Source organism: Alphaproteobacteria bacterium (assembly GCA_015231795.1).
GTDB lineage: Bacteria > Pseudomonadota > Alphaproteobacteria > Rhodospirillales > WMHbin7 > WMHbin7.
This window is the reverse complement of the sequence record JADGAX010000005.1, coordinates 57988-115458: the sequence shown is the minus strand read 5'-3', so window position 1 is coordinate 115458 and position 57471 is coordinate 57988. Positions and strand designations below refer to the sequence as shown.

Sequence of the window (57471 nt, the reverse complement as noted above, 5' to 3'; positions counted from 1 at the left end):
ATCCCGACGACCGGGGCAAGAATTTAGTGAAAGCCCTGCGTCTGGACGTGACGGCGGTGCCGAAAAGATGACCCCCGCATAAAGTCATGGCCGGGCTTGACCCGGCCATCCGCATGGATGCCCGGAACAAGTCCGGGCATGACGTTTACGCAAACCTCTTAACCCACTTCGACCGAGAAATTTTCGATCACGGTGTTGGCCAACAGCTTGCGGCACATGCTTTCCGCCGCTTCCTTGGCCTTGGCGGCATCCGTTTCATCCAGTTCGACTTCGATGAAGCGGCCGATGCGCACATCCTTGACGCCCGAGAACCCCAACGATTCCAAGGCATGGCCGACCGCCTTGCCCTGGGGATCGAGCACGCCGTTCTTCAGCGTTACATGGACCTTGGCTTTCATGCCCGCCTCTCCGTCACTGCATGGTCTCGGGACCCTTAAGGTCCCTAGGGCCGCCCTCGGGCAGAATGCCCAAGCGCCGGGCCACTTCCTGATAAGCCTCTTCCACGCCGCCCAGATCGCGGCGGAAACGGTCCTTGTCCATCTTCTCGTTGGTCTTCAGGTCCCACAGGCGGCAATTGTCGGGGCTGATCTCGTCGGCCAGGACGATGCGCATTTCCTCGCCTTCCCAAAGCCTGCCGAATTCCAGCTTGAAATCGATCAGGCGGATGCCGACGCCCAGGAACAGGCCGGTCAGGAAATCGTTGATGCGAAGCGAAAGCCCCATCATCTCGTCGAGGTCGTGGGTGTTGGCCCATCCGAAGGCGGTGATGTGCTCCTCGCTGACCATGGGGTCGTTGAGTTCGTCGTTCTTGTAGTAATATTCGATGATCGAGCGCGGCAGGGCCGTGCCCTCGGGCACGCCGTAGCGTTGCGACAACGAACCGGCGGCGATGTTGCGGATCACCACTTCCAGCGGGATGATCTCAACCTCGCGCACCAACTGCTCGCGCATGTTGAGGCGGCGCACGAAATGGGTGGGAATGCCGATCTCGGCCAGCTTGATCATCAGGAATTCGGAGATGCGGTTGTTCAGCACCCCCTTGCCGGTGATCACGCCTTTTTTCTTGTTGTTGAAGGCGGTGGCGTCGTCCTTGAAATATTGCACGATCGTTCCCGGCTCGGGGCCCTCGAACAGAACCTTCGCCTTGCCTTCGTAAATCTGCCGTCTTCTGGCCATGGTCTTTATCCCAAGGATGGATATGCCGGGGCGAGGAAGTCGACCCGGCTTCAAGGCTATTGATATAGCAAGCAAAGCAGGTGGTGACAACCGGCGCTCCAAGATCGGGCAATCTTCTTGCCCCGACGGCGTAAATATCCTAGCTTATCAGGCGGATGGCGAGGGGTGGCGCCTGACTGGGCAAGATGGCGGAAGGAAGTCAAGGGTGCTGAAATCGCTTCGAGTCGGCGAAGTTGTGGATAAACGCCGCCTGATCGCCCTGCTGGGCGCTCTGCTGATTTCCGGTTTTCTGGCCACCAGCCTGCTGGGCTACATCGTCGCCCGCTCCTCGATGCATGACGCCATCGTAGCGACCGAATTGCCGCTGACCAGCGACAACATCTATTCGGAAATCCAGCACGACCTGATCCGGCCCATTTTCGTCTCGTCGATGATGGCCAACGACACCTTCCTGCGCGATTGGGTGCTGAACGGCGAGCGGGACGTCGATTCCATCACCCGCTATCTCAACGAGATCAAGTCGCGCTACGGCGCCTTCACCGCCTTCTTCATTTCCGAACACACAAGGGTCTATTACCACGCCGACGGCATCTTGAAGCTGATCCAGGAAAACGAACCCCGCGACGTCTGGTATTTCCGGGTGCGCAAGATGGCCGAGCCTTACGAGATCAATGTTGATCCCGACATGGCCCACAACGACGCCATGACCATCTTCATCAATTACCGGGTTCAGGACTACAACAGCAATTACATCGGCGTCGCCGGCGTGGGGCTGACCGTTTCGGCCGTGCAGCAGCTGATCAACGATTACCAGAAGAAATACGGCCGCATCGTCTATTTCGTCGATCATGCCGGCAAGATCATTTTTTCGGGCAACGACAGCGGCGTCTCGGAAGCCAGCATCCAGGTCCGCGAGGGCATGAAGGATTTCGCCGCCGAAATGCTGGGGGGCAAGACCGGCGACTATCAGTACGACTACAAGGGCCACACCCATCTGGCCAATGTGCGCTACATCCCCGACCTGAAATGGTTCCTGGTGGTCGAAAAGGCCGAAGACGAGGCCTTGATCAAAATCCGCCAGACCCTGTACACCAATCTGGCGATCAGCTTTCTGGTCAGCCTGCTGATTCTGGCCGCCGCCACCTACACGGTGAATTCCTATCAAAGGCGTCTGGAATTGATGGCGACCACCGACAAGCTGACCGGGCTGGCCAATCGCCAAGCCTACGATCTTTTGATGGCCCAGGCCATGAAGGATGCCCAGCGTTCCGGCGAAACCATGTCGCTGGTGCTGTTCGACATCGACAATTTCAAGATGGTCAACGACCGCTATGGGCATCTGGCGGGCGATTACGTCATCGCCCAGGTTGGCGAGATCGCCAAGGCCAATTTGCGCGCTTCGGACATCGTATGCCGCTGGGGCGGCGAGGAATATATCGTCCTCTTGAACAAGTGCAACGAAGCCGATGCGCTGCATCTGGCCGAAAAGATGCGTCTGGCCATCGCTGACGCCAGCATCGTCTATCAAGACAAGGTCATCAAGACGTCGGCCAGCTTCGGTTTGGCTCAGTACCGTCCGGGCGATACGCACGACGCCTTGCTAAGCCGCGCCGACCACGCCCTGTACGCCGCCAAGGACGCCGGACGGAATTTGGTGAAGGTGGGGTAAGAACCCGCGCGCCGTCAGCCGCTGCGAGCCTCTACGCCTCGCCGCCCGCTAGCAGGTCGGCGATGTCGCTTTCGCCAAGGTCGGGGGTCAGGGCGCCATGCAGGGCCTTGGGCAGCATGAAGCGCAAAATCGTATCCGCCATCATGGGAATGAAGGACGCGGTGGGAATCAAGAGCAGCGTGCCTTCGCCACCCAGGCGCGACAAGGACATCATGCCGTTCTCTTGCGCCGCCACCTCATAGGCGGGCAGCAAGGCCAGTTCGCTCAACAGCCGCTCTAGCGTGCGCTTGCCGTCGGCATGCGCCAGGATGTTGGCGATGTGTCTGGCCGAATCCTGGGCCAGCGGATAGGAAACCAGCTGGGGCGGTTGGTTGTCGTTCATGGGGGGTGTCGCTCCTATCCCGCCAACTTCGATTTCAACAGATCATTGACCACACCGGGATTGGCCTTGCCCTGGCTGGCCTTCATTACCTGGCCGACGAAGAAGCCGAACAGCTTATCCTTGCCCGACCGATATTCGGCCACCTTGTCGGCATTGGCGGCCATCACCTGATCGATCACGGCTTCGATGGCGCCGGTATCGGTGACCTGCTTCAAGCCCTTTTCTTCCACCAGCACCGATGGAGCCTTGCTGGTTTCCACCATTAGGGCGAAAACGTCCTTGGCCAGGCGGCCCGACAAAGTGCCGTCTGAAATCAGGTCGATCAGCTCGCCCAGATTCTTGGCCGAAACCGGGCTGGTTTCGATGGTCTTGCCGGTGCTGTTGAGAGCGCCGAAGAAATCGCCCATCACCCAGTTGGCGGCCAGTTTTGAATCCCTGCCCTTGGCGACGGTCTCGAAGAAGTCGGCGGAAGCGCGATCCACCACCAGCACGCCCGCGTCATAGGGCGATAGCCCATAGTCGCGCACGAAACGGTCCTTCTTTTCGTCGGGCAGTTCGGGCAGCGTGTCCTTGATGCGGGCCACGAAGTCGGGCTTCAGCTTCAAGGGCAAAAGGTCGGGATCGGGGAAATAGCGGTAATCGTGGGCGTGTTCCTTGGAACGCATCGAGCGCGTCTCGCCCTTGCCGGGATCGAACAGGCGGGTTTCCTGATCGACCGTGCCGCCCGATTCATAGACGTCGATTTGGCGCTTGGCCTCGACCTCGATCGACTGCATGACGAAGCGCACGGAATTGACGTTCTTGATTTCGCAGCGCGTGCGATAGGCCTCGCCGCTCTTACGCACCGACACATTCACGTCGGCCCGCATCGAGCCTTCCTCCATATTGCCGTCGCAGGTGCCCAGATAGCGCAGGATCGAGCGCAGCTTGCGCAAGTAAGCCCCGGCCTCGTCGGGCGAGCGGATATCGGGCTTGGAGACGATCTCCATCAGCGCAACGCCCGAGCGGTTCAAATCGATGCAGGACTTGGATGGATGCTGATCGTGCATCGACTTGCCCGCGTCCTGCTCGACATGCAGCCGCTCGATGCCGACCACGGTCGAGCGCCCGTCAGGCAGATCGACGATCACCTGGCCCTCGCCGACCAAGGGCTTTTCATACTGGCTGATCTGATAGCCCTGCGGCAGATCGGCATAGAAATAGTTCTTACGGGCAAACACGCTTTCCAGATTGATCTTGGCCTTCAGGCCCAGGCCGGTTCGCACCGCCTGCTCGACGCACATTTCATTGATCACCGGCAGCATGCCGGGGAGTGCCGCATCGACGAAGCTGACCTGGCTGTTGGGGTCGGCGCCGAAAGCGGTGGCGGCGCCCGAAAACAATTTGGCGTTGGAAACCACCTGGGCGTGGACCTCAAGGCCGACCACGATTTCCCAGGGACCGGTCTCACCCTCGATCAGATAGGCCATGTCAGCAAGCCTCCCAACGCTTGAACGATGCCGCCTGTTCCATCACGGCAGCCGTCTTGAACACCGTTTCCTCGTCGAATGGACGCCCGATCAGTTGCAGGCCCAGCGGCAAGCCATCCGCCGACAGGCCGACGGGCAGCGAAAGCCCCGGCAGGCCAGCCAGCGAAGTGGGAATGGTGAAGACGTCGTTCAGATACATGGTGATCGGGTCGTCCAGATTCTCGCCGATGGCGAAGGCGGGCGTGGGGGCGGTCGGCGTCAAGAGCACGTCGGCTTTCTGGAAGGCCTGCTTGAAATCGTTGGCGATCAGCGTGCGCAGCTTCTGCGCCTTGGCGTAATAGGCGTCGTAATAGCCCGCCGACAGCACATAGGTGCCGATCAGGATGCGCCTGCGCACTTCTCGGCCAAAACCTTCGGCGCGGGTTTTCATATACATCTCGTCCAAGGAATTGCCCGGCACGCGCAGCCCGAAGCGCACGCCATCGTAGCGCGCCAAATTGGACGAGGCCTCGGCGGGAGCGACGATGTAATAGGTGGCCAGCGCATATTTCGTGTGCGGCAGGCTGACTTCCACCACTTCGGCGCCCGCCTCTTTCAGCCAAGCCAAGCCCTTGTCCCAAGCGGCCATGATTTCCGAAGACAGGCCGTCGGGCTTGTATTCGACGGGCACGCCGACGCGCAGCCCCTTGATCGACTGGCCGACCGCCTTGGTGAAATCGGGCGTCGGACCGGGGGTCGAGGTCGAATCCTTGGGATCGTGTCCGGCCATCGCTTTGAGCATGATGGCGGCGTCTTTCACCGTGCGGGTCATCGGTCCCGCCTGATCCAAGGAACTGGCGAAGGCGACGATGCCAAAGCGCGAGCAGCGACCATAGGTGGGCTTGATGCCGACGATGCCGCAGAAGGCGGCGGGCTGGCGAATGGAACCGCCCGTGTCGGTGCCGGTCGCCCCCATGGCGATGCAGGCGGCGACAGCGGCGGCGGAACCGCCCGACGAGCCGCCGGGTACCAGATCCTTCGCATCCCCCGAACGCTTCCAAGGATTCTTCACGGCGCCGTAATGGCTGGTCATGTTCGACGAACCCATGGCGAACTCGTCCAAATTCGCCTTGCCCAACATCACCGCGCCCTGTTTCCACAAATTCGTGGTGACGGTGGATTCATAAGGCGGCTTGAAACCTTCCAGGATATGCGAACCGGCGGTGGTTTGAACGCCCTCGGTGCAGAACAGATCCTTGATGGCCAGCGGAATGCCTTCCAGCAGGCCCGCCTGCTTGCTGGCCCGGCGCTTGTCAGAATCGGCTGCCATGCGCAGCGCCTGATCGGGCGTTTCGGTGATGTAGGCGTTGAGGTCCTTGCGCTTGGACATGGCGTCCAGATGGGCCTTGGTCAGCTCGACCGAGGTGAAGTTGCCCTTGTCCAGGCCCGCCTCGGCCTCGGCGATGGTCAGATGCGTCAAATCGCTCATGATCTACTCCACCACCTTGGGAACCAGGAAAAATCCGTTGGTGGTCTCGGGTCCGTTCAGCAACACCTTGTCGGCATAGCCGCCATCGGTCACCACATCGGCGCGCATCGGCAGCGCCATTTCAGCCGAGACGCTGGTCATGGGGGGCACGCCGTCGGTATCGACCTCGGCCAATTGCTCGACCCAGTGCAAAATGCCCGACAGCTCCTTGGCCAGCGGTTCCAACTCGTCTTCCCTAACTTCGATGCGGGCCAGATAGGCGATTTTCTGGACCGTGGCTTTGTCGAGCGACATCGGCTAACGTCCTTGGGATGTATCGAAAAAGAGCCGAAACCTAACACTCGCCATGCCCATCTGCAACCTTGCCGAACTAAAGTCCTCGATCAGCCCGGGCCAACGCCTGATGGGGCTGGATCACGGCACGAAAACCCTGGGGCTGGCGCTGTCGGACGTGCTGCTGATGGTGGCCTCGCCCTTCGAGACGATCATGCGCGTCAAATTCACCCCCGACGCCAAGAAATTGCTGGAAGCAGTGGATAAGCAAGGCGTTGGCGGATTGGTCATCGGCCTGCCGGTGGAAATGGACGGCGGCGAGGGGCCTAGATGCCAGTCGGTGCGCCAGTTCGCCGCCAATCTGATGGAATTGCAGGACCTGCCCATCGCCTTTTGGGACGAGCGCCTGTCCACCAGCGCCGTCGAGCGCATGATGATCAATGAGGCCGATATCAGCCGCAAGAAGCGGGCGGGGCTGAAAGACAAGCTGGCCGCCGTGTGGATTTTGCAAGGCGCTCTGGATTCGTTGTCGCGCCGATAGGCACCAATTTCCAAGCCTTTTCGTGCATATAGAAAGCCACCGTGTTGACCATGGGTTCGACCAGGGCGATCAAGCCGCCTATGGCAATGCTGCCGGTCAGCGCATAGCCGACCGCGAAGGCGACGCAGAAATGCACGACTGCGAAAGTGGCGGTTTTGGCGATGTCCATGCGGGCCTCCTGTCGGCTGAACCGGCTTTCCGGTCATAGGGCTAGGTTAGAATCCACGAGAAAATTTGTAAAATCGATTTATTAAATATGAAAAATCTAACTGGCCGATTTATCAAGCCCGCCCCAGCCACAAGCCGGAACTTGCCGTGGTCCTGGAAAACCGCTTAAGTCCCTTGCATGACAACCATTCTTTCCGCTCTCATTCCCGTTTTCCTGTTGATTGCGCTGGGCTATGGCTTTCGGCGCTGGCGCTTCCTGCCCGAAGCCTTCTGGCCGCCGCTGGAGAAACTGACCTATTTCGTCTTTTTCCCAGCCCTGCTGTTCGTCAATTGCCTGCGCGTTCCCTTAAGCGATTCCGGCACCGGGGTCATGGCCCTGTCGATGGGACTGGGCGTGCTGATCGTGGCCGGGCTGGCAATGGGGGCGCTGGCGCTGATCAAGGATCGACCGGCCTTCACATCGCTGTTTCAAGGAACGATCCGCCCCAACACCTATGTCGGCCTGGCCGCCGCCGCCGCCTTGTACGGCCCCAAAGGAATGGCGCTGACCTCGGTTTGCGTTGGCGTCGTTGTGCCGCTGGTCAATTTTCTGTCGGTTACGGTCATGTTGGCTTTCGGCCAAGGTGATCGGCCAAAGGGCCTGTTGCCTGCGCTAAAGCCGGTGATCGCCAATCCGCTGATCAATGCCTGCCTGCTGGGCTTGGCGCTCAATTACCTACAAATGCCTTTGCCCGCCTTTTCGCTTCGCTTCTTCGACATTCTGGCCAGCGCCTCGCTGCCGCTGGGCTTGCTGGCGGTGGGGGCGGGGATCGACGTTCTGGCGCTTCCGAAGGCGGGGCCGCCGGTTTTCATCAGCAGCCTGCTGAAAATGCTGGCCCTGCCTTTGATCACCCTGGGTCTGCTGAAATTCTTCGAAGTGGGCGCCGACGCCTTGGCGGCGGGCTTTCTCTATGCGACGCTGCCCTGCTCGGCCACCTCCTATGTTTTGGCGCGCCAGATGGGCGGCGATGCCGGGCTGATGGCCAGCATCATCAGCGTGCAGACCTTGCTGGCCATGGGATCGATGCCGGTTCTTCTGATCTTGTTTGGATTTACGCCATGATGCTTCCTCCTGGTTCTCTGTCCGGCGTGCGCATTCTCGACTTGTCTCGCGTGCTGGCGGGGCCGTCTTGCACGCAGTTGCTGGGCGATCTGGGCGCCGACGTCATCAAGGTCGAGCGGCCGGGTGCGGGCGACGACACGCGCAAATGGGGGCCGCCCTACCTAAAGGACAGGGCGGGGCATGACAGCACGGAAAGCGCCTATTATCTGGCGGCAAATCGCAACAAACGGTCACTGGCGGTGGATATCGCCAAGCCGGAAGGCCAAGCCCTGATTCGGCGCCTGCTGAAGGATTGCGATGTCTTGTGCGAGAATTTCAAGGCGGGCGATCTGGCCCGCTATGGCCTTGACTGGCCCAGCCTGAAAGACGAATTTCCAGGCCTCGTCTATTGTTCCATCACCGGATTCGGACAGGACGGGCCTTATGCGCAAAGGCCGGGCTATGATTATCTGGCCCAGGGCATGGGCGGCATCATGAGCCTGACCGGCGAAATCGACGGCCAGCCCATGAAGACGGCGGTAGCGATTTCCGACCTGATGGCGGGCATGTATGCGGCGGTGGCCATTCTGGCCGCACTTCGCCACCAAGCCCGCAGTGGACAAGGACAGCAGATCGACATCTCGCTGCTGGATTGCCAGGTGGCTTGGCTGTCCTATCAGGCCCAGCATTATCTGACCTCGGGCAGTCCGCCGCCCAGGTTGGGCAATGGGCACCCCACCATCGTGCCCTACCAGGTGTTCAAGGTTGCCGACGGCCATCTGATTCTGGCGGTGGGCAATGACGGACAGTTCGCCAAATTCGCAGGGATCGCAGGCAGACCCGAATGGGCCGACGATCCCGCCTTCGCCACCAATCGCCAGCGGGTGACGAATCGCGCCCGCCTGATCGCGATGATCGAGGACATCATGCCAGAGCGCAGCCAAGCCGATTGGCTGGCGGCCTTGGAGAGCGCTGGCGTTCCCGCCGGGCCGGTAAATCGCATCGATCAAGTGTTCGAAGATGCGCAGGTCAAGCACCGCCGGATGGTCTGTGAAATGGCGCATCCCCTGGCGCAGGAACCGATAGCGCTGGTCGCCAATCCGATCAAGATGAGCGCCACGCCGCCCAGCTATCGGCAAGCGCCGCCCGTTTTAGGCCAGCACACAGAAGAATTGCTGCGGGAATTCGGGCTGAACGAAACGGAAATCCGCGATCTTCAAAATAAGAAGATCGTCTAAAATCAGGTCGTCTTGCCGTTGAAACGATAGCCCAGGCCGGGGGCCGTGACGATCAGTTGCGGCTGCCCCAGTTTGCGGCGCAGGCGGCTGATCAGAACGTCGATCAGGCGTTCGGACGGCGCATCGTCATTGCGGCTGACCGCATCCAGCAATTGACCTCTGGACAGCACGCGCCCCGGCGCATTGGCCAACGCCGACAACAGATTGAATTCGGCGGGCGAAAGCTGAATCTGCTCGCCTTCCTGATCAAGCAGGGCGTGGCCCGCCATATCAAGCGTGAAACCGTCGAAGCTGATCGATTCGCGCCCGCGATGGTTGGCGTGTTGGGCCGTATAATCGCCATTGCCCGTGCGCGCCAGAAGATTGCGCACGCGCAGGCACAGTTCCTGCGGATCGAAGGGTTTCACCATGTAATCGTCGGCGCCGATCTCGAGTGCTGCCAGCCGGTCATGGCGTTCGGTTCTGGCGGTCAGCACGATGATGGGAATGGTCGAACGCGCGCGCACCTGGCGAGCCAGGGTCAGTCCATCCTCGTCGGGCAACGTCAGGTCCAACAAGATCAGATCGATGCGCTCTTGCGACAGCAAGCACAGCATCTCGCGCCCATTCATGGCGCGCATGACCTTGAAGCCTTCCTTCTCAAGATAGGCGGCCAGAAGGGTTTGAACGAACTCGTCGTCTTCGACGACTAGAAGGTGACCGGCGCTCAAGGCAAACTCCCGCTTTGGTATTTTTTATTATTTAGCACCGTTCACAGCGAGTTCACAAGTCATTTATCCCTATGCAATATGGGGGTACTAGCCTGTGAACACTTCGAGCCGTTCAAAATGGCGCCGTGTCCTTGGGGGGACGCAACCTTCTTGCGTCGAAGTGAAGTAAAACGGGGTGTTAGGCAACGGCCTGGATTGGTTCAAGAGACCAGTCCGGGCTGAATTGTTCGTGTGAACAACTTTTCACTTCCGATCAACATTGACCAAGGTTAATGTACCGACCATTCAAAGGGACTGGGCCGATTTTTCGGCCCTGAGGGAGTGGTTTCGGTATGCCTTTAATGCAATGGAACGACCGAATGAGCGTCGGTATCGAGCAATTCGATAGCGACCACAAAAAGCTGGTCGACATGCTGAACAGCTTGTTCGACGGCATGCAGGCCGGCAAGGCCAAGGATGTTCTGGGACCCATCCTGGACGAGTTGGTCGCTTACACGAAAACGCACTTCGCGCGCGAAGAAGAGGCGATGGCGAAATTCGGCTATCAGGAATTCGCCAGCCACAAGCGCGAGCACGACGACCTGACCCGTCAGGTCATCGAGGTGCAGACCAAGTTCCACCAGGATCTGACCGCTTCGCTCAGCATGGAAGTGATGAACTTCCTGAAGAACTGGCTGGTCAAGCACATCCAGGGGACCGACCGCAAATACACGCCCTTCTTTCACAGCAACGACGTCAAGTAAAGCGGGCCGTCCAGTCGTAAAAGTCGGGCGTTTGTCCGGCCTTCAGACGCGCCGCGTGGTTGAAGGGCGGCTTGGGTCCTTGCGGAAAATATGGCGCCAGTCGGCTGCGGTAGGTGGCGGCCGGGTCCAAACCCTGCAAGCCGCACAGATAGGCGAACCATCTGGTTCCCGCCGCCACATGGGCGATTTCGTCTTCCAGAATCTTTTGCAAAACCGGCACGGCGTCGCCATGCCCATGGCGTTCAAGATTTCGCATGCTGGCGGGGGTGGTATCCAGCCCTCTTGCCTCCAGCGTCATCGGCACCAGGGCCAGTCGGTCCATCAGATCGTGGCTGGTTTTCACCGCCGCCTGCCAAAGTCCGTCATGCGCGGGCAGATCGCCATAGCTGGCCCCCAGCTTGCCCAGCAAGTCTTCCAGGGCATCAAAATGGTCGGCTTCGTCCAGCGCCACTTGGACCCAGTCGTCGTAGAAGGGGCGGGGCAGATTCCAGGTCGTAAAGCGGGCGATGATGTCCCAAGCCAGATCGATGGCGTTCAATTCGATATGGGCCAGGGCGTGCAACAGGGCGGTGCGACCCTTTACCCCGTCCTTCGAGCGCCTGGGCATGGCCGATGGCGGCATCAGAAGCGGTGCGGCGGACCTGGCCGGCCGTTCGGGCGCCGTCGCTTGTCCAACGTCGCCGATCAGGCCTTGTTTCCATTCATCGGCCAGCTTGCGGGTCAGCCCGGACTTGTCCGCAGCCATCGGCGCTGACAGAATCTCGACCGCCCTTTGGGCCAGACAATTCACGTGATGTTGAGTTTCGAGAAGGCCTCGGCCAGATCGTCGCCGAAGGTGGAACCCTTGCGGATCAAGGGCACGGCGTTCGGCAGGCCTTCCAGCGAGGGATGACCGGCGGAAAAGCTGGTCAGGATCGCCACCGGCAATTTGTTTGTGCTGGGCATGGCGCTGAGCGCGCAAGCCAGATCGATTCCCGAAAGGCCGTCCAGCACCGCCGAGGCGATCACCATGTCGGGGCGCGTGACCACCGCCGTCTCGATGGCTTGGAAAGGCGTTCTGGCGTTCGAAACGCGGTAGCCGCAAGCGGCCAATTCGCGCTCGATGATGCGGCTCATCGCCTTTTCCGGCACCACCAGCAAAATCTCGACATTGGTGATCTTGACGTCTTTGGGGTCGAAGCCGCCCGCTTGTCGCCGTCCGGGCAGGTCGCGAACCAGCTTGGCGCCCGCCTCGCCGCCGAAACTGGCGGGAGCCTCGGCGATCTTGCGCAAGGCTTCCAGGAAATGGCCCATGTCGTCGATGTCGGAATCGGACGGTTCCTTCAAATCGGCGGCATATTCGCCCATGCGATGCGCCACCACGGTGATCAGGGTCTGATCGATGGAACGGCCGCGCGTGGCGACGGTCAGCATGTCGCGACCGATGCGGTCCAAGGCCTCGCCCGCCTTGACCGAGCGCGACCTTAAATTGCCCAGCAGCACGTCCAGCGCCGCCACCACGTCGCGCACCTCTTCCAGGAACTCGGCCTCAAGGCCCTGTTCCAGCAGTTCGATTTGTCCGCTCTCGCTCATGATGTCCCCAATGAGATTCGTTCCCCGAAAGTCATCATAGGGGGTCGGAAGAGAGGGGGCAAGTGATTGGGTTATAATTTCGCCAGCGCCTTCAAAACTTCCTCGGCGTGTCCGTCCACCTTCACCTTGCGCCAGATGTGACGCAGCACGCCCTGGGCGTCGATCAGGAAAGTCGAACGTTCGATGCCCATCTTGCTCCTGCCGTACAAGATTTTTTCCTTCCATACGCCATAGGCTTGGCACAGTTTGGCCTCGCCATCGACGATCAAGGGAAAGGCCAGGCCGTACTTGGCCTTGAATTTCATGTGACGGTCGGCCGAATCGCGCGATACGCCGACCACCATGGCGCCCATGCCAGCAAACTCGGGCATCGCATCTTGAAAGGCGCAGGCTTGTTTGGTGCAACCCGGCGTGTCGTCCTTGGGGTAGAAGTACAAAACCAGCGGCTTGCCGCGGAACTGTTGCAGCGACAGCATGCTGCCCTGATCGTCGGGCAGCAGGAAATCAGGGGCGGGCAGGCCGGTTTCAATCGTCATGACTGGGGGGTTCCGATGATCTGGTCGAAGAGGGCGCGCACCTCAGTGCCCGCCTGGCTCATCTGGTGCTTGAGGTCCTCGAAGTCAACAGCTCCCGCTGCCTGGATCATCAAAGACTTGACGCCTTCGGGGGCGGCGTCTTCCGAAAAGCCGGAGTCCAGGGTCAGGCGCAACACGCCTTGCAGGGCGGTCCATAGGTGCAGGCCGTGCGCCAGCGCCGCATGCGCATCGGCGTCAAGACAGCCGCAGTCCTTCAGACGGGTCAAAGCGTCCTTGCTGGCAAAAGCCAGCACGTCGGGATGGTCGTGGGCTTCGCGCAGTTGAAGATACTGGGCGATGAATTCGATATCGATCAGACCGCCGGGCCGATATTTTATGTCCCAGGGCGACGCGCCCTTATGCTCCTTATTGATGCGCTGGCGCATGTCGGCCACGTCGAATTTCAGCTTGGCCGGATCGCGCTTGGCGGTCAGGGCGTCAAGAATGACGTCGGCGATTTGTTGACACAGTTTTGCAGGCCCCGCCACGGCGCGCGCGCGCGTCAGCGCTTGGTATTCCCAGGTCCAGGCCGCTTCGGCGTGATAGCGCTTGAAGGAATCGAGGCTGGCCGCCAACGGACCGGCGCGCCCCGACGGGCGCAGGCGCATATCCACTTCATAAAGGCTGCCGCCCGCGCCTTGCGCGGTCAGGGCATTGACCAGACGCTGCGTGAGGCGCGCATAGTAGCTGGGCGTCGTCATGGGGCGCGGCCCGTCGGAGCCTTCGCAATCGGGTGGCGCGTCATAGATCAAGATCAGATCGAGATCGGAGGTGGCGGTCATTTCGCGCCCGCCCAGCTTGCCCATGGCCAGCACGGCCAGACGCGCGTTGGGAATGCGTCCATGCACCCGTTCCTGATCGGCCTCGATATGGGGCAGCAGGACGCTGATCGTCGTTTCGGCGACGGCGGCATAGGCGGCACCCGCCGTTTCTGGGCTGAGCGTCGATTTCAACATCTGCACGCCGATGCGGAATTTCTGGTCGCTGGCCCAGCGCCTGGCCAGATCCAACGTCTCCTCAAAGGACAGCGCGCTGGCCAGAAGACGGTCCAATTCCGCCTTCAACTCGCAGACGGGGGCCAGCGGATCGAAGAAGTCCTGACTGAGAACGGCGTCGAGCAGGGCGGGGTGGCGGCTAAGATGTCCGGCCAGCCTGGGCGCGTCGCCTAGAATGACGGCCAGCAATTCCAGCAGATGCGGATTGGCCGTCATCATCGAAAAGAGTTGAACGCCCGCAGGCAGGCGGGCCAGGAAATCGTCGAGTTTCACGAAGGCGTTGTCGGGCTGCGCGGTTCTGGCCAGCGCCGACAGAAGGGCTGGCGTCAGCTCGGTCAAAAGTTCGCGGGCGCGCGCCGAACGGGTGCAGCGAATGCGCCCGTGATGCCAGCCCCGGATGGTCGAACAGACCGCCTCGGCATTGTCAAAGCCCATGCGCGACAGAGTGGCCAGGGTTTCGGGATCGTTCTCCGAGCCGGTGAAGATCAGGCTGCCCTCGCTGGCCCCCAGGTCCGGCGCCTCTTCGAACAGGCGGGCGTAATGCTGCTCTACATTGCGCAGATGCGCCACCAGATCGCTTCTGAACCGCGCCGCCTCGCCATAGCCCATGAACTTGCCCAGCCCGTCGATTCCAGCCGGGTCCGTGGGCAAGGTCTGGGTCTGACGGTCGTCGATCATTTGCAGCCGGTGTTCCAGCGTGCGCAGGAAAACATAGGCCGCTTCCATGTCCTGCGCTGCCCTTGCCTCGACCTGACCGGCTTGCACCAGGGCTTCCAGCGACTCCAGCGTACCCGAAAGCCTAAGCGCCGGATTGCGCCCGCCCCAGATCAATTGCTGGGTCTGTGCGAAAAACTCGATCTCGCGGATGCCGCCGCGGCCCAGCTTGATGTTGTGGCCCTCGATGGCGATCGATTCATGGCCCCGATGCGCGTTGATCTGGCGCTTGATGGAATGAATATCCTGGATCGCCGCGAAATCGAGATTTTTGCGCCAGATGAAAGGACGCAGGAAGTTGAGAAACTGGTTGCCCGCCACCTTGTCGCCGCCCACCGCCCGGGCCTTGATCATGGCGGCGCGTTCCCAGTTCTGTCCGAAGGCCTCGTAATAGGTCTCGGCGGCGGTCAGCGACAGGGCCAGCGGCGTCGAGCCGGGGTCGGGGCGCAACCGCAGATCGGTGCGAAAAACGTAGCCATCGCCGGTGCGCTCTTCCAGCATGCGGACCAGTTGACGGGTCAGGCGGACCATGATCGCTCCCAGCCCGTCCCCGGCCTCTGGGTGGCAGGCGGCGTCGTACAGCACGATCAGGTCGATATCGCTGGAATAGTTGAGTTCCCAGGCCCCCAGTTTGCCCATGCCGATGACGATGACCCCCGATCCCTTCAACGGGTCGTCTGGACAGGGCAGATGCAGGTCGCCCGCCACATTGGCCTGGCGCAGCAGGAAGGACAGGGACGCATCGACGGCCAGGCCAGCCAAATCCGAAAGCGCCCTGGTGACCTGTTGCAAGGACCAAGCCTGGGAAATGTCGGCCAGGGCGATCAGCAGGGCGGCCCGGCGCTTGGCCCGCCTGAGGGCGGCCATCAGGCTGTTCTGCTCGTTCAGGCCTGCCAGTTCCTGGGACAGTCCCGTCCAGAATGTCTGCCAGGCCTGGTCGGGACCCAACTCGGCAAAGGCCTGAATATGTTCAGCTTCTCTTAAGGCTGCCTGGGTTAGAAAGGGCGAATGGCCAAACAGGGCCGCCAGCAGGGCTTGCCCTTTGGCATCTTTCGCCAGTTCCGTCATGAAGGTTTGCAACTGGGGCGATGGCGAATCCTGCGCCGCTTCCGCCCAGCGCTCGAACCCAAGATTTAGCCTATCTTGCGGCCCCTGGGCGGGAAGTTTATCAAGATCGGGTAAAAAAGAGAAATGCGGCATTTTCAAACGGCTGATTTTCGCTCACACTGCGCCCAGCCAGCCGAAAGGTCAAGCAACAGGGAGGCAAGGCCGGCGTGATTCACCGCACGGTGCGAGGAATGTTCCAGGGTATCGGGGCCATGGCCCTTTTGGCCCTGATCGCGTTGCCCCTGTTCGTCTGGAATCTGAGCAAAGGCCCGATCAGCGTGGCCTTCCTGACGCCCTATGTCGAAGACGCATTTTCGGCCAAAGACGGCAGCTACGCCGTTCAGCTTGACGATACCGTTCTGGCCCTGGACGAGAACCGGCTTCTCGATATCCGGGCCAAGGGTGTGCGCCTGATCGGGGCCAGCGGCCAAGCGTTGGCGAACATCCCGGAAATTGGCATCACTTTAAGCCCGAAGGCGATGGTGCGGGGCGTGCTGGGGCTACGTCGCGTATCGATCCTGCGTCCCGAGCTGCGCCTGACCAGGGACAAGGACGGCAAGCTGGACCTGAGCTTCGCCGGGCAAGAACAAGACATCGGCCCGGAATTGGGCGAGCAGCTTCCCGCGCAAGGCGCCTTGATCGATACGCTGATGGACGAGCTGATGGCTCCGCTCAGTCCGGACAGAACCTTCGGCATGCTGACCAGCGTCGTCATTCGCCAAGCCGACCTGACCTTGATCGACAAGCAGAACAACGCCGTCTGGCATGCGCCCGAAGTCGATCTGTTGGTCATGCGCGACGACAAGGGGCTGACCGGCAAGGGCGAGGCCGCCATTTTGTTCGAGTCCGGCACTACAAGGTTGGATCTGGGGCTGGGGTTCGAGAAGGAAACGGGCCAGTTGGAACTGGGATTCGGTTTCGCCGCCCTGGCGCCCGCGCAACTGGCGCATCTGATGCCCGAGCTGTCGTTGCTGACCGCCATCGATTTGCCGCTGGCCGGACAGGTCAAAAGCCAGATCGACACCAACCAGGGCCTTTTGTCCCGCATCGATTTTGACATGACAGGCGGCGAGGGAAAATTCGTTCTGCCCAAGCCGCTGTCGGGCGAGATTCCGGTTCAGTCCCTGAATTTGAAAGGCAATGTCACGCAAGGCGGGCGGCGCTTCAAGCTGGACGAACTGGCGCTCAATCTGGGCGGCCCAACCGCAACCCTGGGCGGCGTCGTCGACGGATTGGGCGGCGAGATGATCATCCAGGGCGAGGCCAATGTGCGCGACATGCCGACCGACCGGCTGCGGGAATTCTGGCCAGCCGGCCTGGCCGACAACGCGCGCGACTGGATCATGGCCAATCTAAGCAAGGGCATGGCCAAGGACACGACGGCACGCTTCACCTTGCAGGGCAGCGAGCAAAGCGGCTTCAAGCTGACGTCCTTTTCCGGCGGCGGCGATGTGGAAGGGGTGCTGGTCGATTATCTGGCGCCGATGACCAAGGCCGAGAACGTCGTCGCCCGCATGAGCTTCTCGCCCAATTCGTTCCATCTCGACCTGAAGGACGGCTACGTCTATGGACTGAAGCTGAAAAGCGGGCGCTTGGATTTCACCGGACTTGACGCCGAAGATCAGTTCCTGGACGTCAAGCTGGAGATTGACGGCCCCTTGACCGACGCGCTGAAGCTGATCGAAGGCAAGCCTCTGGGTTTCGCCAGCGCGCTGGGGATCGACCCCGCCCAGGCCAGCGGCGAGGCGGGCGTGCAGTTGCACATATTCATTCCGCTGCTGAAGGCCCTGACCTTCGACATGGTTCAAGTCGACGCCAAGGCGCGGATCGAGAATTTGACGATGCCCAAGGTTCTGATGGGCCTGGACATCACCGGCGGCTCGGCCGACCTGAAGGTGGACACCAAAGGCCTCGATCTGACGGGCAGGGTTCGGCTGGCGGGCATGGCGGCCGATCTGGAGTGGCGCGAGAATTTCAGCAAGGGCGCCGCTTTCCGCAGCCGTTACCGGTTGAAGGGAATCGCCGATCAGGCGGGCCGCGAGGCCCTGGGTCTGACGATGCCGCCCTTCACTTCCGACTGGATGGATGGACCTGTGGGAATCGACGCCCTGGCGACCTTGCAAAGCGGCGGCAAGGGCGAGGCGCAGATCAAGGCCGACCTAACGGGGACTAGGCTTAATCTGATTCCGGCAGGCCATGTCAAGGCGGTCGGCGAAAAGGCGGCCGCCGACGTGCTGCTGACCTTTGGGCGCAAGGGATTGACGGCGGTGCCGCGCATTCAGGTGACCGGCGATAAGATCAACATGTCGGGGTCCGTTCAGTTCGTCTCCGAAGGCGGCGCCTTGAAGCGCGTTGGTTTCAGCCGCCTGCATGCCGGTCGCACCGAGGCCGAAGGCAGCCTGTCGATGGAGGCCAACGGGCGCGTTCAGGTCGAAGCGCGTGGCGAATCGCTGGATGCCAGCCTGCTTTTGGACGATGACGGAGCGCCTCCCGACCGCAAAGCGCCGCCGATGTCGGTCCAGGCCAATTTGAAGCGGCTTTGGATCAACGAGGACGGCGGGCTGGACAATGCCCAGGTGTCGATGACGCGCACGGACGGCTTGTGGCGCAACTTGACCGCTGAAGGTTTGACGGCGGGCAAGCCGTTTCGCCTGTCCATAACGCCGGAAGGGCAGAATCGCAGGCGCTTGTTCGCCGTCTCGTCGGACGCAGGTGCCGCCATCTCGGGCTTGGGCATTCTGGACAATGTGAAAAACGGCAAGCTGGAAATCAGCGGCGTCTACGACGACACCAAGCCGGAAACGCCCCTGGAAGGGGTGGCCAGGATGCAAGATTTCGATGTCGTGCGCGCTCCGGTCCTGGCCCGCATCCTTACGGTGGCGGGCATTACCGGCATCGTCGATGCGCTGAGAGGCCAGGGCATTGGTTTTGCGCGGCTGGAAGCGCCGTTCGTTTTGTCGCGCGGTTCCTTGTACTTAAGCGAGGCCCGCGCTTCAGGGGCGGCCATCGGCGTCACCGCCAAGGGCAACATCGATATGTCCAAGGACGTGTTCGATCTTGAAGGCACGCTGGTGCCCGCCTATGCGGTCAACAGTCTTTTGGGCAATATTCCTTTGGTCGGCAACATCTTCTCGGGCGGCGAGAAGGGCGGCGGCATCTTCGCCTTCACCTATTCCCTGAAGGGACCGGCCAGCGATCCGAATGTCAGCGTCAATCCGCTGGCCGCTCTGGCGCCCGGCTTTTTGCGCAACCTGTTCGGCATCTTCGACAAGGGGCCGAGCCAAGCGCCGCCGCCCGACGGCAAGAAGCCGTAGGGGCAAGTGCGTTAAGCCGCCTTCGCGGCGTCCAGATCCTTGGCGATGGCGTCCAGAAGATCCAGCACCTCGTGCGAGGCCGTGTTGAGCCTTCCCATTTCTGCGACCGCTCCGTTCATGTCGCCGGCATCGAAACGCCTGAGCGCCTCCTTGCCGTGCGCATGGACGCGCTGGTGCGGATCGAGCAAATTCTTGAAGGCGGGAAGGCTGACCAAGGCCGGGTCCTTCTGGGCATCGTACCATTTGCCCAGGCGGCAGGTGTGATGGTCGGCCAGTTGGTCGGCTTTCAGGTCGCGCCGTCCGGCCAGGGTTTCGACGATGCGCCGCTTGAACGAGACATGGTCGTTCTTGGCCACCTCGACCAGCACGCGGGCTTCTTGCGACTTGGCGAAGAAGTTGACGCGCTCCTCCAGCGTGGCTCCGGCCTTGTCCATGGCGTCGAGAACGATGTTGATCTCGTCTTGGTTCTTGGCGGCGATGCTGGCGATCATCTGCGTGCCGCTCGACACTTCGCTGGCGGCTTGGCCCTGCTGGGTCAGAATGCCCGCAATGTCTTGCATGCTGGAGGTGACGGAAGCGACGCGCCCTGAAATGTCGCTCAACTGATCGCGCAACTGGGTGATCACGCCGCGCCCCTGATCGACGGCGTCGGCGCTTTCATGCATGTCGCTGACGATGCGGCCCATCTCCGAGCGCAGATGTTCGATGCGAGAGCGGATGTCGTCGGTGGCCTTGCCGGTCTGGGTGGCGAGATTCTTGACCTCGCCCGCCACCACGGCGAAGCCCTTGCCTGCTTCGCCCGCCCTGGCCGCCTCAATCGTCGCGTTCAAGGCCAGCAGGTTGGTCTGCTTGGCGATGGCTTCGATTTGGTCGACGATCTCGCCGATCTGGGCCGAGGCCTCGCTCAAGCGGTCAACGCTGGCCTCGGTTTCGGCAACGCTGCTTTGAATGGCCTCCATGCTGCCCACGGCGTTGTTGGCATTGTGGGCGCCCGTGCCGGTCGCTTCCTCGGCGTGGCGGGCGTCGGACGCCACCTGATTGCCGGTTTGCGAAATAGTCTGGATGTTGGCCACCATTTCCTCGACCGCGGCGGCCACGGATTGGCTTTGCGCGCTGACCTGGCGGATTTCCTGCATCATGTTGACGAAGGTGACGATCGCCTCGTTCGACTGAATGGCCGCCGAGACGATGCCCGCCAGATGCCCTTTCGCCTCCCGACTGAGGTCGGCTTCCTTGCGGCCAAGTTCGGCCATGCGCGATTCGCGCTCGTCTTCCATTTTGGCCAGTTCCAGCCCGCGCTCCTTGAAGAATTGCACCGCCCTGGCCATGCGCCCGATTTCATCCTTGCGGTTCTGCGCCGGAACCTCCATGGCGAAGTCGCGTTTTGCGAAACGGTCCATAGCCTCGGTCATGCGCCGGATGGGAAGGGCGATGCCGTGGGCGATGAAGAAACCGATGGCCGAGGCGGCCAGCACCGCCAGCAGCGCGATGGCGCCGCCGGCAAAGACGGCGTTTTGCGCCTGGGCGGCATAGGCGCTGCTGTCCATCACCAGCTCGACGACGCCCAGGGGGTTGCCCTTGTAATCCTTGATTGAGCGCGCCAGAGCGAAGCGGTTCTCGCCCGGCAGGTGCTTGAGAACGGTTTCGCCGTTCAAGGCCCTGGTCAGACCTTCCTCGCCGACGGCTGGCAGATCGCCGAAGGTCGAAGCGAAGGTGGACAAACCCTTTTCCGAGCGCCTGCGCAGCGCCACGTCAACGCCGGTGCGCTCCTTGTAGGTTTGGAAGAAGGCGGGGCCGAAGCTCATGCCGAATTCGACCGTGCCGACATGTTTGCCCTGATGCGAAACCGGCACGACGGCGCGGATGCCCAGATCGGCCACGCCCGATTCCAGGCCCAGGACGGGCTTCTTCTCTTTGTTGGCCTCCAGAACGGTAAAGCGGAAGGACGACAGATCGTCGCCGAACTTGTCCAGCTTGTGGATGCGCAGAAACGAGGTGGCGGGCGGGGTGTGAAACTGGAACTGCTCGACGCCATAGGTCTTGGCGAAATCCTTGTAGCCGGGGCCGAACAGGTCGGCCAAGCGCTTGCGTTCGCCCTTGGCGTGCGCCTCGGCCACGTCGGGGATGCTGGCGACCAGAGCCGACATGGCTTCGCCCTGGCGGGCACGCTCGTCCATCAGATTGATCAGCCGCTCAAAGTGCGAGTTCAGTTCGCGCTCCGCGGCGTGGTCGATCACACCGTTCAGATAGAAATACTGAACCGTGGTGCCGATAAAAGCGGTAAAGACGGACACCAAAACCAACCCCAGCGCGATGCGCAGGGTCAACGAGATGGAACGTTCGGTCATGGCAAGCTACTCCCCCTAAGTCTCCTTAAGAGGATTCTAATATATCTCTAATTATCAAATGTCCAGTCTGTCAGGCGCTTTTGATCAGGGCGTGGCGCTTCTTTCCGGCGGACAATTTAATCGGCCCATCTTTAAGATCGGCTGGCGCCAGCTTGGCCATTTCGTCGGTGACCGGCGCGTCGTTCAGCTTGATGCCGCCGCCTTTGATCAGACGCCTGGCCTCGCCGTTCGAGGCGGCCATGCCCGCCTTGACCAGAAGCGCATAGACGGTTTCCTCGGCTTCCAGCGTCAGCGTGGGCAGATCGGCGCTTAAACCGCCTTCCTCGAAGGTTTTGCGGGCGGTCTCGGCGGCGGATTTTGCAGCGTCCTCGCCATGCGCCATGCGGGTGGCTTCGCCCGCCAGAATCTTCTTGGCTTCGTTGATGCCCGCCCCTTCCTGGCTTTCCAGGCGCGAAATCTCCGCCTCGGACAATTCGGTGAACAGGCGCAGGAAACGGCCTACGTCGGCGTCTTCGGTGTTGCGCCAGAACTGCCAATAGTCGTAGGGCGAGAGCATGTCGGGGTTCAGCCACACAGCACCCGCCGCCGTTTTGCCCATCTTGGCGCCCGACGATGTGGTGAGCAGCGGCGTGGTCAGGCCGAACAGTTCCTGATTCTCGGCGCGTCGTCCCAGTTCCACGCCGTTGACGATATTGCCCCATTGGTCCGAGCCGCCCATCTGCAGCGCGCATTTGTAATGTCTGGCCAACTCGACGAAGTCGTAGGCCTGCAAGATCATGTAGTTGAATTCCAGGAAGGTCAGCGGCTGCTCGCGCTCGAGGCGCAGCTTCACGGAATCGAAGCTCATCATGCGGTTGATGGTGAAGTGGCGACCGTAATCGCGCAGGAAGGCGATGTAGTGCAGCTTGTCCAGCCAGTCGGCATTGTTGACCATCACGGCGTCGGTGGGGCCGTCGCCGAAGGTCAGGAAGCGCGAGAAGACCTGCTTGATGCCCGCCATGTTGGCGGCGATGTCGGCGTCGGTCAGCAGTTTGCGGCTTTCGTCCTTGCCGGAAGGGTCGCCCACCTTGGTGGTGCCGCCGCCCATCAGCACGATCGGTTTGTGTCCCGACTTTTGCAACAGGCGCAGCAGCATGATCGAGACCAGACTGCCCACATGCAAGCTGGGGGCCGTGCAGTCGAAGCCGATATAGGCCGGAACCACGCCCGACGTCAGGCGCTGATCCAGCGCCTGTTCGTCGGTGCATTGGTGGACATAGCCGCGGGCCTTGGCGGCCTTCAGGAAATCCGAGCGAAGCGTGGTCATGAATGATATCCTTGGGGCGGAAGAAGTCGGGTTTCCTACCACAAAGGGACGAGGGGAACAACGGATGTGGGTCCTGGGTCTGATGAGCGGCACCAGCATGGACGGCGTGGACGCCGCCCTGATCGAGACCGACGGCGTCAAAGTGACCGCTTTCGGCCCCAGTCTGTTCCTGGACTATGACGAGCCGTTCCGCGAGCGGCTGCGCGACGTTCTGGGCCTGCCCGACCCACCCGTCGATCTGGTCTTGGACCTGACCATGCGCCATGTCCAGGCGGTCAGGCAGCTATTGGCCATGCCGGGCGCCAAAGCCGATTTGATCGGTTTTCATGGCCATACCGTGCTGCATCGGCCCCAGCAACGCATGACCTTGCAGATCGGCGATGGCCAGTTGCTGGCTGGAGAGACCGGCATCGACGTGGTGGCCGACTTTCGTTCGAACGACGTCGCCCATGGCGGGCAGGGCGCGCCCCTGGTGCCGGTCTTCCATGCCGCCCTTGCCGACAATTTGGAAAAGCCATTGGCCTTGCTGAATATCGGCGGCGTGGCCAATGTCACCTATATCGGCCCCAATGGCGGCGTGCTGGCCTTCGACACCGGCCCCGGCAACGCCTTGATCGACGATTGGATGCTGGCCATGACCGGCTATCCGATCGATCTGGACGGGCGCTTGGCCCAGGACGGGGTGGTCGACAAGGACGCCGTCGAGGAGTTCCTGGGCCATTCCTGGTTCTCGGCGCCGCCGCCAAAATCGCTCGACCGCGACGAGTTTTCTTTGTTGGCCAAGGGATTGATGGGCGGATTGGCGCCCGCCGACGGGGCCGCCACCCTATGCGCCTTTACGGCCCGGTCGGTGGTGCGGGCCGTCGATTTCCTACCCCGTATTCCCAAACGCTGGCTGGTTGCGGGCGGCGGGCGCAAAAATCCGGTGATGATGGAAGCCTTGCGCCGGGGCCTCAATGTGCCGGTCGATGCGGTTGAAGCGGTGGGCTGGCAGGGCGACGCGCTGGAAGCCCAGGCCTTCGCCTATCTGGCGGCTCGCAGCGTGGCTGGCCTGCCGCTGTCATTCCCCGGCACGACGGGCGTGCCGGAACCCATGACCGGCGGGCGGTTGTTCAGGCCCTAAGTGGGAAAAATCATGCGCCATCCATTGTCCCGAAGGAACTTTCTGGCAGGCTCGGCCGCATTGGGGGCCGCCTCGTTGGCGCCGACGCGCCGATCCATGGGCGCAGCCACGGCCCTTCGCGGATTGGTGATTATGGTGCAGTTTCCGGACGTTTCCTTGCGCATCGACCAGGGTTATGTCGATTCTCGATTCCAGTCGTTGGATGCCTATGTGCAGGAAATGTCCTATGGCGCAAAAAGCCTGGATACCAAATTAAGCGGCTGGCGGATGATGCCCGATCCGCTTTCACGCTACGCTATTTCGCCGGTCAACTTGCAAGTCGACAAAAGCCGAGTGACGAAATTGATTCAAGACGCTATCGACGTTGTGGATGGCGACTACGATTTTTCCGCTTTCGACTATATGGCCGTTTTCATGCGGGCGCGTTTCGTCGATTATGGGATGGTCGGTCTTTGCGGTTATCCCGGCATGCTGGGATGGCAAAGCGGCGTGCCGTTCAAATCGCGAAGCGGCCAACAAGTGCCCGGCGGCGTGGCGATCTTCACCGTTTCCGCCCATTTGGGAACCCTGTTCCACGACTGCGCCCATGTGTGGGGCGGGGTCCAAGACGGCAAGCGCAGGGTGCCCTGCCTTTACGATCACGATCTACAGGTCCTTTATCCGACCTTGGACAGGGGCTGGGCCAATGCGCTGATCAACATGGGGTTCTGGGACCCGATGTCTTGCCATGCCTACAAGCGCGACCTGCCGCCGCCGGGCATTTCATCCTGGACCAAATTGCGCCTGGGCTGGCTTGATGGCGGCAAGGTCAGAGAATTCGGACTTGCCGAGTCGTCGGGCGAAATCGTGTTGGGACCGCTCGAGGATGGATCGTTTGAAACCCTGGCGGTTCGCATCCCGATGACGGACGGCACATTTTTGCTGGTCGAAAACCGCCAGCCGATCGGCGGCTTTGATCCCCATCTTCCCGGAAGCGGCGTTCTGATCATGCGTGCAGATGACAAGGTTGGCGAATGCCGCCATGGCCGCGCCCCAGTGCGTCTGGTCAACGCCGATCCCTCGCACCCTTTCCTGACTGGGGCGGCCTTCGATGTGGGTGGGCGCGATGCCTATACGAGTGTCCAGGATGGCGTCGAAATAAAAGTCCTAGAACGCCTGAACCATGCCCGCCGGATTGCGGTGCGCAGGCTGACTTGAGGGCGTCAATCGAGGCGCCTTCATGCGGCAGGTAGACCGCGTTCTGAGTTAGCGATGCCGCGCGCCAAGTCGCGCCCAGCGGCAACAACCAAAATATCCTTGAAGGCCGTTCGCCTTCGCTCCGGAAATTCGGCTTTTCCGTCAGGCAGCCTTGGGTTTCTCCAGGGCCTTGTCGAGATAATTGCCCGCGATGGAGCCCAGGTCTTCAAGCTGCTCGGTGTAGAAATGGGTGGCGCCCGAGATGGTCTTGTAGGTCACCTCGATCCCCTTCTGGCTGCCCAGCTTGTGGGCCAGTTTGGCGGCGGAAGCCTCGGGGATCACTTCGTCGGCCGTGCCATGCACGATCAGGCCCGAGGCCGGACAAGGCGCCAAGAAAGTGAAATCATAGATGCTGGCGGGCGGCGAGACCGAGATGAACCCCTCGATCTCGGGGCGGCGCATCAAAAGCTGCATGCCGATCCAAGCCCCGAAGGAATAGCCCGCGATCCAGCAGCCGGGCGCGTTGGGATTGTAGGTTTGCAGCCAATCGAGCGCCGAGGCGGCGTCCGACAATTCGCCCTGGCCGTTGTCGAAACGGCCCTGCGAGCGGCCGACGCCGCGGAAATTGAAGCGCAAGGTGGAAAAGCCGCGATTCACGAACGAGTGGTACAGCGTATAGACCACCTTGTTGTTCATGGTGCCGCCCCGCTGCGGATGCGGGTGCAAAACGAGGGCGATCGGCGCGTTGGCTTCCTTGCCGTGGGTGTAACGGCCTTCGATCCGGCCCTCGGGGCCCTGGAAAATGACGTCGGGCATTGAACTCCTGATGCGGCTTGACCCCGCCCCGCCATGACGCCGTCGTCGAAGGCTTGGGACCGGGCTTGTGAAGGAAATCCCTTTTTGCCCGCCATACTTGACCGGCTTAGTCGGGCAACCTATATTCCCCAATACCGTTTAGGGTTATTCGGGCTTTGACTAGCCCCAAGCGGCGGGTCGTATCTATAGCACGGCGGGTAGCCTGATGTTCAAGAGTCTTCGCGAAGATATCGCCTCGATCGCCCAGCGCGATCCCGCAGCCCGTTCAAATCTCGAGATATTGTTCTGCTATCCGGGCCTGCACGCCCTGCTCTTCTACCGCCTCGCGCACTGGCTGTGGGCCTATGAATTCAAGCTGTTGGGTCGTTTCCTCTCGCAAATCGGGCGCATTCTGACCGGGGTCGAGATCCATCCCGGGGCGACCATCGGCAAACGCCTGTTCATCGACCACGGCATGGGCGTGGTGATCGGCGAGACCGCCGTTATCGGCGACGATGTCACTCTTTACCACGGCGTGACCCTGGGCGGCACCAGCCTGCACAAGGGCAAGCGCCATCCTACCTTGGAAGATGGGGTGATCGTGGGATCGGGCGCCCAGATTTTGGGGCCGCATGTGGTCGGCGAGGGGGCCAGGATCGGCGCCAATGCCGTCGTGCTGTCCGACGTGCCCAAGGGCGTCACCATGGTCGGCATTCCGGCCAGGGTCGCCATGCGTCGCCTGAAGAAGGACGAGGAACATGCCTTCCACGCCTACGGGTTGACCAGCGAGCACCTGCCCGATCCGGTGGCACGTACCGCCGAAACCCTGCATCGTCAGGTTTTGCAGCTTACCCAGCGCCTTGAGGAGCTGGAACATCGTCTGGCCGATGCCGAGGGGGTCAAGGATTCCCCAAGCCCGCCAGTCGTTCACGAAACACGCGCCGCCGGTCACGGTTGACCAAGCGAACAGAAGCAACCGGCCCGGCACAACAGGAGAAGGAGACACGCCTGTGAAGTTAAGCACCAAGGGACGCTACGCCGTCATGGCGATGGTCGATCTGGCCACCAAGGGACAAGGCCAGCCGGTGGCTCTGGCCGACATCGCCGACCGCCAGGAAATTTCGCTTTCTTATCTCGAGCAATTGTTCGGGCGTCTGCGCAAGGGCGGCATCGTGAAAAGCGTTCGCGGTCCCGGCGGCGGCTATCTTCTGGCCCGCGCCCCCAACCAGACCCGCATTTCCGACATCGTGCTGGCCGTCGACGAACCCTTGCAGACCACGCGCTGCATGCCCGGCCAGCCTGCGGGATGCCACAACAACAAGGGCCGCTGCCTGACCCACGACCTGTGGGAAGAATTGGGCAACCAGATTTATCTGTTCCTAAGCTCGGTCACGCTGGACGATGTGTGCCAGCGCCGCGTCTTGGGCACCAGCGGCGTCTTCCACGCCGCAGGGGCCACGGGCGCCCAGGCGGCGGAATAACAAGGACGAGATTCGATGAACCATTCGCCTGCCAACGACCAGCCCCGGCCGATCTATCTCGACTATCAGGCCACCACGCCTTGCGACCCCCGGGTCGTGCAGGCGATGCTGCCTTATTTCACCGAGAAGTTCGGCAATCCGCATTCGCGCAACCACATGTATGGCTGGGAAGCGGAAGAGGCGGTCGAGAAGGCCAGGGGACAGATCGGCGCCATCATCGGAGCCTCGGACAAGGAGATCATCTTCACGTCGGGCGCCACCGAGTCCAACAATCTGGCGATCAAGGGCGTGGCCCAGTTCTACAAGGGCAAGAAGAATCACATCGTGACGGTGGTGACCGAGCATAAATGCGTGCTGGACACCTGCCGTCACCTCGAGCTTGAAGGGTTCGAGATCACCTATCTGCCGGTCAAGCAAGACGGGCTTATCGACCTGGATCAGTTGAAATCAGCCATCAAGGACACGACGGTTCTGGTTTCGGTGATGGCGGTCAACAACGAGATCGGCGTCATTCAGCCGATGGCCGAGATCGGCGCCATTTGCCGGTCGAAGGGCGTCTTCTTCCATACCGATTGCGCGCAGGCGGTGGGCAAGATTCCGCTGGATGTCGACGCCATGAACATCGATCTGATGAGCATTTCCGGCCACAAGATTTACGGCCCCAAGGGTGTCGGCGCGCTTTACGTGCGCAGAAAGCCCCGCGTGCGGGTGCTGGCGCAGATCAATGGCGGCGGCCAAGAGCGCGGCATGCGTTCGGGCACGCTGGCCACCCCCTTATGCGTCGGCCTGGGCGAGGCTTGCGAGATCGCCAAGGCGGAAATGGATGACGAGGCCAAGCGCCTGACGGCCATGCGCGACCGCTTCCATAAACGAGTGACCGACGGGCTGCCCGAAGTGTTTCTGAACGGCCACCCCCAGCACCGCGTGCCGGGAAATCTCAACCTGTCCTTCGCCTTCGTCGAGGGTGAGGGGCTGATGATGGCGGTCAAGGAACTGGCGGTGTCCTCGGGGTCGGCTTGCACATCGGCGTCGCTGGAACCTTCGTATGTGCTGCGGGCGCTGGGCCTTGAGGCAGAGATGGCGCATACGTCCTTGCGCATCGGCATCGGGCGCTTCACCACCGAGGCCGAACTGGAATTCGCGGCCGATCTTCTGATCGAGCGGGTGACGAAATTGCGCTCGTTCAGCCCGCTTTGGGAAATGGCTCAACAGGGCATCGACATCAAGTCGATCCAGTGGGCGGAACATTAAGTAGAGTAAGGAGTACCTCACATGTCATACAGCGACAAGGTCATCGACCATTTCGAGAATCCCAGGAATGTGGGTTCCCTGAACAAGGACGATACGCATGTCGGCACCGGTCTGGTTGGCGCGCCCGCCTGCGGCGACGTCATGCGCCTGCAAATCCAGGTCAGCCCCGAAGGCATCATCGAGGACGCCAAGTTCAAGACCTTCGGTTGCGGATCGGCCATCGCTTCCAGTTCGCTGGTCACCGAATGGGTGAAGGGCAAGACGCTGGACGAAGCGGCGGCCATCAAGAACACCCATATCGCCGAACATCTGGCGTTGCCGCCGGTCAAGATCCATTGTTCGGTGCTGGCCGAGGACGCCATCAAGGCGGCGATCAGCGACTACAAGACGAAACACGGCGCCGGCAAAGACGGCGAAGCGGCGGAGTAAGCATTCATGGACAGGCCAACACCACTTACCATCACCGATGCCGCCGCCGAGCGCGTGAAGGCTTTGATCGCCAAGCGCGGCAAGCCGACGGCGGGCATTCGCATCGGCGTTCGTTCCAAGGGCTGCTCGGGCATGTCCTACACGGTCGAATTCGCAGACGAGAAAAGCCCCTATGACGAAACGGTCGAGGACAAGGGCGTCACGGTCTACATCGATCCCAAGGCGACCATGTTCATTTTGGGCACCGAGATGGATTATGTCGAAGAGCAGATGAAAAGCGGTTTCGTCTTCCGCAATCCCAACGAGAAGGGGCGCTGCGGCTGCGGCGAGTCCTTCCATATCTGATGGGCCACGTCTGAGCGGGTCATGAATTTCGAAGCGCATCATACAGACGGGCTTGAAGCCTGTGTCGTCGAGTGTTGGTCCTGCAAGGGGCCAGCCAGCCCGCGCGCTCTGTTCTGTTCGGTCTGCGGAGCCGTGCAGCCGCCGCGCCCGCTCGATCATTTCCAGCGGCTGGGCCTGATGCCCAGCTTCGACATCGATCAGGGCGAGCTTGAACGGCACTATTTTGGTTTTCAGCGCCGATTGCATCCCGACCGCTTCGCCGCCAAGTCGGGCAAGGAACGGCTGAACAGCCAGCAGCAGGCGATGGCGTTGAACGAATCCTACGAGACGCTGAAAGACCCGTTGAAGCGCGCCGCCTATCTGTTGAAGCTGAAAGGCAAGAAGGTGGACGACGCCGACGGGGCCACGATTTCCGATCCCATGCTTTTGATGGAACAGATGGAAGCCAGGGAAGCCCTGATGGAAGCCGATTCGGCCGAGCAGGTGCAGGCCATTCTGGCCAGGACGGAATCGGACATCGCCTATGCCGTCGACGACCTGTCGCAGGCCTTTCAGGCCGGTTGCCTGGACGGCGCGGCCAAACTGGTGCTGAAAATGAAATATCTGCTGCGCCTGTCCGACGAGGCCAGGGGGCGCAAGGCGCGCCTGATGAAGGGGGCATAGTGAGCGACGATCTTCTGTTCGATATTTTCGAACCCGGCGAAACGCCTTTGCCCCACGCCGACGACGAGGTGGCGGTGGGCATCGATCTGGGCACCACCAATTCAGTGGTGGCGATCTCGAAGAGCGGCAAGCCCGAAGTGCTGCGCGACGCCAAGGCCCGCACGCTCATTCCCTCCGTCGTGGCCTATGGCGACGACGGCTCGGTGATCGTGGGCGCCGAAGCCAGAGAGTTGATCCTGGACCGTCCGCATGACGTGGTCAGTTCGATCAAGCGGCTGATGGGGCGCGGCATCGAGGACATCAAGGCGGTGGCGGGCCAACTGCCCTTCGAGGTGGATGGCGACGCCAGCGGCATGGTGCGCATCAAGGTAGCCGGGCGCACGCTGACTCCGGTCGAGATTTCCGCCGACATCCTAAGGGCGGTGCGCGCCCAGGCCGAACAGGCCCTGGGCAAGAAGGTGCCCAAGGCGGTGATCACCGTTCCCGCCTATTTCGACGATGCGGCCAGAACCGCCACCAAGGACGCGGCTAGGCTGGCGGGCATCGAGGTTTTGCGCCTCGTCAACGAGCCGACGGCGGCGGCGTTGGCCTATGGCCTCGATCAGGGCGCCGAGGGGCTTTACGCCGTTTACGATCTGGGCGGCGGCACTTTCGACGTGTCGCTGCTGCGCATGGAAAAAGGCGTCTTCCAGGTCAAGGCCACCGGCGGCGACGCCGCCCTTGGCGGCGACGACATCGATCATATGATCGCCGAGAAATTCCTGCACGAGCGATCCGAGACCGATTTGAATCCCGGCAAGGTCAAACAGGCGTTGATGACGGCCAGGGTGGCCAAGGAATGTCTGACCGCGCGCGACAGCGGCGAATGGATGCTGGAATTCGACGGGCGCACCAGCCGTCACGCGCTGTCCCGCGCCGAGTTGGACGCCATGATCGCGCCCTTGGTTCAACGCACGATGTCGATTTGCCGCCAGGTGCTGGAAGACGGCGGCGCAGCGCCTGGCGACGTCAAGGGCGTGGTGCTGGTGGGCGGCTCGACGCGTGTGCCCGCCGTGCGCCAGGCGGTGGCCGATCTGTTCGGCGCCATGCCGTTGGCCAACATCAATCCCGACGAAGTGGTGGCGGTGGGCGCCGCCCAACAAGCAGAAGCCCTGACCGTCGGTTCCGACACGCTGTTGCTGGATGTCACGCCCTTGTCGCTGGGGTTGGAAACCATGGGCGGCATCGTCGAGAAGGTGATCTTCCGCAATACGCCCATTCCCACCGCCATGGCCCAGGAATTCACCACCTATCAGGACGGCCAGACGGCGATGATGATCCATGTCGTGCAAGGCGAGCGCGAATTGGTCAGTCAGAACCGTTCGCTGGCCCGTTTCACCCTGTCGGGCATTCCGCCGATGGCGGCGGGGGCGGCTAGGATTCGCGTCTCCTTTACCGTCGATGCCGACGGCTTGCTGACCGTCTCGGCCCGCGAAACCGCGACCGGCGTCGAATCGCAAGTGCAGGTCAAGCCCAGCTATGGGCTTTCCGAAGACGAAATGGCCGCCATGCTGAAAGACAGCATGGAACATGCGAAGGAAGATATGGCCGCCCGCCTGCTGGCCGAATCGAAGGTTGACGCCAAGCGCAACGCGCTGGCCGTGAAGGCGGCGCTGGCGCATGACGGCGACCTGTTGTCGCAAGAGGAATGGGGCCTGATCGATCAGGCCCTTGCCAAGGTGGACGCGGCTTGCCAAGGTACGGACCGCGAGGCCGTGCTGGCGGCCAGCGACGCCCTGGAGACGGCCACCAAGCCGTTTGCCGAAAAACGTATGGACCGGGGCATCAGAAAGGCGCTGGCTGGGGTCAGCATGGACAATCTTGAGAAGCGCGTGGGGGAATGACGAATGCCCAAGATGACTTTTATCGACCGCGACGGCAAGGCTCGCGAAGTGGAAGCGCCCGAAGGCCTGTCGGTCCTTGAGATCGCGCATCGCAACCATCTCGACCTGGAAGGCGCTTGCGAAGGGTCGCTGGCCTGCTCGACCTGTCATATCGTGGTCGATCCGAAATGGTACGGCAAATTGAAGGACGCCAGCGACGACGAGGAAGACATGCTGGACCTAGCCTTTGGCCTGACGCAAACCTCGCGCCTGGGCTGCCAGATCATCATGACCAAGGAGCTGGACGGGCTGGTGGTGACCATTCCCACGGCGTCTCGCAACATGATGGTGGACAAGAAAAAATGAGCAAGCCGATGAAGTGGCAGGACGTTCACGACATCGCCATCGCGCTGGAAGACGCGCATCCCGACGCCGACAATGTGAATCTGCGCTTCACCGACCTGCACAAATGGATCTGTGGGCTTGAGGACTTCGCCGACGATCCCCTAAAGTCGAACGAAAAAATCCTGGAAGCCATCCAGCTTGCCTGGATCGACGAGCGGGAGTAGGGCTGGCGTCTTTCCCCCAGGCCGGTTTCATTGTAGGATCGGTCCATGATGCAGACGAACATTCCAGAGGAATTCAAGCGCCGCGCCCAGGTGGCATTGCCAGGAAGGGTGGAGCGCGTCGTGCTGTTCGGATCGCGCGCCAGGGGTGATTCCGGTCCCGAATCAGACTGGGACATGGCGGTCTTTCTGAAGGGCGGCGCCGATAGCCGCGATCTGTGCGCCTTGGCCGATGCGGCCTATGACATGATTTTGGAAACCGGCGAGTTCATCCAGCCCGTGGCCTTTCCGGCGGATCAACCCGTTTCCGATCTGTCCATTCTTCGCAATATCGAAAGGCAGGGCGTGGCGGTTTGAGGCAAGAAGCGGCGCTTCATCTTTGCAAGGCCCGAGACTTCCTTGATCAAATGCAAGGACTTGATCCCGAGAGAATGGCCGAGACATTGGTGCATCAGGCCTACTACGCCATGTTTCATGCCGCCATTTCCGTTCTCTTATTTCAAGGAGAAGAAGCGCCGGTTCGCCATGCCATGGTGGTGGGACGCTTCGGGCAAAAGGTTAAAGGCATGGATGACCATGCAAGACTGATGGGCCGCGCTTTCAACCGCGCCCATGATTTGCGCTTGGCCGCCGATTACGCTGTTGGCAGCAAGGTGCTGGCCGAGTCTGCAAAGGGCTTGGCCGAGGATGCCAAGCGATTTGTCGCCTTTTGCGAAGGCCTGTGCCGCTGATTATTGGAGCATACACTACGAATTGCCGCCTCTCGCAAGTCTCGCCCCCGGCCAGAGTTTGGGATGGGCGCGGGCGTAGCGGAAGGGGTAGGGCATGTCCACGCCCAAGGCCTCGGCGGCATGCCAGACCCAATGCGGATCATCCAGGAAGCCTCGGCCCAGCGCGATCATGTCGGCTTGGCCCTTCGCCAGAATCTCCTCGGCCTGAGCGGGATTGGCGATCATGCCGACGGCGCGCGTCAGGATGCCGGTTTCCTTCTTGATGCGTTCGGCCAGCGCCACCTGATAGCCCGGCTCACCGCCCGGTATCTTGGCGTCGGGCACCATGCCGCCCGACGAGACGCAGACGAAATCATAGCCCAATTCCCGGACCTTCTTGACATAGACGACCGCTTCGTCCGGCGTGAAGCCGCCATCCTTCCAATCGGTGGCGCTGATGCGAAAGCCCAACGGCTTGTCTTGCGGCCAGACGGCGCGCACCGCCTGCAAAACATGAAGCGGGAAGCGCATGCGGTTTTCCAGCGTGCCGCCGAAATGGTCGGCGCGCTGGTTGGCCAAGGGCGAAAGAAATTGGTTCAGCAAATAGCCATGCGCCGAATGCACCTCGATGGCGTCGAAGCCCGCCCGCAGGGCGCGTTTGGCGGCGTCGGCGAAGGCACTTTCAACGCGCGACAAGTCTTCCTCGCTGGCCGCCTGGGGGGCGACCCACTGATCCGAGAAGGCGATGGCCGAGGGGGCGATCAGATCCCAGCCGCCCTCGGCGGGCGGCAGATAAGACGTGCCGGTCTTCAAGCTGGTCGATGCCTTGCGTCCGGCATGGGCCAACTGCACGCAAATCAATCCGTCGCCAAAGGTTTTCAGCGTCGCCACCAATTGGGCGAAGGCGGCTTCGCAGGCGTCGTCGTAAAGACCCAGGCAGGCGGGCGAGATGCGCCCGATCGGCTCTACGCCCGTCGCCTCGACCACCAGCATGCCGACGCCGCCCGCCATCAGCGAACCGTAATGCATCAGATGCCAGGGTTGGGCCAAGCCGTTCACGGCGGCGTATTGGCACATGGGAGCCACCACGGCGCGGTTGGCCAGCGTGGCGGAGCGGATGGACAAGGGCTTGAACAGAATGGGCATTGGGGCCTCCATCGTCGGATGGCGGCCATTGTGCCCCCCCAGTCGCTATTCCTTCAAGCGCTCGATTCTGGCGCCGCAGCCCGCCAGCTTTTCTTCCAAGCGCTCGTAGCCGCGATCCAGATGATAGACGCGGCTGACCACGGTTTCGCCCTTGGCCGCCAATCCGGCCAGCACCAGCGAGACCGAGGCGCGCAGATCGGTGGCCATGACCTGGGCGCCCGACAGATTGCTTGACCCGCGCACGATGGCCGAAGAACCATGCACATTCACCTTGGCCCCCATGCGCGCCAGTTCCGGCACATGCATGAAGCGGTTCTCGAAAATGGTTTCGGTGATCATGCTGGCCCCCTTCACCGTCGCCATCAGGGCCATGAACTGGGCTTGCATGTCGGTGGGAAAGCCGGGATAGGGTTCGGTCATGATGTCGACGCCGACCAGATCATTCTCGCGCGCCGAAACGATCAGGCCCTTGGGGCCGTCTTCCAGCACCACGCCCGCATTGATCAGCACTTTCTCCACCGCTTCCAGCGTGTCGCGCCTGGCGCCGATCAGCTCGATCCGTCCCCTTGTAATGGCGGCGGCAACCGCGAAGGAGCCTGTTTCGATGCGATCCGCCACTACGGCATGGGCAGCGCCATGCAGGCTTGTCTTGCCCTTGACGCGCAAGGTGCCGGTGCCGATGCCCTCGATCTCGGCGCCCATGGAAACCAAGCACTGCGCCAGATCGCTGACTTCGGGTTCGCGCGCCGCGTTCACGATCACCGTTTCGCCGTCGGCTAGGCACGCCGCCATCAATGTGTTTTCGGTGGCACCCACGGAAACCATGGGAAAGGCGACCCTGGCGCCCTTCAAACCCTTGGGGGCCTTGGCGTAGATATAGCCTTCCTTCAATTCGATTTGGGCGCCCATCTGTTCCAGCGCCATCAGATGCAGATCGACCGGTCTGGTGCCGATGGCGCAGCCGCCGGGCAGCGACACTTTGGCCACGCCCTCGCGGGCCACCAACGGCCCCAGCACCAGAACCGAAGCCCGCATGCGGCGCACCAGATCGTAGGGCGCTTCGGTGCTGGCGATTTTCTCGGCCCTGAAATCCATCACGCGCCCGGCAAAGCCGCCTTGCTGCGAATCGGCGCCGTTCAGCCCCAACATCACCCCATGCTGGGCCAGCAGATTGGCCATGGTCGAGATGTCGGCCAGATGCGGCAGGTTGGACAGCGTCAGCGTCTCGCTGGTCAGCAAGCTGGCCGCCATCAGGGGAAGGGCCGCGTTCTTGGCGCCGCCGATGGGAATGCTGCCTTCAAGCGGCACGCCGCCCAGAATGCGGATACGATCCATTCGAGATTTAGTCCTTACAACTTGGGAAGGGTGACGCCCTGCTGGCCCATATATTTGCCGGAACGGTCGGCATAGGACACTTCGCAAGGACTGTCGGCTTTCAGGAAAATGAACTGGCAAGCGCCCTCATTGGCGTAGATGCGGGCGGGCAGCGGCGTGGTGTTCGAGAATTCCAGCGTCACATGGCCCTCCCAGCCGGGTTCCAGGGGGGTGACGTTGACGATGATGCCGCAGCGGGCATAGGTGCTTTTGCCCAGGCAGATGACCAGCACGTCGCGGGGGATGCGGAAATATTCCACCGTGCGGGCCAGCGCGAAACTGTTGGGCGGAATGATGCATTGCGGCCCCTCGCGCTCGACGAAACTTTGCTTGGGGAAGTTCTTGGGATCGACCACCACCGAATCGACGTCGGTGAAGATCTTGAATTCGGGGGCGACGCGGGCGTCGTAGCCGTAAGACGAGACGCCATAGCTGATCACGCCCTGGTTTTGGCCGTCGGTGCGGATTAGCCGATCCGCGAACGGCTCGATCATGCCCGTTTTCAGGGCCTGTTCGCGAATCCAATGGTCGGGCATGACGGGCATGGCGGGGAATCCCTGTTGGCTGGGAACTTGTAGCCCAGCAGGGGCCAAGGATCAATGGATTGTGGGGGGATTAGGCCGCTTTGCGCTGTTTGACTGTCTTTTCAATCATCTTGCCGCTTTCGGCTTGGGCGACGGCCAAGTCGTAATTGGTCTGAAGATTGAGCCACACGAGGGGGCCGGTGCCGAAATACTGACCCAGGCGCAGGGCGGTGTCGGCGGTGACGGCGCGTTTGCCGGCGACGATCTCGGATATCCGGTTGGCGGGAACGTTAAGGGCGTTCGCCAGCTTGTTGGAGGACAGACCCAATTCCGCCAATTCGTCAGCCAGAATCTCGCCAGGATGGACAGGGGGGAACCCTGGCTTTTTGTCAATGGTAATCGACGATTTCGACATCGTAGGCGTCTCCATTCTCGAAGCGGAAACATATCCGCCATTGCATGTTGATCCGGACGCTGTACTGGCCCTTGCGCTTGCCGCCAAGGGCCTCGAAGCGGTTGGACGGCAGGGCCATCAGCGCTTCAATGTTGTTGGCAGCGTCGAGATATGCTATCCGCCGCTTTGCTTGTCCAGCGAAGACTTCGAACTCCTTCACGCGCTCGCCGTCGTAGAAGCGCTTCGTTCGCTTGTCGGCAATGGATTTAATCATGTCGAAGACTACTACGCTGTACGTACAGCGTCAAGGTGCCCCAAACCCCTATTTATAAACCTCGTCATGATCGCCAACATTCACCGGGATGATCTCGCTTTCACGGATGATCAGTTCCAGCGTGATGCGATAAGACAAGTTGATCGAAACCGAGTGCAGCCTGGACAGCCGCCCAGACAGCGCATGCAGACGCAGCGAAGGGTGAAAGGGATTGGCTTCCAGCAGCTTGAGACATTTGAGATATTGCCGCTCAAGGTCCGGATGGCGCTTGAGAAAGCGGGCGGCTCTTCGCTCGTACTGCTCGGTGAAAACGAGCCGATAGCTCATATGCGGGCTTTGATCCGCTTCAGATGATCTTCCGGCGAATCCCTTGAGACTCTGCCGCTTGCCAGATCGGCTTCGGTTTCGGACAGGGCCGCTTCCAGTTCGCATTCGCGCAGGTAGTGATAATGCGCGATGTCCATCACGACGAAGCGATCCTTCCCGCGCACGGTGACGATTGCTTCGGGGCCTTGTTCCAGCGCCGCTTCGATGGCGGCGATGCCTTTCGTTTTAAGGTCGTTGGCCGACAGGTGGGTCATGGCGTGATTGATTTCAGACAGTTAATCGCATGAATAAGCGTATTCCCAATCGTACGATTAAGCAAGCGGTCAGACCTGCGTTCCCCCTACCGTCATGGCCGACAGTTTCAAGGTCGGCTGGCCGACGCCGACCGCCACGCCCTGGCCGTCCTTGCCGCAGGTGCCGACGCCCGAATCAAGTTCCAGGTCGTTGCCGATCATGGAGATTTTCAGCAAAGCGTCGGCGCCGCTGCCGGTCAGCGTAGCGCCCTTGACGGGCGCCCCGACCTTGCCGTTCTCGACCAGATAGGCTTCCGATGCCGAGAAGACGAACTTGCCCGAGGTGATGTCCACCTGTCCGCCGCCGAAATTGACGGCGTAAAGCCCCTTCTTGACCGAGGCCAAGATCTCTTTCGGGTCCTTGTCGCCCGCCAGCATGAAGGTGTTGGTCATGCGGGGCAGGGGCGGATGGGCGTGGCTTTGGCGCCGCCCGTTGCCGGTGGGCTTGGCTCCCATCAGGCGCGCGTTCAGCCGGTCGAACAGATAGCCGGTCAGGATGCCGTCCTCGATCAGCACGGTGCGCCCCGAAGGCGTGCCTTCGTCATCGACCGTGATCGAGCCGCGACGGTCAGGCAGGGTGCCGTCGTCAACCACCGTAACGCCGGGGGCGGCGATGCGGCTGCCCATCAGGCCCGAGAAGGCCGAGGTTTTCTTGCGGTTGAAGTCGCCTTCCAGCCCATGGCCCACCGCCTCGTGCAGCAGCACGCCGGGCCAGCCGGGTCCCAGCACCACTTCCATCTCTCCGGCGGGGGCGGGTACCGATTCCAGATTGACCCTGGCTTGGCGGATGGCTTCGTCGACGGCGGCCTTCCAGGCGCTTGGGTCCAAAAGCCCGTCGAAGCCGACGCGACCGCCAAAACCGTGGCCGCCCGATTCCATGCGTCCGTTCTCGTTCAGCACCACCGACACGTTCAGGCGCACCAGCGGGCGGATGTCGGCCGATTCCGAGCCGTCGGCCCTGATGATGCGCACCGCCTGCCAGGACCCCAGAACCGAGGTCATGACCTGAACGGCCCTTGAATCGGCGGCTCTGGCATAGGCGTCGATCTCGCCCAGCAGCTTGACCTTGGCGTCGAAAGAATGTCCGGCCAACGGATTGGCGTCGGTGTAAAGCAGGCGGTTGGTGCCCTGTGGGGGCGCGGCAAGCGTACCCGAATGGCCCTGGCGCACTGCCTTCACCGCCTGGGCGGCCCTTTTCAGGGCTGCCTCGCCGATCTCGCTGGCATGGGCGAACCCCACCGCCTCGTCGGCCACGGCGCGCAGTCCAAAGCCGATGCCCGAATCGAAGCTCGCACTTTTGATGCGCCCATCGTCGAGAGCGATGCTTTCGCTCTGTCTGGCTTCCAAGAACAATTCGCCGTCGTCGCAGCCTTCCAGCGTCTCCTTGACGATCCGCTTGGCGGCAAGGGGGTCCAGGCCGTCTTTGCTAAAGAAAAGGTCGTTGGTGGCGGCAAGGTGGGGCATGATAAGGTTCCGCTCATAAAAGGGGCTTTGGGGTAATATAGGCAATGCCGGACGAAATTGCGCATAGTGAAATCGGAAGCCAGGGCGAATATGTCCTGCGCCATCTGTTGCACGGCGAGGTGCATGCCCGCCCGCACGAGATGCTGGAACCCCCTTTCGAGGCGCTCCACTTGGTTTTCCTGTCGGGCGGCGCTTCGGCCGAGGCCGACCGCAACCATTTGGCCCGCCTGTGCGAAATGCTGGGCGTGCCTGCTTTGGTGCCGGTGGACAATTTTCATGTCCTCGATTTTCCAGCCTTTCGACTGCGCTGGGAGCGCCATACCGAATTCTCGACCTGGACCTTGTTCAAGACGGGCGTCTTCGAGCGCCCCTTCGCCACGGACATTCTGACCCTGCTGCCGGAAGATTGGCGCAAGCGCGTACCGGGCCGGCTGTTGCTGTCGCTGCGTCTGGCGCTTGAGAACGCCGACCGCGAGCCGGAGGAGTTGGACCAGTATTTCATGCCTCAGCCCCGGGTGGGCAGTCGGGTGATGGGGGGGGCGGCCTCGCTATGGACCGATTTTCGCCTGCATGGCGATGGCATGGGCCGCTTTCTGGTTCACGATTGGGGCCTGTCGAAGGGCCAGGCGGGGCGGCTGGTGCAGCGCCTGTTCGAGATTGAAACCTACCGCATGATGGCGCTGCTGGCCCTGCCCGCCGCCCGCGACTCTGGCCCAGCCGCCGCAAGACTTGACCGCGACCTGAAGGCGATCATTTCCGAGCTGGCCTCGCCGGAACCCAGCGACGACCGCAGCTTGCTGGAACGCCTGACCCAACTGGCCGCCGAGGGCGAGCGGCTGGGTTCGGCCACCGCCTACCGCTTTTCCGCTGCCTCGGCCTATTACGCTCTGGTCCGCAGCCGGATCGAGGAGTTGCGCGAGGAACGCATCCAGGGCGTTCAAACCTTGGGCGAATTCATGGAGCGCCGCTTGGCCCCGGCCATGGCGACGTGCGAATCGACCCGGCTCAGGCTGGACGATCTGTCGGGGCGCATTGCTCGGGCGGGGGCCTTGCTGCGCACCCGGGTGGATATCGCGCTTGAGGAAAAGAACCGCGATCTGCTCAATTCCATGAACCGGCGCGCCAAGCTGCAATTGAGACTGCAAGAAACCGTGGAAGGCCTGTCCATCGCCGCCATCAGCTATTATCTGGTCGGGCTGGTCGGCTATGCGGCCAAGGGGGCCAAGTCGGTGGGGCTGCCCATCGATCCCGACTTGGCCCAGGGCCTGTCGGTGCCCTTGGCGCTGCTGCTGGTTTGGTGGGGTCTGCGCCGCTTCAAGAAAAACCTTCACCAGGATTAGCTTGATTGACGCCCTGGGGGAATTCCTCTATAAGCGCGGCCTCTAACCGGCCAAACGCGCCAGATGCCCAGGTAGCTCAGTTGGTAGAGCATGCGACTGAAAATCGCAGTGTCGTTGGTTCGATTCCGACCCTGGGCACCATTTTCTTATTATAAATCATGTGGATATGCGAGCGGCGCAAGCTCTCGCCCCCCATGCTCTTTTCTGAGCAACCAAGCCGAAGGAAACTTAGAGAGAGGACTTGCCCAAACGCGTGAGGGCAGGAAGGGAGGGGCCAGCCTTAGCGCTGGTTAGATGGCGCTCCCATTCGCATCCCGCCCTACTTATCCACAGAAATTCACATCCCCCATCCTCTGGTGGGCGCCGCCCAAACTGGCTGAGGAAAAAGAAATCGCCGGACACATTCTTTACCACTTGATAAGTACACCCTTTAGAATAAGAGATGATGTTTGGCATATAGATGACTATAACGAACAAGACAAATAAAGATGTCATGATGTTCTTGCTAATATGCTGCGCCGCATCAATGTTTATATGCCCAGCAATAAAGTCGCCGCTAGAAAATTGATATTTAGTTGCCTGCTAGTTTGGCTCGGCACTTGACGAATCTTGTCTCGCTGTGACGGCCATCACAGAGGTAATTTACACGTAAATATATTAAATGTGGTGGATATTAAGTGGACGATCAGATAGTTTACGCTTTATCAAGGGGCTGAGGCGCATAAGCGCTAAAATAAAGGCCCCAAAGCGCTTGAGGGGAAAATGGGGAGCGCCGGTTCCATCGAGCCGGGGCGGTTTTCGCTTTCGGGAGACGGATCATGTTGGACTCGGGAAAGCTGGCGGTCAGCGGCTTGGCCGCTTCGCAAGCGGGTGGTTCAGCTTCACAGGCAAATCCGGACGGCGCCTTGTCGCCCGACATCGTGCTCGACGCGGCAGCCGCGCAGGGCCTCGTGGTGCCTGCGGGTTTCGTTCTGACCGAAGCCGATTTCGTGCGCAAGGGTCCCGACCTGCTTTTGATCGGTGCCGACGGCAAGACGATTCTCATCCGCGATTATTTCACGTCCGAAGACGCCCCCGATCTTCTTAGCGTTGATGGCGCTTTCATTCCCGGCGACTTGGCGCTGAAACTGGCAGGCCCGTTGGCGCCCGGCGAATATGCGCAGGCGGGAGCCAAGGCCGCCCAGCAGGCGATCGGGCGGGCCGATACGCTGACCGGCGACGTGAACGTGGTTCATGCCGATGGCAGCAAGGGCGTGCTGCACAAGGGCGATCCGGTTTTCCAAGGCGACGTGCTGCAGACCGTGAAGGGTGCCACCGTGGGCTTGGTCTTCATGGATGGCACCACGCTGGGCCTGGGTTCGAATGGTCGATTGGTGCTGGACCAGATGGTCTATGACCCCGGCACGCAAACCGGCAAGTCGGCCTTCTCGCTGGTGCAGGGCAGTTTCTCGTTCGTTTCCGGACAAATCGCCAAATCATCGCCCGATGCCGCCACGTTAAGAACGCCGGTGGCCACCATCGGCATTCGCGGCACCATGGTGGCGGGCAGCTTCTCGCCCGAAACCGGCTTGACCACGGCGCTGTTGCCGGAAGGAAACAGCACCGGTGAGTTTTCCATCACCACGGCGTCGGGCACCACCACCAACAACCAAAGTTTCGGCGCCGTGCATGTGTCGAACTTTTTCTCCGTGCCATCGAATGTGGTGTTGGTCAGCCAGGGCCAGATCGTCAACAGCTTCAAGGAAGTGTTGAGCGCGGTAGCCAGCAGCAACGCCTCGTCCTCCGCCAAGTCGTCGGCGGATCAGATCTTGATGCAGGTCTTTCAGCAGCAAGGCGCGCAACAGCAGGGCGCTCAGCAGCAGCCAGGCCAGCAACAGGGCGCGCAGGAGGGACAACAACAGCCAGGCCAGCAGCAAGGCGCGCAGGAGGGACAGCAACAGCAAGGCCAGCAGCAGGGCGCCCAGCAGCAGGGGGCGCAGGGCCAGGAAGCGCAAGGCCAGCAGGCGCAGGGACAGCAGCAGGGTGGAGCGGCGCCCGCCGGGACCGTGGAAGGAATGTTCCAGGGCCAGGGCGCGCAGGGCCAGGGTGGCAGCACATTGGCTCAGGGCGTCGACGCTAAATTCGCAGCGGCGGCGCAGGCGGCCATTCTGAACGCGGTTGCCGAAGGAAAACCGGTGGCGGCGGCGCTGATGGCGGCCATGGCGGCATCGCAGGCCTTCGGCGAAGCCAAGGCGCAGGGCGCTTCCACCGAACAGGCCTTGTCGGCGGCGGCCAGCGTGGCGAACCAGACCGGCGTGCTGACGGGAACAACCTTCACTAATACGCCCGCCGGAACGCCTGGAGCTGGAAACCAGCAACAACAAGGTTCGGGACAGTCGCAATCGCAGGGGCAAGCGCAACAGCAATCCCATGCGCAGCAAGCCGCAGATCAAGCGGCAGCCGCGCAGCAGCAGGCCGCGCAGCAACAACAGGCGGCGCAGCATTTAGCCGCGCAGCAAGCGGCGCATCAGGCGGCGCAACAGGCGGCGGCGCAACAGGCGGCTGCCCAGTTGGCGGCCCAGCAGGCGGCTGCCCAGTTGGCGGCCCAGCAGGCGGCGGCGCAATTGGCGGCTCAGCAGTTGGCCGCACAGCAAGCAGCGGCACAACAATTTGCAGAACAGCAGGCGGCGGCCCAGCAAGCCGCCGAGGCTTCCGCCGCGGCAGCAGCCGCGGCAGCCGCTGCGGCGGCGGCAGCAGCAGCCGCAGCCGCGCAGCAAACGGCATCGAGCAACTATGCCGGCACAGCGGTGGACGGCTACATCTCGGGCGCAACGGTGTTCCTTGACCTTGACGGCGACGCCGTTCTGGACGCTGGCGAGGAATGGACGACCACCGATTCATCGGGCGGCTATACGCTGACCAGCAACGATAAGTCGGGCACGCTGGTGGTGACCGGCGGCACCGACATTTCCACCAATCAGGCCTTCACGGGAATCTTGAAGGCATCTTCGGATGCGACGGTGATCTCGCCCTTGACCACCATCATGGCGACCATGGTGGCCAATGGCGACGCCGCCGATACGGCAGCCGCCCAGGCGAAGCTGGCCACCATGTTCGGCTTCGACGCCACCGGCCTTGACCTGAACGAATACGACCCCTTCGCCGCTGCGCTGAACAATGGCACGACGCAGGCCGCGGGCGTCATGCAGGCCGCCTTGACGATTCAGAACATGGTCAGCCAGATGAGCGCCATGCTGGACGGCGCTGGCGGCAACGACGTCGATTCCGCGGCCGCCACGGCGGCTGTGCTGAAGGCGCTGGCGACGCAGGCGGGAACCGCCACCGGCGCGGCGCAGTTGACCGACGACGCCAGCGGCGGATTTTTGGAAACGCTGATCGGTTCAGCGGTTGGCCAGCTTGGCTTGGCCGACGCCACCAGCATCAACAGCAGCCTGTCGGATGCGATCACCAACGGCGCCGCCAGCGTGCTGGCCAACATCAATCAGGCGGTGGCGACTGCGGTGACCAACAATCCCACCGGCGGCGCCGGCCTTCTGACCAATCTAAGCTCGATCGCGCGCGTGGCCCAAGGCGATGCGGCGACCGCCCTGGCCAATGTGGCTGCGGGTTCCGCCAGCGATCTCACCAGTTTCAGCAACGCTGGCAGTCTGACGGATCAGATCGCCCTGGCGGCCGACAATGTTCCGGCGATCGGCAATGTCGTGGCGGGAACATCCGGCAACGATACATTGACCGGAAGCGGCTGGCTGCGCGGCTTGTTGGGCAACGACACGCTGACCGGCGGATCCGGGAACGACACGCTGGATGGCGGCGCCGGCATCGATTTCGCCAATTATTCGGCCACGGCGATTTCGGTCGATCTATTGAACAAGACGGCCAGCGATCTGGCCAGCAACAACGACACCCTGGCCAGCATCGAAGGCGTGATCGTCGGCGCCGGGAACGACACGTTGACCGGCGGGACGAATTCCTGGGTCAGCTATGCGGGTCTGACGACCGGCGTAACCGTCAACTTGGTGCAAGAATCCGCCTGGGGCGGGGCGGGTTCTGATTCGATCGTCAGCTTCGCGCATGTCATCGGCGGCGACGGAGATGACGAAATAACCGGCAATGACGATGACAACACGCTGCAAGGCGGGCTTGGCAACGATATCTTAGATGGCGGCGCTGGGGCCGACACCGCCAGCTATGCCGCAGCCACGGCGGCGGTCAGCGTTCTTTTGTTCCAAAACACCGCCACCGGCGGGGCGGGCAACGACACGCTTAGCAACATCGAAAACGTGATCGGCGGTTCCGGCAACGATGTGATTTACGGCGATGCTTACGACAACGTTCTGACCGGTATGGCCGGGGCCGACTCGCTGCTGGGCGGGGCTGGCAACGACACCATCAATGGCGGGGCAGGCGACGTTCTGCTTTCGGGTGGCGACGATACGGATGTGCTTTCCTACTCGGATATGACTGCGGGCGTCACGGTCAATCTGACCACCAGCCACGCCATCGGCAGCGGCTTCGACACCACCGTTTCCGCCTTCGAAGACGTGATCGCCGGTGCCGGTGACGACACGTTGACCGGCTGCGCAGGCGCCAATTCGCTTTACGGCGGCGCAGGCAACGATGTTTTCTACGCCACCACCGGCGACGACTTCCTCGATGGCAATGACGGCTTCGATACGGTCGTTTTTTCGGGTTTGGCGGAGGCGGTCAACGTCACTGTCACAGTATCCTTGGCCGCCACCTATTCGACATATGGCGTCACCTGCTATATGGATTCGATCGAAGCGGTTGAAGGAACGAATTTCGACGACACGCTGACAGGTTTTGGATTTGACGGCGGTACTGTTCCGACCCTGTCGGGCGGCGCTGGCAACGATACGTTGAGCGGAAGCGGCGGCAATGAAGTGCTGCTGGGCGGCGACGGCAACGACATATTCAATGCCTCCTTCGGCTATGACAGCCTCGCCGGCGGGGCAGGCATTGACACGCTTAATCTTTCAGAATTCTACGGCGCCACCGTCAATCTGAGCACGGGGCAGCTGACGAATGACGATGGCGACATCAGCACGATCAGCGGCTTCGAAATCGTGCTGGGCAGCCAGGGCGAAGATGTTCTTACCGGCAGCGCCGCCGATGAAACGCTAGGCGGCGGCGGCGGCGATGATTCGCTGCTGGGCGGGGCTGGTAACGATACGTATCTGATCGACGCCATGCCCGGTTCTGGAAACACCATTTACATCGAGGACGCGTCCGGGACGGCGGATATGCTGACCTTCGATGAAGTGGGCATGAACATGAATATCGATGCCGCCTTCGATCAGTTCTATCGCAGCGGCAACGATCTGGTGCTGACCACCACCGATGGCGGGACCATTCTGATCAAGAACCAGTATACGGGCGGCGGCATCGAATTCGCGTCCGACGGCGACGGCCATTCGATCTCGCTGGCCTCCGGCTTGGTTGGCGGCGATGACGACGACCTGATCGTCGGTTCCTCATCGACCCTGGGCGAAAGCCTGGTGGGCGGGGCTGGCGACGACATGCTGGTCTGGGGCGGCTATGGCAACGACAGTTTGATCGGCGGCGAAGGCGACGACGATCAGGCGGCCTTCTATTTTACCGGCAACAATGTCACCCTGACCTTGGACGATGATGGCAACGCCGACGCCACCTCGGGCGCCTATGAAATCCGCTTGGAAGGGATCGAGCAGATCATCGCCAGCGCCTATAGCGGCGATGAGATCACCGGCAACGCCTCGAACAACTGGTTCGCGAATTCAGGCGCTGGCGGCGACGACACATTCGATGGCGCTGGCGGCACCGACACGATCAGCTATGCCTATCTGCATGACGGAAGCGGCATCGACATCGAGCTTGATGGCGAAAATTGGTCAACAGCACTCCATGGATCATTCACCGATTACGTCCGCAATATCGAGAATGTCGAAGGATCGGATTACGACGACGTCATCTACGGCGATGCGAACGACAATCGCATCGAAGGCGGGGCTGGCAACGACGATCTGAATGGCGGCGCAGGCAACGACACCGTCAGCTTCGACGACGACGTCGGGGGCGTCATCGTCAATCTGGGCGGCGAATACACTTACGATGCGACGGTCTATGACGCCCAAACCGCCGTGGATGGTTGGGGCTATGTCGATACGATCAATCACTTTGAGGCCGTCAACGGCTCGGACTACGGCGACACTTTGATCGGCAGAGACGATGTCGGCACGCGCTTCATGCCGGGCGACGGCGACGATTTGGTCATCGGGCGCAGCGCAAGCGATACGGTCGAGTACTACACCAGCGCCAATTCAAGCAGCAGCAACTATTCCACAGAGGGCGTTACGATCTATCTGAATGGCCAGGGCTACGCCACGCAGGATGGCGACAACGATACGCTGATCGCCGATCCTTGGGGCGGCAGCGATATTTTGTACGGCATCGACAGCGTTGTCGGCACCGCCAATGACGATTATCTGAACGGCTTTGTCGATTACTATAACGGCGTTACCGGCGTTAATCAGATGGCGGGAAATGCAGGCGACGACAAGATTATTGGCGATCTCTACGATTCCATCACTTATTACGGCGCCACGACGGGAATCGTCGTCAATATGTCCAGCTTGACCTATGACGATTCGCTGGATCTGTATATCTACACCATTAGCGACGGCCAGGGCGGCACCGATACGGTCAATTACGCCCCGGCGATCTACGGCTCCGATCAAGACGACACGTTCAATTTCGGCGTTGAAAGCCAGCTCTGGGTCTATACGGATAATGGCTACGATTACTACGACGTCAATGTCGGTGAGAATCTCTACGGAGGCAGCGGCAACGATTCCTTCATTCTGGCCGACAATTCCATGCTGGATAGCGCCGACATCATCGTCGGCGGCAACAACGGGGCTGATGGCGATTCGTTGGTGCTCGACGACGCATCGGGTCCGGTTGATCTCGACTTTTCGGGCAGAGGAGGCATCAACCTGTCCGGCATCGAGCATATCGTGCTTAACCAGGACGTCGCCACCTCGCTGACCCTAAGCAAGGTTATGATGACGGGCGTCGATTACGATGGCGACGGCGAGGCAGACAACACGATCAGTGTTTCTGCAGCCGTGGCCATGACCAGCGGGGTCACCGTCAATGCCGGTGCGTTTGATAGCGCGGCAATGAGCCTGATCGTCGATGGCACGAATATGGGCGGCAACGACCAACTGCTTGGCGGCGCTGGCAACGATACGCTGTCGGGCGGCGCTGGCGACGATTGCCTGGTTGCAACCGCAGGCGAGGATACGTTGTTCGGTGACGATGGGGCCGACACGTATATTCTGGATGCCGATAGGGCGAGCGACGGCTACACCAAGCTGATACCCTACTTCACATTTGAGGACAGGATCTGGGGCGGCTTCGATCTGGAGGCAGGCGATCTAAGCAACGGCACGGTTACCGTGGTGGGCGATGTCGACGACCTCTTCACCACCCTGACCTTCACCTCCTCGGCAGGGTCGATTTATGTCGCCCAATTGGACGGCTGCTATTGGGATGAAAATAGTTTCACGATCATCGACGGTCATCTGAAATTGAAATATGATGTGCCGCTGACCCAGGCCATTCAGACCGTGGCCATGACCGACGGCGCGATCGACCACATCTATGGCGCATCAGATATTTCCAATCAGGTCATCACCCTGTCCGGCTTAGCCCAGTATGGCGACAGCGTTGTCGACGACGTATTTGGCGACAATGACAAGCTTTACCTGTCTGCTGGCGCCAATACGCTTTCGATCACGAATATCGAAGACGTTTATATGGGTGGCGACACGATCAACCTGACCGGAGGCACCCTGCAAACCGAGGGTCTGGAGCTTAATGTCTACGGCAGCGATTACAACGACACCATCACCTTCACCGAGGGCAGCAACGACTGTACGAACACGATTTCCGCCGGTGGCGGCAACGACACCATCAATCTGGTTTACAACGTAACTTCCGGCTTTGACACAAGCGACGTCATCATGGCCGGCAGCGGCACCGACACGGTCGCCGGCTTCAGGAGCCACGATTCCATCAACCTGGATCAGATCTCTATCAACAGTCTTTACAGATATACAGATGGCCAAGTCGGCGAAGGCGATGTTCAGATCTATTATTCCGGAACCGGCAACGCCACCACCTTGTATCTGGGCCTGGATGCAAATGCCGGCGCCGACTCGACCATCGTCCTGACCGGGCACTACGACCAGGTCAACGACATCTTCGATCCAAACGGTCACTACACGGCCAACGATTTCACCTATTCGGGCAACAGCATTGCGCTGGTCGGCGAGAATACGGCGCCGGTTCTGACCGCGACAACCGCGCTGTTCAGCGACGATTTCGAAAGCGCAACGCTGGGGTCGGGTTGGACGCTCAATGTCGGCGACAATGCGCTTTGGGAAAGAGACGTCGCCAGTTCAGCCGGCTACGACGATCCGAAATTCACCTATTCCGGCACCCATATGCTGGGAACCAACCTGACCCAAAGCATCGATGACGGAGATGGGATATTATACAGTGGCGTCTATCCGGTTGACATTGCCGCCTCCTATGCGGTTCTCGAAGTCGGCGCCATTACGCCTCAGGCCCACGCCACCCTGGACTTCTGGCGCGATGTTTCCGTCGAAGACGGGTTCGATGATGCCTGGATCGACATATCGAACGATGGTGCAACCTGGTTGTCGGTCTGGACCAGCGGCTCGACAGGAGGAGTCGGTTCCACCTATGACAGCGCCGCATCGCCGGGCTTCAACAACGGGGTTATGTCGGATTCCGGCTGGGTTCACAGCAGCGTCGATATCAGCGGTGCTGTCGCCGCCAATTCCTTGTCCTGGGCGAGCTGGGATCACTTGTATGTCCGCTGGGGCTTAAGCAGCGACTATTCAGTTAGCTATGGCGGATGGAATATCGACGATGTCCACGTCTATTCATCGGACGAGACAATCACAGTAGCGCCGTCGCTTGCACAGACTGCCGTCGGTTTGGGTGGAGACGGCACCTTTGTTTACGTTCTGGTGACGCGCTATTCGGATGCTGAGAACAGTGATTTGGGCCTGGCGCTGACCAGCGCCGACAACTCAGATGGCACATGGCAATACAAGCTTGAAAGCGGCGCCTGGACAGACGTCGGCAGTGTCGACGCCGACCATGCGCTGGTGCTGCCGAACACGGCCTCGTTGCGCTATGTTCCCAATTCGGACCATGCCGCAGGCACTGAAAGCATCACCTACTTTGCCTGGGACGGCATGTCGAACGATGCGCCCGGAACCAAGGTTGCACTCACTGATCTGGGGACCAGCGTTTCCAGCGCTTCGGAAACGGCATCGACGATCGTGTCGCCGAACTCCGCACCGGTTCTGGTGGCCGATGCCGCGACTTACGGCGAAACGATCCCAGGCGGCCTCAGCGGCGAACAGACACACTTGGTTCTGGAAGGCTACAACACTCTGGATATTCCCGAAGACAATCTGCTTCAGGCGATGGCCGGCAACAGCGGCTTAGGCGAGGGATCTGGATCTGTGGCGATGTTCGACCCCGATGCCGGAACCCTTCCGATGGGCGTGGCCATCGTCGGCCTAAGCGCGCCGGGCGGCCATTGGGAATACACGCTGAATGGCGGAGCGAATTGGACCACGGTAACGGTGGCTGACATTTCCGAGTCCAACGCCTTGGTGTTGGATAGAACTGATGCCGCCAACGACGGCTATGACAGCCTGCGTTTTGTTGCGGATGATGGGGATACCTGGACCGGCATGGCCTCCTTCACCCTGCGGGCCTGGGATGGTACCGACGGCACGGCCGCCGGAAGCTTCGTGGATCTCACGGGCAGCGACGCCACGGGAGGGACCTCGGCGTACAGCGCCACCACGCTGACCCATGGCCTGGTCAGCAGCTTGTGGTATGCTGGCAACGCTGCGTTCGCCTTCGGCTCTGATTATTGGACGGGCAATATCCTGCCGACGGCGGCAGACCCCCTGTTCATAAGCAATGGTCATGTCTCCTTCAGCTCCGCAACTGATACGTTGTCGGAACTGCATGCCGTCGGCAGCGGCACGATTTCCGTGGATGTTGGCGTTTTGCAGACGATTTCCGACCTGTATATCGACGAAGGGCTGCGAGTTTTGTTGAATGGTGGGCTGTCGGTGGACCGCTTGCACCTGGACAGCGGGCATTCGGCCACGATCAATATCGGCAACTCGGGCAGCCTGACCTTCAACGACAGTGTCGTTTTCGACAACGCATCGACCCTTGTCCTGACGGGCCTATTCAATGGCGACAACAACGACCTGACATTCACAGGCGAGGGAAACATTACCGGGAACGGCACGCTGGTCAACGATGGCGTCATTCTCAACGTGGGACACGACTGGCACATACCAGCCTCGCTTGATTTTGTTAACGGCGCGGGACTGGAGATTTCTGCCGGTTCGGCTGTCGATCTCGATCTGTTTGCCTCGAATCCCGACAACGTTTCTGATATTTACCAGACCTATACGAACGACAGCATCACGTCGGGCAGCACAATCACCCTGAACGGCGGAACGCTGGACCTTTATATGAACTACGAAAACGGCGCCGGCTCGCTGCAGGCGGGCAGCAGTTTCGACCACCTGATTTCAGCCGACAGCTTGCAGGGAAATTTCGACAGCATCACGGGCAGGAATCTGGGTTCATTGTGGGATGGAAGCGGACAAAACCATTGCTATGTTCTGGATGTCACGCAGACGGACACGGACCTCAGCGCTTCGGTGGTTCAAGCGACGATTACGACGCCCGACAGCGGCACGACCTACCTGGGAACCGCCAGCGCAGACGTCATCGTCACCCCCGACAACTGGCAATCGACCTACTCTATCGGCAGCAACGCGAGCGCTGACACGCTGATAGGCACCAACGACATGGCCTTCGGCCATGACGGCGTCGACGTCTTCTATACCGGCAGCGCCGACTTCAAGCTGATCGATGGCGGCAGTGACTATGACAAACTGGTGCTGACCGGTGAAGCGGGCCATGTGGGAGATCTGAGCTTCGATCTGACCGCCCTGGCGGGTTGGAAACTGGAGAGCATCGAGCAACTTGAAATTTCCGGCACCAATGATTCAAAAGTCACCATCGATCTGGACAGCACTATCCTGCGGGGCATGGCCGATAGCAGCGATACAACGGTTCAGATCATCGGCAACGACCGCAGTCAGATCAACTTCGACGCCAGCGAAGGCTGGACGACCAGCGGCGGTACGATGGATGGATACACGGTGTACACCAGCAACAATGGCGCTGAAGTAAGCGTTGGGTCTAGCGTGCACGTCGAGAATGCGACGGTGATTGCCTTCCAGGGGGAGGCCTAACCCGTTCCGCTTTGCGCGACGTGGCGCTCATGCGAAGGCCAATGGGACAAAAGACCCAAGGGAAGCGGCGACCACAGGCCAGCTGGAAGGCCCGCCGCCCTTAAATGGGCGGCCAGCCATTCGTTGCAGGTGGTGATGGGGCTGTAATGGCCCTTGGCCTCGTAGAAGGCGTCGGCATTGCCAAAGCCTTGGCCCGCGATCAGGATCGTTTTGCCGCCATCGTTTCGTTGCAGGCTGGCTTGCAGCCTTTCCGCCAGGGTGCGATAGGTTTTTTGGTCCATGCGCAAGCGGCGCGTTCCTTCGCCCGAAGGCATTGCCGGTAGATGCATGACATGCATGACCGCAGGCCCTCTTCCCAGCAGAGCATTCAGCGCCGTCCTCGCTTTCAAGTCGCGCAAACGCGGCGTTTCCAGATAGAAATCGCGGTCGCCCCAGCCCAGGGCGATGAAGGGCAGGGATGCGCCAAGCCTTGTGTCCGTCGCCGGGAAATCCTGTCGCCAGTCGATGTCGCCCGCCTGGATGGGCAGAACCAGATCGACATGCCAGCCGTTCGAGACCAGAGCGATCTCGATCATATCCGAGTGGGATTCAGGAAGAACGCGGTTCGCCGGGATCGATCCCAGCAACCAAGCCAGGCCAAGCCAGCAGGCAATCGGCAGAACGGGAAGAAGAACAAGCCAGCCCCAGCGTTTGAAGGACCGGCCCTTCATCAGCTTCCCAGAAGTGCCCGCACATGATGGGTGGTGCAGGCCATCAGCGCCGCCAGATCATAGCCGCCTTCCAGCGCCGACACCACGCGATGGTCGCAAACGCGACCCGCCACCGCCAAAATCTCGCGCGTCGCCCAGCCGAAATCCTCGGCCTCCAGTTTCAGATTGGCGATGGGATCGGCCTTGTGGGCGTCGAATCCCGCCGAAATCAGAATCAGTTCGGGCTGAAAGGCCTCAAGCGCTGGAAGAATGCGGCTGGTGAAAGCGGCGCGAAAGCCCGGCCCATCGGTGCCGGGCGGCAGGGGCACGTTCACCACATTGCCCGCCACCCCGGTTTCGTCGGCCCAGCCGGTGCCGGGATACAAAGGCGATTGGTGGGTGCTGGCGTAAAAGAAATCGGGATCGTCTTCCATCAGATGCTGGGTGCCGTTGCCGTGATGCACATCCCAGTCCACCACCGCGATGCGCGTAAGCCCATGCGCCGCCCTGGCGTGATAGGCCCCCACCACCACATTGTTGAACATGCAAAAGCCCATCGCTTGATGCAGTTCGGCATGATGTCCGGGCGGGCGGACGGCGCAAAAGGCGTTGCGGGCGCGTTTGGCCATCACGTCGTCGATGGCCAGGCAAATGGCGCCAGCGGCGCGCAGGGCCGCTTCGCCGCTGTTGGGCGACAAAAACGTGTCGCCGTCGATGGTGCGATGGCCCTCTTGCGGCACCGACGACAAGATATGCTCGATATGCGACATGGGATGCACGCGCGCCAACTGCTCCATGCTGGCATGCGGGGCCTGTTCGCGCATCAGGAAATGGAATTCCTCGGTCTCCAGCGCCGCCAGAACCACCTTCAGGCGCTCGGGACATTCCGGGTGATGCGGGCCGGGATCATGTTCAAGGCAAACGGGGTGGGTAACAAGAAGTGTCGGCATGTGATGGTTTGCTCTTCTAGATTTTTCCGCACTGGCCGCGCTGGCGCAGCAGATGATCGGCCAGCACCAGGGCCAGCATGGCTTCGGCCACCGGAACCGCCCGAATGCCCACGCAAGGATCGTGGCGGCCTTTGGTGACGATATCGACCTCGTTGCCGTGGATGTCGATGCTCTTCCTAGGAGTTAGGATGGAACTGGTCGGCTTCAAGGCCAAGCGCACCACAACCGGCTGGCCGCTCGAAATGCCGCCCAGAATGCCGCCCGCGTGATTGGAAAGAAAGACGGGCTTGCCTTTCTTCATGCGCATCTCGTCGGCGTTTTCCTCGCCGGTCAAAAGGGCCGAGGCGAAGCCCTCGCCGATCTCGACGCCCTTGACAGCATTAATGCCCATCATCGCCTTGGCGATGTCGGCGTCCAGCTTGTCATAAACCGGCATGCCCAACCCCGCAGGCACATTTTGCGCCTCGACCTCCACCACAGCGCCGATGCTGGAGCCTTGCTTGCGGATTTTCGCCAGGTCTTCGTCCCACAGGGGAACCGTTTTGGCGTCGGGGCAGAAGAAGACGTTGTTGGAAACTTCCTTCCAATCGAAGCGCGATCTTTCGATAGAGCGGGCGCCGATCTGCACCAAAGCGCCGCGCACGACCACGCCCTTGGGAACGATGGCGTTCAGAACCAGCCTTGCGATGGCGCCGCCCGCCACCCGCACCGCCGTTTCGCGGGCCGAGGCCCGCCCGCCTCCCCTGGGATCGCGGATGCCGTATTTGCGCCAATAGCTATAGTCGGCGTGGCCAGGGCGAAATTGTTCGGCGATGGCGCCGTAATCCTTCGAACGCTGGTCGGTATTGTCGATCAGGAAGGCGATGGGGGTGCCGGTGGTTTTGCCTTCGTAAACGCCCGACAGCAGGCGCACGCGGTCGGCTTCCTGGCGTTGGGTCACATGTTTGGAGCCGCCGGGCTTTCTGGCGTCGAGAAAGGGCTGGATGTCGGCTTCGGTTAGCGAAATGCCGGGCGGGCAACCATCGACGACTCCGCCGATGGCCGGGCCGTGGCTTTCGCCGAAGCTGGTCAGACGGAACAAATCGCCGGTGGAGTTGCCCGACATCTCAGCCCTTCTTGAAGGTCTGCAGAAGTTCGGCCGTTCCGGCGGCCGATTCGACCGCCACCATGCCCACCGTGTGATAGCCGGAATCGACATGCACCACTTCGCCGGTGACGCCCGATCCCAGACCGGACAGCAGATACAACGCCGAATTGCCGACATCCTCGATGGTGACGTTGCGCTTCAATGGCGCGTTCAATTCGTTCCAGCGCAGCAGGAAACGGAAATCGCCGATGCCGGAAGCGGCCAGCGTCTTGATGGGGCCAGCCGAGATGGCGTTGACGCGGATGGCGTCGCTGCCCAGATCGGCGGCCAGATAGCGCACGCTGGCTTCCAGCGCCGCCTTGGCCACGCCCATCACATTGTAATGCGGCATCACCTGCTCGGCGCCGTAGTAAGACAAGGTGAGCATGCTGCCCCCATTCTTCATCAAGGCCGCCGCTCGTTTCGCAACCGCGGTAAATGAAAAGCACGAGACGTTCATGGTCAGGGCGAAATTCTCGTAGGTGGTGTCGAGATATTTGCCGCGAAGCTGTTCCTTGTCGGAATAGGCGATGGCGTGGACGACGAAATCCAGCCCGCCCCAGCGCTCCTGCAGGTCGTCGAACACTTTGTCGAGACTGTCGAAATCCGTGACGTCGCAGGGCAACAGAACCGGCACGCCCAATTGTTCGGCCAAGGGGCGCACGCGCTTTTCAAGCGCCTCGCCCTGATAGGTGAACGCCAGCTCGGCGCCCTGGCGGGCCACCGCTTGCGCGATCCCCCAAGCGATCGAGCGGTCGTTGGCGACACCCATGATCAGGCCGCGCTTCCCAGCCATTAAACCCAAGCCTTCGGACATGAAACCCCCGGACGGTGACGAACTTACGGCGCATATCCTAGCCAAATGTTGCGGTGCAGGCAAAGCCCGATCCCCATGCCTGGAGGCTTGTGGATAAAAAAATCAGGGTTTCCCCTACCCCTTGACACACCGGGCGGGGCGGCATAAGGTCCGGCGCTTCGCAGGGCTTGGCTAAGGCCGGGCCGGATTTTGGGGTGCATCCTAACTTTAGGATCTCATGGAGATCAGCGACATTCTCGAGCCAAAAGGCGTTGTGGCGAACCTGCGTGCGACCAGCAAAAAGCAGGCTTTGCAGGAACTTGCCCATCTGGCGGCCGAACTGACCGGCTTGCATGAACGGGTCATCTTCAACGTGTTGCTTGAACGCGAGCGCCTGGGGACCACGGGCGTGGGCAACGGCATCGCCATTCCGCACGGCAAGCTGCCCCAGCTGGAAAAGCTGGTTGGGCTGTTCGCTAGGTTGGAAAAGCCGATCGCCTATGAATCGATCGACGAGCAGCCGGTGGACCTGATCTTCCTTCTGCTGGCTCCCGAACAGGCCGGTGCCGAACATTTGAAGGCATTGGCCCGCATCTCGCGCCTGCTGCGCGACAAGCCGACTTGCGAAAAGCTGCGCGGCACTGACAAGTCGGACGCGCTCTACGCCCTGCTCATCGAAAATCCCGCCAGCCAAGCGGCGTAGTTAGCTGCCAGCTATCAGCTTTTCCGATGCCACCAAATATACAGCGCCGGGATGGCCAGCAGGGTCAGCAGGGTCGATGAGGCCAAGCCAAAGACCATCGAAATCGCCAAGCCCTGAAAGATGGGGTCGGCCAGGATGAAGGCGCTGCCGATCATGGCGGCGGCGGCGGTCAGGACGATGGGCTTGACGCGGGTCGCCCCGGCATCCAACAGCGCGATTTCCAGATCAGCCCCTTCGCCCAGGCGATGGCGGATGAAATCGACCAGCAGGATCGAGTTGCGCACGATGATGCCCGCCAGCGCTATGAAGCCGATCATCGAGGTGGCGGTAAAGGGCGCTGCGAACAACGCATGGCCCAGCACGATGCCGATCAAGGTCAGCGGCACCGGGATCAGGATCACCAGGGGCAGGCGGAACGAGGCGAACTGGCCCACCACCAAAAGATAAATGCCCAGAATGGCGATGGCGAAGGCGGCTCCCATGTCGCGGAAGGTGACATAGGTGATTTCCCATTCGCCGTCCCACAGCAAGGTGGGCTTGCCCTCGTTCTTGGGCTGGCCGTGATAGGCGATCTCGGGCTTGCCGTCGGCTCCCCAATCGATGCTGTCCAGCACGTCTTCGACGGCGAACATGCCGTAAATGGGGGCTTCATAGCGGCCCGCCAGTTCCGCCGTCACCATTTCGGCGAAATGGCCGTCGCGACGAAACAGCGGATACGATCCCGGCTCCTTGGTCACCGTCACCACATCGCCCAATTCGACGACCTTGCCGTTGCGGGCGGGAAGCGGGGTGGCCAGCAAGCGCTCGTCGATGGACAGATGTTCCCTAGGCAGGCGGATGGATATCTCGACCGGATTGGCCCCGAAACCGCGCTGCGAATAGCCGACGCTGACGCCGCCCAGCAGGGCGCGCAGCGTGTCGTACAGCGCTTCTTCCTCGACGCCGTGATATTCCAGATTCTCCTGGTCGATCGAGATGCGCCAGCGTTCCGACGGGTTGCCATAGCTGGTATCGACGTCGGCCACGAAATCGACAGCCTTGAAGGCGCTGTAGACCTTTTCGGCAACCCGCCTTCTGGTTTCGGCGTCGGGTCCGTAGATTTCGGCCAGCAGGGTCGCAAGCACTGGTGGACCCGGCGGCACTTCCACCACCTTCATCACCGAGCCTGAGGGCAGCTCGATGTCCTTTAAGCGCTTTCTGATCTCCAGCGCGATCTCGTGGCTGGCCCGGGACCGTTCCGACTTGGGCAATAGGTTGATTTGCAGATCGCCCAGTTCGGGCGAAGCGCGCAAATAGGAATGGCGCACCAGACCGTTGAAGTTGAACGGTGACGCCGTTCCGGCATAGGCCTGGATCGAGACCAGTTCTGGCAGGTCCTTCAACTTGGCCGCCGCCAGTCCCAGCACGCGCTCGGTGGTTTCCAGCGTC

Annotated in this window: 51 protein-coding genes and 1 tRNA gene (2 of these 52 cut by a window edge); 24 read left to right on the top strand and 28 right to left on the bottom strand. The window is 61.3% G+C overall.

Annotation, left to right across the window (positions count from 1 at the left end; genetic code table 11):
• Positions 1-71 carry the end of a hypothetical protein gene (locus HQL44_11905; GenBank protein MBF0269284.1) on the top strand. 382 nt of this gene lie to the left of the window's left edge, so 71 of the gene's 453 nt are visible here — the last part of the coding sequence; its start codon lies off the left edge, out of view; it ends in the stop codon at positions 69-71.
• Between the two features lie 87 nt (positions 72-158).
• Here HQL44_11905 and purS read toward each other — a convergent pair whose 3' ends face one another.
• Together purS and HQL44_11895 are read right to left on the bottom strand one after the other, a co-directional pair.
• On the bottom strand, positions 159-398 hold the full coding sequence (gene purS, locus HQL44_11900; protein ID MBF0269283.1) for a phosphoribosylformylglycinamidine synthase subunit PurS: 240 nt from the start codon (positions 396-398) through the stop codon (positions 159-161).
• A gap of 13 nt (positions 399-411) precedes the next feature.
• On the bottom strand, positions 412-1176 hold the full coding sequence (locus HQL44_11895; protein MBF0269282.1) for a phosphoribosylaminoimidazolesuccinocarboxamide synthase: 765 nt from the start codon (positions 1174-1176) through the stop codon (positions 412-414).
• A 22-nt stretch (positions 1177-1198) separates the two neighbouring features.
• Between HQL44_11895 and HQL44_11890 the strand changes: the two genes are divergently transcribed.
• Positions 1199-2845, top strand: coding sequence for a GGDEF domain-containing protein (locus HQL44_11890; GenBank protein MBF0269281.1), 1647 nt, complete (start codon positions 1199-1201; stop codon positions 2843-2845).
• 31 nt (positions 2846-2876) lie between these two features.
• On the opposite strand, the gene HQL44_11885 is transcribed toward HQL44_11890, so the two are convergent.
• Genes HQL44_11885 through gatC form a run of 4 tightly spaced genes read right to left on the bottom strand, consistent with a single transcriptional unit; the run spans position 2877 to position 6458 of the window.
• Positions 2877-3227 carry a hypothetical protein gene (locus tag HQL44_11885; GenBank protein ID MBF0269280.1) on the bottom strand — a complete coding sequence of 117 codons (351 nt, stop codon included), beginning with the start codon at positions 3225-3227 and terminating at the stop codon, positions 2877-2879.
• 14 nt (positions 3228-3241) lie between these two features.
• Positions 3242-4696 carry an Asp-tRNA(Asn)/Glu-tRNA(Gln) amidotransferase subunit GatB gene (gene gatB / locus HQL44_11880; GenBank protein MBF0269279.1) on the bottom strand — a complete coding sequence of 485 codons (1455 nt, stop codon included), beginning with the start codon at positions 4694-4696 and terminating at the stop codon, positions 3242-3244.
• 1 nt (position 4697) lies between these two features.
• A complete protein-coding gene (gene gatA, locus HQL44_11875) occupies positions 4698-6164 on the bottom strand; it encodes an Asp-tRNA(Asn)/Glu-tRNA(Gln) amidotransferase subunit GatA (GenBank protein ID MBF0269278.1) in 1467 nt (488 codons plus the stop codon).
• Positions 6165-6167: 3 nt separating this feature from the next.
• A complete protein-coding gene (gatC, locus tag HQL44_11870) occupies positions 6168-6458 on the bottom strand; it encodes an Asp-tRNA(Asn)/Glu-tRNA(Gln) amidotransferase subunit GatC (GenBank protein MBF0269277.1) in 291 nt (96 codons plus the stop codon).
• Positions 6459-6510: 52 nt separating this feature from the next.
• Here gatC and ruvX point away from each other — a divergent pair, with 52 nt between their 5' ends.
• Positions 6511-6978: a Holliday junction resolvase RuvX gene (gene ruvX, locus HQL44_11865; protein MBF0269276.1), complete on the top strand. Its 468-nt coding sequence runs from the start codon at positions 6511-6513 to the stop codon at positions 6976-6978.
• Here the strand turns inward: ruvX and HQL44_11860 are convergent.
• On the bottom strand, positions 6890-7141 hold the full coding sequence (locus HQL44_11860; protein ID MBF0269275.1) for a DUF2061 domain-containing protein: 252 nt from the start codon (positions 7139-7141) through the stop codon (positions 6890-6892). The two genes, ruvX and HQL44_11860, sit on opposite strands and share 89 nt — an antisense overlap.
• A 183-nt stretch (positions 7142-7324) precedes the next feature.
• On the opposite strand from HQL44_11860, the gene HQL44_11855 reads away from it, so the two are divergent.
• Together HQL44_11855 and HQL44_11850 are read left to right on the top strand one after the other, a co-directional pair.
• Positions 7325-8248, top strand: coding sequence for an AEC family transporter (locus HQL44_11855; GenBank protein MBF0269274.1), 924 nt, complete (start codon positions 7325-7327; stop codon positions 8246-8248).
• Positions 8248-9465: a CoA transferase gene (locus HQL44_11850; GenBank protein MBF0269273.1), complete on the top strand. Its 1218-nt coding sequence runs from the start codon at positions 8248-8250 to the stop codon at positions 9463-9465. Before HQL44_11855 ends, HQL44_11850 begins: the two co-directional genes overlap by 1 nt.
• Positions 9466-9467: 2 nt before the next feature.
• Here HQL44_11850 and HQL44_11845 read toward each other — a convergent pair whose 3' ends face one another.
• Positions 9468-10175 (bottom strand): response regulator transcription factor, encoded by a 708-nt coding sequence (locus tag HQL44_11845; GenBank protein ID MBF0269272.1) that lies wholly within the window; start codon positions 10173-10175, stop codon positions 9468-9470.
• Positions 10176-10507: 332 nt separating this feature from the next.
• Between HQL44_11845 and HQL44_11840 the strand changes: the two genes are divergently transcribed.
• The gene (locus tag HQL44_11840; protein MBF0269271.1) at positions 10508-10918 is read left to right on the top strand and encodes a hemerythrin family protein; all 411 of its coding nucleotides are present in this window, start codon (positions 10508-10510) and stop codon (positions 10916-10918) included.
• Here the strand turns inward: HQL44_11840 and HQL44_11835 are convergent.
• From HQL44_11835 to HQL44_11820, 4 genes are all read right to left on the bottom strand, one after another.
• The gene (locus HQL44_11835; GenBank protein MBF0269270.1) at positions 10911-11663 is read right to left on the bottom strand and encodes a ferritin-like domain-containing protein; all 753 of its coding nucleotides are present in this window, start codon (positions 11661-11663) and stop codon (positions 10911-10913) included. The genes HQL44_11840 and HQL44_11835 overlap by 8 nt on opposite strands.
• 41 nt (positions 11664-11704) lie before the next feature.
• Entirely contained in the window at positions 11705-12490 is a 786-nt protein-coding gene (locus HQL44_11830) for a response regulator (GenBank protein ID MBF0269269.1), read from the bottom strand.
• A 71-nt stretch (positions 12491-12561) separates the two neighbouring features.
• Complete coding sequence (gene bcp, locus HQL44_11825; GenBank protein MBF0269268.1) at positions 12562-13026, bottom strand: thioredoxin-dependent thiol peroxidase; 465 nt, start codon at positions 13024-13026, stop codon at positions 12562-12564.
• Complete coding sequence (locus HQL44_11820) at positions 13023-15974, bottom strand: bifunctional [glutamine synthetase] adenylyltransferase/[glutamine synthetase]-adenylyl-L-tyrosine phosphorylase (protein ID MBF0269267.1); 2952 nt, start codon at positions 15972-15974, stop codon at positions 13023-13025. The genes bcp and HQL44_11820 overlap by 4 nt, the downstream gene beginning before the upstream one ends.
• 74 nt (positions 15975-16048) lie before the next feature.
• Between HQL44_11820 and HQL44_11815 the strand changes: the two genes are divergently transcribed.
• On the top strand, positions 16049-19195 hold the full coding sequence (locus HQL44_11815) for a DUF3971 domain-containing protein (GenBank protein ID MBF0269266.1): 3147 nt from the start codon (positions 16049-16051) through the stop codon (positions 19193-19195).
• An 11-nt stretch (positions 19196-19206) separates the two neighbouring features.
• On the opposite strand, the gene HQL44_11810 is transcribed toward HQL44_11815, so the two are convergent.
• A complete protein-coding gene (locus HQL44_11810) occupies positions 19207-21543 on the bottom strand; it encodes a CZB domain-containing protein (GenBank protein ID MBF0269265.1) in 2337 nt (778 codons plus the stop codon).
• A gap of 70 nt (positions 21544-21613) precedes the next feature.
• The gene (locus tag HQL44_11805; protein MBF0269264.1) at positions 21614-22849 is read right to left on the bottom strand and encodes a tyrosine--tRNA ligase; all 1236 of its coding nucleotides are present in this window, start codon (positions 22847-22849) and stop codon (positions 21614-21616) included.
• A gap of 64 nt (positions 22850-22913) precedes the next feature.
• On the opposite strand from HQL44_11805, the gene HQL44_11800 reads away from it, so the two are divergent.
• The gene (locus HQL44_11800) at positions 22914-23972 is read left to right on the top strand and encodes an anhydro-N-acetylmuramic acid kinase (protein MBF0269263.1); all 1059 of its coding nucleotides are present in this window, start codon (positions 22914-22916) and stop codon (positions 23970-23972) included.
• A 12-nt stretch (positions 23973-23984) separates the two neighbouring features.
• Entirely contained in the window at positions 23985-25169 is a 1185-nt protein-coding gene (locus HQL44_11795; GenBank protein ID MBF0269262.1) for a twin-arginine translocation signal domain-containing protein, read from the top strand.
• Positions 25170-25310: 141 nt separating this feature from the next.
• Here the strand turns inward: HQL44_11795 and HQL44_11790 are convergent, their stop codons facing one another.
• The gene (locus tag HQL44_11790; protein MBF0269261.1) at positions 25311-25964 is read right to left on the bottom strand and encodes an alpha/beta hydrolase; all 654 of its coding nucleotides are present in this window, start codon (positions 25962-25964) and stop codon (positions 25311-25313) included.
• Between the two features lie 205 nt (positions 25965-26169).
• Between HQL44_11790 and cysE the strand changes: the two genes are divergently transcribed.
• Genes cysE through HQL44_11735 form a run of 11 tightly spaced genes read left to right on the top strand, consistent with a single transcriptional unit; the run spans position 26170 to position 33271 of the window.
• Complete coding sequence (gene cysE, locus HQL44_11785; GenBank protein MBF0269260.1) at positions 26170-26901, top strand: serine O-acetyltransferase; 732 nt, start codon at positions 26170-26172, stop codon at positions 26899-26901.
• 52 nt (positions 26902-26953) lie between these two features.
• A complete protein-coding gene (locus HQL44_11780) occupies positions 26954-27424 on the top strand; it encodes an Rrf2 family transcriptional regulator (GenBank protein MBF0269259.1) in 471 nt (156 codons plus the stop codon).
• A gap of 15 nt (positions 27425-27439) precedes the next feature.
• Positions 27440-28675, top strand: a complete 1236-nt coding sequence (locus HQL44_11775; GenBank protein ID MBF0269258.1) for an IscS subfamily cysteine desulfurase — start codon at positions 27440-27442, stop codon at positions 28673-28675.
• A gap of 21 nt (positions 28676-28696) precedes the next feature.
• Entirely contained in the window at positions 28697-29104 is a 408-nt protein-coding gene (gene iscU / locus HQL44_11770) for a Fe-S cluster assembly scaffold IscU (protein MBF0269257.1), read from the top strand.
• Between the two features lie 6 nt (positions 29105-29110).
• The gene (locus HQL44_11765) at positions 29111-29449 is read left to right on the top strand and encodes an iron-sulfur cluster assembly accessory protein (protein ID MBF0269256.1); all 339 of its coding nucleotides are present in this window, start codon (positions 29111-29113) and stop codon (positions 29447-29449) included.
• Positions 29450-29470: 21 nt separating this feature from the next.
• Positions 29471-30112, top strand: coding sequence for a Fe-S protein assembly co-chaperone HscB (gene hscB / locus HQL44_11760; protein ID MBF0269255.1), 642 nt, complete (start codon positions 29471-29473; stop codon positions 30110-30112).
• Positions 30112-31995 (top strand): Fe-S protein assembly chaperone HscA, encoded by a 1884-nt coding sequence (hscA, locus tag HQL44_11755; protein ID MBF0269254.1) that lies wholly within the window; start codon positions 30112-30114, stop codon positions 31993-31995. The genes hscB and hscA overlap by 1 nt, the downstream gene beginning before the upstream one ends.
• A gap of 3 nt (positions 31996-31998) precedes the next feature.
• The gene (locus HQL44_11750) at positions 31999-32340 is read left to right on the top strand and encodes a ferredoxin family 2Fe-2S iron-sulfur cluster binding protein (GenBank protein MBF0269253.1); all 342 of its coding nucleotides are present in this window, start codon (positions 31999-32001) and stop codon (positions 32338-32340) included.
• 8 nt (positions 32341-32348) lie between these two features.
• On the top strand, positions 32349-32543 hold the full coding sequence (iscX, locus tag HQL44_11745; GenBank protein ID MBF0269252.1) for a Fe-S cluster assembly protein IscX: 195 nt from the start codon (positions 32349-32351) through the stop codon (positions 32541-32543).
• A 45-nt stretch (positions 32544-32588) separates the two neighbouring features.
• Positions 32589-32897 carry a nucleotidyltransferase domain-containing protein gene (locus tag HQL44_11740; GenBank protein MBF0269251.1) on the top strand — a complete coding sequence of 103 codons (309 nt, stop codon included), beginning with the start codon at positions 32589-32591 and terminating at the stop codon, positions 32895-32897.
• Entirely contained in the window at positions 32894-33271 is a 378-nt protein-coding gene (locus HQL44_11735) for a HEPN domain-containing protein (GenBank protein MBF0269250.1), read from the top strand. Before HQL44_11740 ends, HQL44_11735 begins: the two co-directional genes overlap by 4 nt.
• A gap of 15 nt (positions 33272-33286) precedes the next feature.
• On the opposite strand, the gene HQL44_11730 is transcribed toward HQL44_11735, so the two are convergent.
• The 8 genes from HQL44_11730 to tldD all read right to left on the bottom strand — a co-directional run bounded on the left by HQL44_11730 (position 33287) and on the right by tldD (position 39046).
• Complete coding sequence (locus tag HQL44_11730; GenBank protein ID MBF0269249.1) at positions 33287-34396, bottom strand: NADH:flavin oxidoreductase/NADH oxidase; 1110 nt, start codon at positions 34394-34396, stop codon at positions 33287-33289.
• Between the two features lie 45 nt (positions 34397-34441).
• Positions 34442-35731: a UDP-N-acetylglucosamine 1-carboxyvinyltransferase gene (gene murA, locus HQL44_11725; protein ID MBF0269248.1), complete on the bottom strand. Its 1290-nt coding sequence runs from the start codon at positions 35729-35731 to the stop codon at positions 34442-34444.
• Between the two features lie 14 nt (positions 35732-35745).
• Positions 35746-36315: a dCTP deaminase gene (locus HQL44_11720; GenBank protein MBF0269247.1), complete on the bottom strand. Its 570-nt coding sequence runs from the start codon at positions 36313-36315 to the stop codon at positions 35746-35748.
• A gap of 70 nt (positions 36316-36385) precedes the next feature.
• A complete protein-coding gene (locus tag HQL44_11715) occupies positions 36386-36709 on the bottom strand; it encodes a HigA family addiction module antidote protein (protein MBF0269246.1) in 324 nt (107 codons plus the stop codon).
• A complete protein-coding gene (locus HQL44_11710) occupies positions 36684-36962 on the bottom strand; it encodes a type II toxin-antitoxin system RelE/ParE family toxin (GenBank protein MBF0269245.1) in 279 nt (92 codons plus the stop codon). Before HQL44_11710 ends, HQL44_11715 begins: the two co-directional genes overlap by 26 nt.
• 48 nt (positions 36963-37010) lie before the next feature.
• Positions 37011-37289 carry a plasmid stabilization protein gene (locus HQL44_11705; protein ID MBF0269244.1) on the bottom strand — a complete coding sequence of 93 codons (279 nt, stop codon included), beginning with the start codon at positions 37287-37289 and terminating at the stop codon, positions 37011-37013.
• Positions 37286-37543, bottom strand: a complete 258-nt coding sequence (locus tag HQL44_11700) for a type II toxin-antitoxin system Phd/YefM family antitoxin (protein ID MBF0269243.1) — start codon at positions 37541-37543, stop codon at positions 37286-37288. The genes HQL44_11705 and HQL44_11700 overlap by 4 nt, the downstream gene beginning before the upstream one ends.
• Positions 37544-37612: 69 nt before the next feature.
• The gene (gene tldD / locus HQL44_11695; GenBank protein ID MBF0269242.1) at positions 37613-39046 is read right to left on the bottom strand and encodes a metalloprotease TldD; all 1434 of its coding nucleotides are present in this window, start codon (positions 39044-39046) and stop codon (positions 37613-37615) included.
• A gap of 44 nt (positions 39047-39090) precedes the next feature.
• Here tldD and HQL44_11690 point away from each other — a divergent pair, with 44 nt between their 5' ends.
• From HQL44_11690 to HQL44_11680, 3 genes are all read left to right on the top strand, one after another.
• On the top strand, positions 39091-40386 hold the full coding sequence (locus HQL44_11690; GenBank protein MBF0269241.1) for a DUF3422 domain-containing protein: 1296 nt from the start codon (positions 39091-39093) through the stop codon (positions 40384-40386).
• A 65-nt stretch (positions 40387-40451) separates the two neighbouring features.
• A tRNA-Phe gene (locus HQL44_11685) sits at positions 40452-40527 on the top strand.
• Between the two features lie 677 nt (positions 40528-41204).
• Positions 41205-51779 (top strand): FecR domain-containing protein, encoded by a 10575-nt coding sequence (locus HQL44_11680; protein ID MBF0269240.1) that lies wholly within the window; start codon positions 41205-41207, stop codon positions 51777-51779.
• On the opposite strand, the gene HQL44_11675 is transcribed toward HQL44_11680, so the two are convergent.
• The 4 genes from HQL44_11675 to fabI are packed head-to-tail and all read right to left on the bottom strand — an operon-like array spanning position 51776 to position 55349.
• Positions 51776-52489, bottom strand: a complete 714-nt coding sequence (locus tag HQL44_11675; GenBank protein ID MBF0269239.1) for a TIGR02117 family protein — start codon at positions 52487-52489, stop codon at positions 51776-51778. The genes HQL44_11680 and HQL44_11675 overlap by 4 nt on opposite strands.
• A complete protein-coding gene (locus HQL44_11670; GenBank protein MBF0269238.1) occupies positions 52489-53418 on the bottom strand; it encodes a histone deacetylase family protein in 930 nt (309 codons plus the stop codon). The genes HQL44_11675 and HQL44_11670 overlap by 1 nt, the downstream gene beginning before the upstream one ends.
• Positions 53419-53434: 16 nt before the next feature.
• Positions 53435-54523, bottom strand: coding sequence for a chorismate synthase (gene aroC / locus HQL44_11665; GenBank protein ID MBF0269237.1), 1089 nt, complete (start codon positions 54521-54523; stop codon positions 53435-53437).
• Position 54524: 1 nt separating this feature from the next.
• Positions 54525-55349, bottom strand: a complete 825-nt coding sequence (fabI, locus tag HQL44_11660; GenBank protein ID MBF0269236.1) for an enoyl-ACP reductase FabI — start codon at positions 55347-55349, stop codon at positions 54525-54527.
• A gap of 229 nt (positions 55350-55578) precedes the next feature.
• On the opposite strand from fabI, the gene ptsN reads away from it, so the two are divergent.
• Complete coding sequence (ptsN, locus tag HQL44_11655) at positions 55579-56043, top strand: PTS IIA-like nitrogen regulatory protein PtsN (protein ID MBF0269235.1); 465 nt, start codon at positions 55579-55581, stop codon at positions 56041-56043.
• A gap of 14 nt (positions 56044-56057) precedes the next feature.
• Here the strand turns inward: ptsN and HQL44_11650 are convergent, their stop codons facing one another.
• Positions 56058-57471, bottom strand: the end of a protein-coding gene (locus HQL44_11650; GenBank protein ID MBF0269234.1) for an efflux RND transporter permease subunit. The gene runs 1778 nt beyond the window's last position; only the last 1414 of its 3192 coding nucleotides appear in the window; its start codon lies off the right edge, out of view; it ends in the stop codon at positions 56058-56060.

Excerpts from the sequence above, each read along its gene's own strand:
- purS (MBF0269283.1), bottom strand. The coding sequence starts at position 398 with ATGAAAGCCAAGGTCCATGTAACGCTGAAGAACGGCGTGCTCGATCCC.
- HQL44_11895 (MBF0269282.1), bottom strand. The coding sequence starts at position 1,176 with ATGGCCAGAAGACGGCAGATTTACGAAGGCAAGGCGAAGGTTCTGTTC.
- HQL44_11890 (MBF0269281.1), top strand. The coding sequence starts at position 1,199 with ATGCCGGGGCGAGGAAGTCGACCCGGCTTCAAGGCTATTGATATAGCA.
- HQL44_11885 (MBF0269280.1), bottom strand. The coding sequence starts at position 3,227 with ATGAACGACAACCAACCGCCCCAGCTGGTTTCCTATCCGCTGGCCCAG.
- gatB (MBF0269279.1), bottom strand. The coding sequence starts at position 4,696 with ATGGCCTATCTGATCGAGGGTGAGACCGGTCCCTGGGAAATCGTGGTC.
- gatA (MBF0269278.1), bottom strand. The coding sequence starts at position 6,164 with ATGAGCGATTTGACGCATCTGACCATCGCCGAGGCCGAGGCGGGCCTG.
- gatC (MBF0269277.1), bottom strand. The coding sequence starts at position 6,458 with ATGTCGCTCGACAAAGCCACGGTCCAGAAAATCGCCTATCTGGCCCGC.
- ruvX (MBF0269276.1), top strand. The coding sequence starts at position 6,511 with ATGCCCATCTGCAACCTTGCCGAACTAAAGTCCTCGATCAGCCCGGGC.
- HQL44_11855 (MBF0269274.1), top strand. The coding sequence starts at position 7,325 with ATGACAACCATTCTTTCCGCTCTCATTCCCGTTTTCCTGTTGATTGCG.
- HQL44_11850 (MBF0269273.1), top strand. The coding sequence starts at position 8,248 with ATGCTTCCTCCTGGTTCTCTGTCCGGCGTGCGCATTCTCGACTTGTCT.
- HQL44_11840 (MBF0269271.1), top strand. The coding sequence starts at position 10,508 with ATGCCTTTAATGCAATGGAACGACCGAATGAGCGTCGGTATCGAGCAA.
- HQL44_11835 (MBF0269270.1), bottom strand. The coding sequence starts at position 11,663 with ATGGCTGCGGACAAGTCCGGGCTGACCCGCAAGCTGGCCGATGAATGG.
- HQL44_11830 (MBF0269269.1), bottom strand. The coding sequence starts at position 12,490 with ATGAGCGAGAGCGGACAAATCGAACTGCTGGAACAGGGCCTTGAGGCC.
- bcp (MBF0269268.1), bottom strand. The coding sequence starts at position 13,026 with ATGACGATTGAAACCGGCCTGCCCGCCCCTGATTTCCTGCTGCCCGAC.
- HQL44_11820 (MBF0269267.1), bottom strand. The coding sequence starts at position 15,974 with ATGCCGCATTTCTCTTTTTTACCCGATCTTGATAAACTTCCCGCCCAG.
- HQL44_11810 (MBF0269265.1), bottom strand. The coding sequence starts at position 21,543 with ATGACCGAACGTTCCATCTCGTTGACCCTGCGCATCGCGCTGGGGTTG.
- HQL44_11805 (MBF0269264.1), bottom strand. The coding sequence starts at position 22,849 with ATGACCACGCTTCGCTCGGATTTCCTGAAGGCCGCCAAGGCCCGCGGC.
- HQL44_11800 (MBF0269263.1), top strand. The coding sequence starts at position 22,914 with ATGTGGGTCCTGGGTCTGATGAGCGGCACCAGCATGGACGGCGTGGAC.
- HQL44_11795 (MBF0269262.1), top strand. The coding sequence starts at position 23,985 with ATGCGCCATCCATTGTCCCGAAGGAACTTTCTGGCAGGCTCGGCCGCA.
- HQL44_11790 (MBF0269261.1), bottom strand. The coding sequence starts at position 25,964 with ATGCCCGACGTCATTTTCCAGGGCCCCGAGGGCCGGATCGAAGGCCGT.
- cysE (MBF0269260.1), top strand. The coding sequence starts at position 26,170 with ATGTTCAAGAGTCTTCGCGAAGATATCGCCTCGATCGCCCAGCGCGAT.
- HQL44_11775 (MBF0269258.1), top strand. The coding sequence starts at position 27,440 with ATGAACCATTCGCCTGCCAACGACCAGCCCCGGCCGATCTATCTCGAC.
- iscU (MBF0269257.1), top strand. The coding sequence starts at position 28,697 with ATGTCATACAGCGACAAGGTCATCGACCATTTCGAGAATCCCAGGAAT.
- HQL44_11765 (MBF0269256.1), top strand. The coding sequence starts at position 29,111 with ATGGACAGGCCAACACCACTTACCATCACCGATGCCGCCGCCGAGCGC.
- hscB (MBF0269255.1), top strand. The coding sequence starts at position 29,471 with ATGAATTTCGAAGCGCATCATACAGACGGGCTTGAAGCCTGTGTCGTC.
- HQL44_11750 (MBF0269253.1), top strand. The coding sequence starts at position 31,999 with ATGCCCAAGATGACTTTTATCGACCGCGACGGCAAGGCTCGCGAAGTG.
- iscX (MBF0269252.1), top strand. The coding sequence starts at position 32,349 with ATGAAGTGGCAGGACGTTCACGACATCGCCATCGCGCTGGAAGACGCG.
- HQL44_11740 (MBF0269251.1), top strand. The coding sequence starts at position 32,589 with ATGATGCAGACGAACATTCCAGAGGAATTCAAGCGCCGCGCCCAGGTG.
- HQL44_11730 (MBF0269249.1), bottom strand. The coding sequence starts at position 34,396 with ATGCCCATTCTGTTCAAGCCCTTGTCCATCCGCTCCGCCACGCTGGCC.
- murA (MBF0269248.1), bottom strand. The coding sequence starts at position 35,731 with ATGGATCGTATCCGCATTCTGGGCGGCGTGCCGCTTGAAGGCAGCATT.
- HQL44_11720 (MBF0269247.1), bottom strand. The coding sequence starts at position 36,315 with ATGCCCGTCATGCCCGACCATTGGATTCGCGAACAGGCCCTGAAAACG.
- HQL44_11715 (MBF0269246.1), bottom strand. The coding sequence starts at position 36,709 with ATGTCGAAATCGTCGATTACCATTGACAAAAAGCCAGGGTTCCCCCCT.
- HQL44_11710 (MBF0269245.1), bottom strand. The coding sequence starts at position 36,962 with ATGATTAAATCCATTGCCGACAAGCGAACGAAGCGCTTCTACGACGGC.
- HQL44_11705 (MBF0269244.1), bottom strand. The coding sequence starts at position 37,289 with ATGAGCTATCGGCTCGTTTTCACCGAGCAGTACGAGCGAAGAGCCGCC.
- HQL44_11700 (MBF0269243.1), bottom strand. The coding sequence starts at position 37,543 with ATGACCCACCTGTCGGCCAACGACCTTAAAACGAAAGGCATCGCCGCC.
- tldD (MBF0269242.1), bottom strand. The coding sequence starts at position 39,046 with ATGCCCCACCTTGCCGCCACCAACGACCTTTTCTTTAGCAAAGACGGC.
- HQL44_11690 (MBF0269241.1), top strand. The coding sequence starts at position 39,091 with ATGCCGGACGAAATTGCGCATAGTGAAATCGGAAGCCAGGGCGAATAT.
- HQL44_11680 (MBF0269240.1), top strand. The coding sequence starts at position 41,205 with ATGTTGGACTCGGGAAAGCTGGCGGTCAGCGGCTTGGCCGCTTCGCAA.
- HQL44_11675 (MBF0269239.1), bottom strand. The coding sequence starts at position 52,489 with ATGAAGGGCCGGTCCTTCAAACGCTGGGGCTGGCTTGTTCTTCTTCCC.
- HQL44_11670 (MBF0269238.1), bottom strand. The coding sequence starts at position 53,418 with ATGCCGACACTTCTTGTTACCCACCCCGTTTGCCTTGAACATGATCCC.
- aroC (MBF0269237.1), bottom strand. The coding sequence starts at position 54,523 with ATGTCGGGCAACTCCACCGGCGATTTGTTCCGTCTGACCAGCTTCGGC.
- ptsN (MBF0269235.1), top strand. The coding sequence starts at position 55,579 with ATGGAGATCAGCGACATTCTCGAGCCAAAAGGCGTTGTGGCGAACCTG.